The following is a 55,670-nucleotide window of genomic DNA, read 5'->3' on the forward strand; positions in this document are numbered from 1 at the left end:
GGGCCGCGCGGGAGCTTCAGCGGATGCTGCTGGCTGGGCGGTGAGAGCTCGGGGGGTGCGTGTCGTGTTGCGGGTGCGGGTGTGTGGGGGCTGGTCGCGCAGTTCCCCGCGCCCCTTAAGGGGCGCGCATCCGAGCCCCGTCAGGGGCGCGGGGAACTGCGCGCGCAACCAACGAAGACCCGCACCCGGCAGCTCAGCGGCACCCCCCGAGCTCCGATCCGCACCCGCTCCCCCGGCGGTCAGCCCACCGCGTCCGCCAGCGCCAGTTCATGCAACCGGTCCGGCGGACCGGGACGCGCGTAGTACCAGCCCTGAGCCGTGTCGCAGCCCAGTTGCCGGAGCTGGTCCGCCTGGTGGCCCGTCTCGACGCCCTCGACCGTCACCGCGAGGTCCAGGCTGTGGGCGAGCGAGACGATGCCCTCGACGATCTTCAGGTCGACGGGATCGGCCGGGAAGTGCTGCATGCCCTGGGTGAAGGAGCGGTCGAGCTTCAGCACGCTCACCGGCAGCCTGCGCAGATTGGCGAGGTTGGAGTAACCCGTGCCGAAGTCGTCGAGCGCGATGTCGACGCCCATCTCCGCGAGCCTGCGCAACGGCTTGAGCAGGTCGTCGTCGGCTCCTATCAACGCGGACTCGGTGACCTCCAGGCAGAGCGCGCCCGGCGCGAGGCCCTCGCGCTCCAGGATGTCGACCGTGTCGGAGACAAGACCCGGATGGGTGAGCTGCATGGGCGAGAGATTGACGTTGACCCGTAGCGGCGCGGTGTCCGCCCCGTCCCGCGTACGCGCCTCCCAGAGGCGGGCCTGCCGTACGGACTCCTCCAAAACCCAGCGGCCAAGGGGCACGATCAGGCCGGTGTGCTCGGCGAGCGGGATGAACCGGTCGGGGCCGATGATCCCGTGCTGCGGGTGCAGCCACCGCACCAGCGCCTCGGCGCCGCGCACACTGCCGTCGCCCAGGTGCACCAGCGGCTGGTACTCGATGAAGAACTCGCCGCGCTCCAGGGCGGCGGGCAGCGCGGTGGTCAGGCCGTGCCGGGTGATGGCGCGGGCGTCGGCCTCCGGGTCGGCGATCTCGTAGCGGTTGCCGCCCGCGGACTTCGCGCGGTACATCGTGATGTCGGCGCTGCGCAGCACCTCCGCCGCGCCACGCTCCCCCGCCGGGCCCTCCACGATGCCGATGCTGCCGCGCACGGTCAGCTCGCGGCCGTCGACACGGATCGGGGCGGCCAGGGCGTTCATGATGCGCCCGGCGAGCTCGTCGACCTCGGTCTCGGTGTCGGGGCCCGTGGTGAGCGCCACGAACTCGTCGCCGCCGAGCCGGGCGACCATCTCGCCGGGCGCGGTCGCGCAGGACTGGAGCCGGTCGGCGACCTCGACGAGCAGCCGGTCGCCCGCCGCGTGCCCGAGGCTGTCGTTGACGGTCTTGAAGCCGTCCAGGTCGAGATAGCAGAGCCCGAACCGGGCGTTCCCGCCCGCCGCGAGGGCCTTCTCCAGGCGCTCGAAGAACAGGGTGCGGTTGGGCAGCCCGGTGAGCGCGTCGTGAGTGGCCTCGTAGCGCAGGCGGAGGTTGAGCAGCCGCCGCTCGGTGGTGTCCTCCATCAAGGCCAGCTGGTACTGCGGCAGTCCGTCCGCGTCCCGCAGCAGTGAGACGGTCAGGTTCGTCCACAGGACGGTGCCGTCGGGGCGGTAGAAGGCCTTCTCCACGCGGTAGTGCTCGCGCTCGCCGCGCACCAGCTCCTCGTACAGCTTCCATACGTGGGGTGAGTCGTCGGGGTGCGTCCACTCCACCGCGTTGCGTCCGCGCAGGTTGCTCTCCAGGCCGCCGAACATGCGGACCAGCGCATCGTTGACCTCCAGGATCGTGCCGTCCAGGCCCGCGATGCCGATGCCGATCGCCGCCCCGTGGAAGACGGCCCTGAAGCGTGCCTCGCTCGCGTGCAGGGCTTCGGCGACGGCGCTGCGGGCGCTCAGCGCGGCGCGGGAGATCGCCTCCTGCTCGGCGAGGGTGCGCTCGCGCAGCGCCTGCGCGAAGCCGGCCGCGACCGCGTGCTGGATCCGCGAGCTGCGGGCCCGCAGCTCCTCCTGGGGCCCGTCGCCGCCGCAGTACAGGACCAGGTAGGCATCGACGCAGTCGAGGGTGCGGCTCAGCGCCTCGGGGTCGGTGCAGTGCGTGTCGATGAGGGCGGCGCCGACCGCGTGGCCCTGCGCCGCGTCGAAGAACCGCTCCTGGAGCGCGTCGCGCAACCGCCGGGCGAGCGGCACCAGTTGCTCCTCGAACTCGGGACGGGTCAGCGAGGTCGCCGTCACCGGGAAGATGGCGCGGCTCCAGATGGTGGCGAACCTGCGGAGTCTTCCCTCCGGCCCGTCCGGCTCGGCGCTCAACGCTTCTGCCCCACACCCGCGAACCCCGAGAAGGAGTACGGGTCCTCCTCGTCGGGCGCCGTGTCGGGCCGCCAGTGCGGCATCGGCACCAGGCCGGGTTCCACCATGTCGTATCCCTCGAAGAACCGCGCGATCTCGTCGCGCGTGCGCATGATCAGTGGATTGCGGATGTCCTTGTATACACCGACCGTGCCGTCGGCCTGCTCGGGGGGAACCGGAATCCCTTCGTACGAGGCATGGGTGACGACGATCAGGCTGCCGGGCGCGAGGGCGTCCCGCAGTTCGGCGACCGCCGCGTAGGGATCGCACGCGTCCTCGACGAAGTGCAGGACGGCCACGAGGAGCAGGGCCACCGGGCGCTCCAGGTCGAGGAGCGCGTCGACCTGCGAACTGCCGAGTATGTCCTGGGGTTTACGGAGATCCGCGGCGACGGCCGCGGCCCGTTCGTCGCCGTCGAGGACCGCCTCGCTGTGCGCGACGGCGACCGGGTCGTGGTCGACGTACACGACGCGCGCCTCGCCGCTGGCCTGCTGCGCCACTTCGTGGACGTTGCCGAAGGTGGGGATGCCGGAACCGATGTCGAGGAACTGGGTGACGCCCTGGTCGACGGCGTACCGCACCGCTCGCCGCATGAAGGCACGGTTGGCCTGCATGATCTTCGGCAGGCCCGGCATGAACTCCATGGCTCTGCGGCCGGCCTCCCGGTCCACCTCGAAGTTGTGCGAACCGCCCAGGTAATAGTCGTAGATGCGGGACACGCTGGGCATCGAGATGTCGATGCCGAGCGGGGCCCAGGCGGGACGCTCCATCAGGACTCCAAGGCATAGGGGGTGACGCGGGCGATCCGAATGTTCGAGGGTGAGGCTACTGATCGTCCGCCAAGGGAGCGAGTCGAACCGGAAATTGGCCGTCCGTTCTCGGTCACTGCCTGCGGCAAGTGCCGTACGCCACACAGAAGGCCGGTCCGTTCCCCTTCCCTTTTGTGACGGGAGGGGGGAACGGACCGGCCGGCCGTGCCCGTGGGGGGTTCGTGGGGGTTACCAGAGGGTTACCGGGGGGCGCCCACCGTCTTGCCGTCGGGGCTCACGGCATACCAAGTGCCGCCCACGCCCTGGCCGTTGGTGTCGCCGGGCTTTTTGTCCCCGGTGAAGGTGTACAGCGGCCAGCAGTCGATCGTCTGCTGCTTTCCGCCGTCCGGGCGGTCGTAGGTCATGTAGCCCTTCTTGGTGATGCCCTTGGTGTCGGCCTTGTCGACAGGGGCGACGGCGGGCCACTTATCGGCGCAGGCGCCCACGCAGTTGGACTTGATGGGCCAGGCGGTGTCCTTGGTGAAGCGGTAGACGGTCATGCCGTTCTTGTCGACGACGATCTCGCCGAGCTTCGGGTCCTTGCGGGTGGACAGGCCCGCGGGGTCGGCGGGGGTGGCCTCGGCCGGGGCGGTCCGGGTGGGGTCGGTCTCGGTGGGGGCGGTTCCGGCCGCCGCGGGGGCGGCCTTCTTGCCGTCGGGGGCCGCGGCGTACCAGGCGCCGCCGACGCCCTGACCCTTGGCGTCGCCGGGTTTGGTGTCCTTCGCGTACCGGTACATCGGCCAGCCGTCGATCGTGAGCTGCTTGGTGCCGCCGACGCCGGTGACCTCGCCGAGCAGGGACCCGTCGACGCCCGGCGCGGCCTTCGCCCCGTCGGCGGGCGCGGCGGGCCAGAGCTTCAGACAGGCGGCGTCGCAGTTGGACTTGGGCGGCTGGGCGGTGTCCTTGTCGAAGCGGTAGAGCGTGAAGCCCGCGCTGTCGGTGACGACCTTCCCGAGCTTCTTGCTGTCCCACACGGCGAGTTGCCCGGCCGGTTTCGCCTTGGCGCCCGCGCCCTCGTCCGCGGCGCCGGAGTCGGCTCCGTATCCGTCGCCCGCGCCGTAGCCGTCGGCCTTGGCGGGTGCTTCGTTGCCCACGTTCTGGCCGTTCGGAGACTGGTCGCCCTTTTCCTGGCCACACGCCGTCGTCAGCGCCAGCAGGGCTGCGGCCGTCGCTACGAGCGAGGCGCTCCGCCTGGCCCGAGGGGCTCGCCCACTTGGATGCCGCATCTGTAACTCCCGCTGTTCGCTTGGGTGTTGTGGCGCCTTTTTGCGTCACACATGGCCCTAGGTACGGGCGGGGACGGCCGTCGCGTTCAACGGGTCCGCGAAATTCTTCGCGCGCGTCGGAGGTACGCGCCCGGCAGTACGCGTCGGAGGTACGGGACGGGCGGCGGGCGGGCGGGGCGTCAATCCGAGGCGGCGACGCCTCCTCCCTTCGGGGTATTCGGCCGCCGTCCGGCATGTATGGGGTGGACGCCGCCCATGATCTCCGTCGTGCATGGAACTTCGCGGGTCCTGTCGTCCGTCGTCTCACGCGTACTGACGCTCCTGGCACTGGGGTTGCTGCTCGGCGCCTCCGCCACCACCGGTGCGGCCGTGGCCGGCGACTGCGCGTACGCGTCGATCGGCAAGGGCGGTTCTTCCTCGGGCGGCGGCACGGTGGCCGTGTCCGGTGACGGCGCCGACTGCTGGGCGGGGCCCACGCACCGCCCGAAACCGCCACCGCCTCCGCCGCCTCCCCCACCGCCCCCACCGCCGCCACCTCCTCCCCCGCCTCCACCGCCGCCTCCCCCGCCGCCTGAGCCACCGCCGGCTCCGAAGCCACCGCCGCCCGCGGCGAGGCCGGCGCCCGAGCCGGTGCCATCCCTCACCCCGCCTCCGCCTCCACCGCCCGCACCCGATCCGAAGCCGACGGCCAAGCCGAAGCCTCCTCCCGCCCGCCCCAGCACGTCCAAACCACCGCCGCCCGTGACCTATCCGGCGTACCACTCCCCGACCCGCAAGCAGCCGCGTCGCAGCGGCCCGTCCCTCGTCTCGCTCACCCTGCTCATCACCGCGCCCGCGGTGCTCGCCGTCGCCGCGCTGCGCCCGCGCTGACCCGCCGGAGGTTTCCATGTCGGAATGGCTTGTTCTCACCCTCGCGATGGTGGCCGCTTGCGGTGTCGTACTCCTCGTGACCCTGCTGCGGCACCGCAGGACCGGCGCCGACTACGACGCGTCGGAGACACCGGACGTCATCGAGTACATGACCATGATGATCGGCGTCGTCTACGCCATTGTCCTCGGTCTGGCCATCGCGGGCGTCTGGGAGGCGCGCGGCGCCGCCCAGGAACACGTCCGTGTCGAGGCCCAGGCCCTGCACGAGATCTCGGAGCGCGCCCGGGTCTATCCGGAGGACGTCCGGGAACGTATTCGCGCCGATGTCCACACATATGTCAGCCATGTCGTCACCAAGGAGTGGGACACCATGGCGGCCAAGGGCGAACTCACCGACCGCGGCGCGGATCTGCTGGCCCGCGTCCGCCACGACGTGACCGACTACGAACCGAAGTCGGACTTCGAGGCGCAGGCGTACCAGCCACTGGTGGACGAGGTGGCGGCCGCGGACGACGCGCGCAGCTCACGGGGGGACAGCGCGGGGGCGACCATGCCGGGTGTGGTGTGGTTCGGCCTGATCATCGGGGGTCTCGTCACGATCGGCATGATCTTCGCGCTCCAGATCCGCCGCACACCACGCGAGCTGCTCCTCGCCGGCCTCTTCTCCGCCCTGTTCGCCTTCCTGCTCTTCCTGATCTGGGACTTCGACGCCCCGTACAGCCGGGGAGTCTCGGCGACGGCGGAACCGTTCAGGGCGCTCTTCCCCCACCTCGGCGGCTGACGCCGCTCCTCATGGCGGGCCCGCTTCCGTGCGCCGCGGAGGCTGAGGTGGACGGGGGTGTCGCCCGGGCGGGCGGTGTCCCGGGTGCTCACCGAGACCCACACTCATGAACGCATCCCCTCCCTGCCCCGGCCCTCGATGGCCGTGAACCGTGCTGCGCCGGGCGTCGGTCCGGCGCATTCTGGTGCCATGGCCTGGCAGACACCGATCGTCGTCCATCCGCCCGCCGCCGACGGCGGGCGGCGGGTCACCGTGCGCGGACAGGACGTGGGCGTCGCGCGCAGCGACCGTGACCTGGAGGAGTTCCTGCGGCGCGCGGGGCTCGGCGAGGCCGACATCGCGCTCGACGACCCTTGCCTCGTCGAGTGGCGCGGCGGGCCCCACCAGTGGCTCTGACCAGGACCCGTCGGCTCCCCGTAGAGGCGCATCCCTTCCCATACCGTCCGGCCCTCTCCTATGCGCCGCGCCGGGCCGTTCCCCCGCCCGGCGTACCGGATTGCCCCGTTCGCACCACACCGTTCGCGGCCGTGCGGGGGCATACCTAGCGTTTCCGGCATCGAGGTGCATTCCAGGCGTCAGCGGAAGAAGGTCCGCGGCTGCTCCTCGGGGACCCGGAGGATCCACCCATGCACGCGATACGCGTCGCTTCGGCCGCTCTGCTCACCGCCACCGTCCTGACCCTCACCATCCCGCCCGCGTCGGCGGCCGTCACGGGTGACGAGAACAACAACAACATCACCTCGTTCGGCTTCCGCGTGACCCCCTCGACCATCGCGGCGGGCGGACAGGTCACCCTCAGCGTCGACGGCTGCGAGGGCGACACCAAGGTCACCTCCGGGATCTTCGACGACGCCCACATCCCCAAGGGGCAGACCACCACCACGGCCCAGGTGTTTAGGGACGCCAAGCCAGGGGCGATGTACGAGGTGACGTTCGACTGCAAGGGTGAGATCGGCAAGACGGACCTCACCATCGCCACCGGCCGCCCCGACAACAACGGCCACCGGGACCCCACCCACAACAAGGGGGTCAAGGCCGGTATCGGCGGCAGCCTCGGCGGGCTCGACCTGCACGAGATCGCCCTCGGCAGCGCGCTGATCCTCGGCGCCGTCGGCGCCGCGTACTACAAGTCCCGCCGCCGCACGGGTGAGAACAACTCCTGACCCGCGCCGCACCGGCGAGGGCCACCCCTGGCCCGCTTCGCCGCCGACACCGCTTCGCCCCTGGGACGTCTCCAAACCCCGGGGGCGAAGCGGTGTCTCGTGCGGTGCGGCGGCGTCACGTGCGGTGGGGGCGCGGGCGCGAGGGGCGCGGACCGACCGCGGCGCGGAAGGGGGGCGCGCCGGGTCGCCCGTCGGCTCAGGTCCGGTTCTCGGACCGGCGGCGCATCCAGAACACCCCGCCGCCGACGACGGCCGCGGTCACCAGCGCGCCGCCGATCGCGATGTCGGTGCCGCTCGCCCCCGACTGCGAGCTGCCACCGAAGCCACCGCGCACACCGCCGTGGATGACGGTGAACGCGGCCGGGCGCATGAGCGTCTTGCCGCCGCAGTGGGCCGTGATGTCGTACGCGCCCGGGGTGACGTGCTTGTGGATGACGGCGGTGGCGCTCGACGTGGTGCCGCCGTGGATGGCGTGCAGGTGCGCGTCCGAGAAGGCGGGCGAGGTGACCTTGCCGCCGTGCTGGCAGGACGAGCCGTCGACCGTGACCGTCAGGTGCCCGCCCCTCGGGATCACGCTCGGCATGGCCACGATGTTGGTCGGGTCGGCCCACGCGGACGCGGCCGGGGCGGCGAGCCCGACGACCGCGCCCGCCGCGGCGGCGACCGCGAGGGCGCGAGTGGTACGCATACGAGAAGTACGCATGGCAATCCTCCGCGAAAGGCGCCCCGGGGGTACCGTCCCCGGTCGATCGGTGAGAGCGCCTCCCAGACAGACCCTCAGATGCGGCACGCGGCCCCGCATTTCGGGGATCGGCCGTCCTGGTGAGACGACACGCCGGGACGCGCGCGCACCAGTGGACATCACCGCAGGTCACGGACCGTCAGAAATTTCCTGCCGGTGGCCGCCCCGGATGGCGCACTCGCCGGGGGCCGCCACCCGTTCGCTCCCGCCCTTTCGCACCCCGCGCGCCCCGCGTTTAGCGTTCTCGTACGCGCTACGGACGCGGCGCGCCCGCCGCGTTGAGAGGGGATAGAGAATGCCTTCGTCCCATCCGGCCGACGAGTTCCGATTCCAGGATGCCCAGGAGGACGAAAAGCAGAAGAAGCGCGCCCCCTGGGGTGTGATGGCGCTTGTCCTGCTGACCGGCCTCGCGCTGATCCGCAACGGCGCGGGAGAATTCGACGTGGGGCCGCCGCAGCCCGCTTCCGCCGCGGCGGCGGACCGTACGCCCGAGGTGGACGCCGACGCCCCGGCGCCGCTGATCTTCTCGCCCGCCGAGCGCATCCGCATCAAGGGCATCCAGGTGGACGCCCCGGTCATCCCGGTGGGCCTGGACCCGGAGGGCTGGGTGGACGCGCCGCCGCCCGAGGACCCGAACCTCGCGGGCTGGTTCACGGGGGCCGTCTCGCCGGGCGAGAAGGGCACGGCGGTGGTCGTCGGCCATGTGGACAATCAGCAGGGCCCCGCCGTCTTCTACGGCCTGGGTTCCCTGGAGAAGGGAAACCACGTCGAGGTCAGGCGCAAGGACAAGAAGACCGCGATTTTCGAGATCTACGGCATCGAGGTGTTCGAGAAGGACAACTTCCCGGGAAAGCGGGTCTACGGAAACAGCGGAACTCCCGAATTGCGGGTCATCACCTGCGGCGGGGGTTTCTCCGAGCAGTCCGGATACGACGGGAACGTCGTCGCCTTCGCCCGCCTGACCGCGGTGCGCTGACAGCCTGCCGGGCTGCGCGCCGTCACGCGGACCGGGCGGGCGAACGGCACGCCGTTCCAGGTCCTGTCATGTCATGTCATGTAGCGGTTCGGCACCGTGAGGCGGTAGCCCGACGCCAGCAGGTCGGGGAGGTAGGTGCGCAGGGCCTCGACGCTGCCGGAACGGTCGCCGCCCGCGTCGTGCGAGAGGACGACGACGCCCGGCCCCGCGCCCGCGCGGACACGGCGCACGATGGCCCTCGCGCCCGGCTCGGTCCAGTCGAGGGTGTCGACGGTCCAGGCGAGTGGTTCCATGCCGTACTCGGCGCCCAGTTGGAAGGCGTTGCGGTCCCACGCACCGTAAGGGGCCCGGAACCACGCGGGGGGTTCGCCGGTCACGTGCTCGATGACGTCGCAGGTGCTCTCGATCTGGCGGCGCGTCGCCGCCCGGCCGAGCCTGGGCAGCAGCGGGTGGCTCCAGGTGTGGTTGCCGACGAGGTGCCCGTCGTCGGCCATCTCGCGCAGCAGGTCCGGATTGTCGGCGGCCATCTCCCCGCACACGAAGAACATGGCGCGCACGTCGTACTCGCGCAAGATCCGCAGGATGGCCGGGGTGTAGCGGGGGTCGGGGCCGTCGTCGAAGGTCAGCACCATCGAGCGGTCGTGCCGGTCCAGGCGCAGGATCGGGGCCTTGCGGACGCGCGGCACAGCGCGCGCGGCGCGGGGCGGCCCGTGGCCGGCCATGGGCTGGAGGCGGTACGCGGAGGGCTTGAGGGCGCGGGCGGCCGGTGGGCCCGCGGCGGCGGCGCCGCTCGGCGCGGTGGGCCCCGGGGCGGCCGAGGGGTCCGTGCCCGCGCAGCCGGCGGTGGCGGCGATGCCGAGTGCCGCGGCGGCGCGGAGCACCGTCCGGCGCCCCGGTGTCAGCTGATCGTCTTTCATGACTAATCCGTCGCACGGCCGAAGGCCCGTACGGGACAACAACACCGGGGCGGCCCCCGAAAGCACCCGATCAGACGCGGCGGCACCCGATCAGACGCGGCGGACCAGGGGGAAGGGCAGGGTCTCCCGGATGGTCAGGCCGGTGAGGAACATGACGAGCCGGTCCACGCCGATGCCGAGTCCGCCGGTGGGCGGCATCGCGTACTCCAGCGCGTCGAGGAAGTCCTCGTCGAGCTCCATGGCTTCGGGGTCTCCCCCGGCGGCGCGGAGCGACTGCGCGGTGAGGCGGCGGCGCTGTTCCACGGGGTCGGTCAACTCGGAGTAGGCGGTGCCGAGTTCGGTGCCGAAGGCGACGAGATCCCAGCGTTCGGCGAGGCGCGGGTCGCTCCGGTGCTGCCGGGTGAGCGGGGAGACGTCGGTCGGGAAGTCCTTGTAGAAGGTGGGCAGCTGTGTCCTCTCCTCGACGAGGCGCTCGTACATCTCCAGGACGACGTCGCCGCGGCCGTGGTCGGCCTTGTACGGGACGGCGGCCCGGTCGCAGTGCCGGTGCAGCTCCGGCAGCGGGGTGTCCGCGTCGATCTCGTCGCCGAGCGCCTCGGAGAGCGCGCCGTACACGGTCCTGACCGGCCAGGGCCCGGAGATGTCGTGTTCGGTGCCGTCCTTGTACGCTACCGGGCTGCCGAAGGCGGCGGTGGCCGCGCCCTGGATGAGTTCGCGGGTGAGGTCGAGCATCACGTCGTAGTCGGCGAAGGCCTGGTAGGCCTCCAGCATCGTGAATTCGGGGTTGTGCTTGTAGGAGACGCCTTCGTTGCGGAAGGTGCGGCCCATCTCGAAGACCTTCTCCATACCGCCGACGCAGAGCCGTTTGAGGTACAGCTCCGGGGCGATGCGCAGGTGGAGGTCGAGGTCGTAGGCGTTGATGTGGGTGGTGAAGGGGCGGGCGTTGGCGCCGCCGTGGATCTGCTGGAGCATCGGTGTCTCGACCTCCAGGTAGCCGCGGTCCAGGAGCCCCTGGCGCAGGGCCTGTACGGCGGTGGAGCGGGCCCGGACCACGTCGCGGGCGGCGGGGCTCGCGACCAGGTCGAGGTAGCGGCGGCGGACCTTGGCCTCGGGGTCGGTCAGGCCGCGCCGCTTGTCGGGCAGGGGGCGCAGGCACTTGCCGGCGAGCCGCCAGTCGGTGACGAAGACGGTGAGCTCGCCCTTGTCGCTGACGCCGACCGTGCCCGTGGCCGTGATGTGGTCCCCGATGTCGGCGTCGGCGGTGAAGCGGCCGAGCACATCCGCGCCCGACACGTCCCGGGTGAGGGCGAGCTGCCGGTCGCCCGACCAGTCGCGCAGCACGACGAAGACGATCCCGCCGAAGTCGCGTACGAGCATGACGCGGCCCGCGACCGTGACCTGACGGCCGATCAGGTCGCGGGTGATGGATACCAGTTCGTGGGTGCGGGGCGGTAGGCCCACCGGGTAGGGGTCCGTGCCCTCGGCCCGCAGCCGGTCGAGTGTGCGGTGCCGGACGCGGATCTGTTCCGGCGGCTTCGAGGCCGGGCCGGCCCCGGTGGCGCCGCCCCGCCCCGCGAGACCGAGGGCGGCGATGGAGGGCAGGCCTTCGGTGGTCGCGGGCCGGGCGACGCCACGCGGTGTCCCGTGCCCCTTGCCCCACAGCTTGCGCAGCGACGGCACGGAGACGAAGCCCTCGGCGATGCCGGAGGCCAGGCTGATGCGGGCGAGGGCGCCACTGTCGCCGTAGCAGATGAAGCGCGGGTACCACTCGGGGTGGTATTTGGCGTTGGAGCGGTAGAGCGCTTCGAGCTGCCACCACTTGGAGAGGAAGAGCAGCAGCCTGCGCCAGAGCCGCAGGACGGGCCCCGCACCGATCCGGGCACCCTCCTCGAAGACGGAGCGGAACACGGCGAAGTTGAGGGAGATACGGCGTACGCCGAACTTGGGTGCCGCCGCGCACAGTTCGGCGACCATGAACTCCATGACGCCGTTCGGCGCGGCGCGGTCGCGGCGCATCAGGTCCAGGGAGATGCCGTCCTTGCCCCAGGGGACGAGGGAGAGCAGGGCGAGGAGCCTGCCGTCGGCGTCGAGGGCTTCGACGAGGAGGCAGTCGCCGTCCTCGGGGTCGCCGAGGCGGTCGAGCGCCATGGAGAAACCGCGCTCGGTCTCGGTGTCCCGCCAGGCGTCGGCCCTGTCGATGATCTCCTCCATCTCCTCGTCGGTGAGGGTGGAGTGGCGGCGGATCCGGGCGGTGGCACCGCCGCGGCGCACGCGGTTCACGGCCTGCCGGGTCACGCGCATGTCCCGGCCGTGCAGGTCGAAGTCCGCGACGTGCAGGATCGCCTCGTCGCCCAGTTGTAGCGCGCCGAGCCCGCTCCGGGCGTACGCGGTGGCGCCGTCCTCGGAGGCACCCATCACGGCGGGCGCCCAGGCGTACCGCCGGGCGACGTCCAGCCAGGCGCCGATGGCGTGCGGCCAGGCCTCGCGGTCGCCGACCGGGTCGCCGCTGGCCAGGCAGACGCCCGCCTCGACGCGGTAGGTGACGGCGGCTTTGCCGCTGGGCGAGAAGACGACGGCCTTGTCGCGCCGGGTGGCGAAGTAGCCGAGCGAGTCCTGATCGCCGTACGCCCCGAGGAGTGCGCGGATGCGGGGCTCCTCGTCGCCGTGCAGGGCCGCTTCCATGCGCTGGGAGCGGAAGAGCGTGGCGGCGGCGCTCAGCAGGGCGAGCGCGCCGAACAGGCCGAGCCAGAAGAACAGCGGGCGCGGCGGTGCGCCCTGGAAGTACTCGTGGCCGTGGATGAGGCCGCCGAGGACGCGGTTCGCCGCCCACAGCAGGCGCTCGTGGCGGGGCAGTGTGCCGGGGAAGAGGGCGACGAGGCCCCAGCCGGCCAGGACGGCGGCGCCGAGGCCCGCGACCAGCACGGCGACGGCCCGCCGGACGGCGCCGCGGCGCGAGTCCGCGGAGAACTCGCCGCGGGCCAGGAGCAGCAGGACGAAGGCGGCGCCGCAGACGACGAACGACGGCAGGGACTCGGCCCAGAAGCCGAGCGCCGCGCCGAGCACATCGAAGGCGAGCAGCAGCCCCAGATAGATGACGACGAGCCACCACGCGACCTTCTTGCGGGCGCCGGTGGCGGCGGCGAGGAGGAAGAGGAAGACGGCGTACGCGAGGTTCGCGCTGACCGGGACCGTGACGAGGTCCAGGGCCCGGACGACGGGCATGAGCAGCCGGCGCAGCGGGGGGACGACCGCGAGGACCGCGCAGAACACGCCGAGGACGCCGAAGAAGGCGGCGAAGCCTTCGGGTACGCGGCCGAGGACGCCGTCCCAGCGTCGTGTCGGCCCTGCGGACCCCGCTGCCCCGGGGTTCTCCTCGCTGGCACTCATGGCACGACTCTAGGAAGACCAGTGGCGCGGCGCGCGGCGGGGAAGCGTGGCGCGTGCCGAGGAAGCGCGGCGCGCGGCAGGGAAGCGGGGGAAGCGCGGCACGCGGCGGAGAGGCTGAGGCGGCGCGGCACGGGCCGAGGCAGCGCGGCACGCGCGGAAGAAGCACCGCATGCAGCGGAAAAGCGCGGTACAGGGCACAGCAGCGCGGCACGCGGCGGAGAGGCGCGGCACGGGCCGAGGCAGCGCGGCACACAGCGGACAAACACGGCACACGCCGGGCGCGCGGTCACGCCGACAGATCGCGGGCGGTGGCGGAGGGGGCAGCGCTTCCTCGGCGCGTACCGCGCTGCTTCGGTGTGCGCCGCGCGCCACGCCTGCCCACAACCGGTCGGCGGGCCTCCGTTAGCCTCTCGACGTGAGCGAAGACCAGTCCCACCAGTTCGAACGCGGCACCGACGGGCCCAAGGTGATCGTCGTCGGCGTCGATGGCTCCGATTCATCGCTGCGGGCCGCGGCCTATGCCGGCGGCCTCGCGCGGCGCCAGCGGGCCCTGCTCGCCGTCGTCTACATCCAGCCGGTCCTCGCGGCGGGCGCCGCCCTCGGTGTGCCGGTGGCCGAGACGACGGACGAGATCGCCGAGGGGCTCATCGCGGAGATCAGGGCCGCGGCCGAGCGGGTGAAGGACATATTCGACGTCAGATGGGAGTTCCACACCTTCCACGGCGACCCCTACAGCGGTCTCGTCTCCGCCGCCGACGACCTGAAGGCCGACGCCGTGGTCGTCGGCGCCTCCGAGCAGGCGGGCCACCGCATCGTCGGGTCGGTCGCCGTCCGCCTCGTGAAGGCGGGTCGCTGGCCAGTCACGGTGGTGCCCTGACCGAGCCGTGACCGAGCCCGGACCGGCGGCCCCGGGCCGGGCGGCTCCTGTTCCGGGCGACGACCGTGCCGGGCGACGACCGTGCCGGGCAGCCCCCGTTCCGGCCGGCGCCCGGACGTCCTGAGCCGTCTCCCCCGGTGGTCGGACCGCCCCGGATGAACGCCTCAGGCGCAAGAGGTGTGGCGTCTTCCGTCGCGGCGCCCGCTGGGCCATCATGATCCGCCATCAGCCGATCGCCGTCCGCGAAGAGGTGGAGCTCATGGCGGGACTCCGTATGGGGCAGGGCGTGCTGCGCCGCAAGCCCATCGAGCACATCGAGGAGACGGAGGAGGGCGGGGGCCTCTCACGCACCCTCGGCCTCTGGCAGCTCACCGCCATCGGCGTCGGCGGCATCATCGGCGCCGGCATCTTCAGCCTCGCGGGAGCCGTGGCCAACGGCACGGCGGGGCCCGCCGTGCTGATCTCCTTCCTGATCGCGGGGGTCGCGAGCGCGGCCGCCGCGTTCTCGTACGCCGAGTTCGCCGGCATGATCCCGAAGGCCGGTTCCGCGTACACCTACGGCTATGTGGTGCTCGGCGAGCTGACCGGCTGGTTCATCGGCTGGGACCTGCTCCTGGAGTACACGGCGATCGTCGCGGTCGTCGCGATCGGCATCTCCGGCTACTTCGGCTTCCTCGTCGAGGAGATGGGCGCCGAGCTGCCCGCGTGGATGATGGGGGCGCCCGGCACCGGCAGCGGCCACAAGGTCGACCTCTTCGCCGCCGGGCTCTGCCTGCTCATCGCGTACCTGCTCACTCTCGGCATCAAGAACGCCGCGCGCTTCGAGATGGTCGTGGTCGTGCTGAAGGTGCTCGTGGTGCTGCTGGTGATCGCGGTCGGCTTCTTCCACCTCGACACCGGCAACTACAACCCCTTCTTCCCCTACGGGGTCGGCGGCGCGTTCACCGGGGCCGCGACGGTGTTCTTCGCCGTCTTCGGGTACGACGCCATGAGCACGGCCGCGGAGGAGTCCAAGGACGCGCAGCGGCACATGCCCAAGGCGATCCTGTACTCCCTCGCCATCTCGATGGTGCTGTACGTGCTCGCCTGCCTGGTCCTGACCGGGATGCAGAGCTACACGGAGGTCGACCCGGAGAGCGGGTTCTCCACGGCCTTCAAGTCGGTGGGGCTCGGCGGGCTCGCGGACATCATCGCGGTCGGTGCGATCATCGGCATCCTCACGGTGATGTTCACGTTCATGCTCGGCTGCACGCGCGTGTGGTTCTCGATGAGCCGGGACGGCCTCCTGCCCAAGTGGTTCGCGAAGACGCACGAGACGCGGCACGTGCCGACCCGTGTGACGTGGATCGTCGGCATCGCGTCGGCCGCCATCGCCGGTTTCCTGCCGATCGGCGAGGCGGCCGAACTCACCAACATCGGCATCCTGCTGGCGTTCGTCGTGGTGTGCGTCGCGGTGATCGTGCTGCGCTACAAGCGCCCCGACCTGCCGCGCACCTTCCGCACCCCGGGTATGCCGTTCGTGCCCGCGCTCGGCGTCGTCTTCTCCCTCTGGCTGATCACGTTCCTCCAGTGGCAGACCTGGGCGCGGTTCGCCGTGTGGTTCGGCCTCGGACTCGTCGTGTACTTCGGCTACTCCTACCGCAAGTCGGAGCTGGCCGAGGCGGAGCGGGACACCGGCGAGTAGCCCTCGCGGTCACTCGCCCATCGCCAGGCCGTCCTTGCCCGCTCCCCTGCTCAGCACCACGCGGCGGATCCGGTCGCGTACGTCGCGGACGTCCGCCCCGCGGTCGAGCGCGGCGTTGAGGTCGACGACGCGGCCCGCGGCCGTGTCGAACCACATCGGGAGGAACTCGGCCTTGCGCACCTTCCACCGCCCACCCGGCTCGGTCGGCCGCGCGAAGGTGAAGCGGCCGATGGAGTTCTGGTTGCCGCGCGGGTCATGGGCGCCCTCGTGGTTGATCATGCTGCCGGCGATCTGGTCGCCCATGCCGTAGATGATCCAGGTGCCGTTCACCTTCTCGTACGCCTGGGGGACGTGGGCGTGGGTGCCGATGATCAGGTCGATGTCCGGGCGGCCGCCCGTGCGGGACTTCGTGAGCTGCTTGCCGAGGCGCAGCTGTTTCCCGTCGGGGGCGGTCTGCCACTCCGTGCCCCAGTGCAGGCTGACGACGACCACGTCCGCGCCCGCCTTGCGCGCCACCCGGGCATCCGCGACGATCTTGCCGCGGTCGATCAGGTCGACCGACCAGGGCTTGCCCTTCGGCATCGGGTAGCCGTTGGTGCCGTACGTGTACGCCAGCTGCGCGACCTTGGCGCCGCCGGCCCGCAGCCACGCCGGTTTCTTGTCCTCGGCGGCGGAGCGGGCCGTTCCGGCGTGCTTGACGCCCGCCTTGTCGAGCGCGTCCAGGGTGCGGCGCACGCCTGCCGCGCCGTCGTCCAGGGAGTGGTTGGAGGCGGTGGAGCACGAGTCGTACCCGGTGGCCTTGAGGCCGCGGGCGATCTGCGGCGGGGACTTGAAGCTGGGGTAGCCGCTGTAGTCGCCCTGCGCGCCGTACACCGTCTCCATGTGGCAGATCGCCAGGTCGGCCCGGGAGACGACCCGCTGGGCGCCCTTGAGCATCGGTTCGAAGTCGTAGCCATCGCCCTGCGCGTCGGCGGCGGCCTGGCGGATGACCGAGGAGTGCGGGAGGACGTCCCCGGAGGCGACGAGGGTGAAGCCGCGCCGCTCGGCCGCGCCGCCGCTCGCCGGGGAGTGGGCCGGGCCGGGGTCGGAGGCGGCGGTGCGGTGCGCCGTGCCCCGGGGGATGGCGGGCTCGGCGGTCCGGGGGTCCGGCCCCGCCGCGCAGGACGAGACGCCCGCGATGAGGAAGGCCGCCGCCGCGCCCGTCACCGCGGTGGTCACCGGTCGCCGTCGCGGTCGCCGTGGCCGTCGTCGTGCGGCCCGGACTGCTGGTCCCGGCCGGGGCCGTGGGGTGGGCCGTGGGGTGTCTGTGACCCCTGTGAGCTGTGCGTTCCGTACGTGGTGCGTCATCGATGAGGCTCCGCGAAAGGGTTGATGTCTGTTTATATGAATAAATGTGCGGAGCTACCGGTGAATCATGCAGCAATGCCGCCGCAGTCCCCGAAAGGGAGTCAAACCCTTAGGCCCTGTGACGCGAACAACACGGGGCTGCTCACCTGCGAGGAAACCGTCGACCGGGTCAAGGGTCGGCAAAACGCCTTGCTCGGCACCCCCGTTGAGTAATCGGCTGTCCTCATCCGTGTTCCGGAGTTGGGGGGCCAGAGGCCGGTGACGCGCACGGACCGGAGGAAGGCGGAGCGGGATGCTGCACGAGAGCAGAGGCAACACGGAAGGCCCCCGGGGCGGCGAACTGGCCGTGCCCATGGCGTGGTTGTACGCCGAGTACATCGCCGACGAGCTGTTGCGCACGGGCGATCTGATGCCGCCCACGTCGTTCGAGTACCGCGCGGGGCGTGACGCGCTCGCGCTGACGATCTTCCTGTCGGACAGCCGGGGCGAGCTCTCCGGCATCCGGGTGATCACCCAGCTGGAGACCTGGCTCTCCCTGACGGAGTACGACCAGGCGTGGCAGGAATGGGTGCGTGAGCGGATGGAACTGCTCCTGGAGGAGGCCGCGGGGCAGGCCGGGCCGGACCTGGAGCTCGCCGAGCTGGCCTGGCGGTGGCTGGAGGAGACCGAACTGCTCGCACCGGACCTGGACGCGGTGCCGGGCGGCGGAGCTCTGCCGGGCGGCGAGGAGGACGGGCCGAAGGTGTGGACGCCCGCCTGGCGGCTCGGGCTGCCCCTAGGGCACCTCGCGATCCACCTGTTCTGACGCCGCGGGCCGATTGACGCGGGTGAGTGACGTGGCCGAGTGGCGCGGCTGAGTGATTCGGTGGCCCCTTGCGTACCGGAGGGCAATCAGCACCACTCACCGTGAGGAACGCCATGAGGTCCCTGGAGCGGCACCGTGACGCCGGTGCCTACGCGCTCGGCGTGCTCGACGAGGCGGACACGTTCCGGTTCGAGGAGCACCTCGCGGGGTGCCCCGCGTGCGTTCTCGCGCTCGACGAACTGGAGCCGCCTGCACGGCAGTTGGCAGCCTATGGCCGGGCGACGCACGCCGCCGCCGTGGCGCCGTGCGCGGCCCCCGGCGCGGAGCTCGTGGAACGGGCCCTGAGCGAGGTCGGCCGGGTGCGCTCGGCCCGGCGCGGGGTGCGGTGGTGCGCGCTCGCCCTCGCCGCCGTCCTCGTCCTCGGCGCGCCCGCCGTGGCGCTGATGACGGCCGCCGGTGGCGGGCGTGGCCCGGAGCGGATCAGCGCGCGGGACGACCGCAGCGGGGTCCGCGGCACGCTGACGGCCCGTGAGCGCGCTTGGGGAACGGAGCTCGTGCTCGCGGTCCGGGACCCGGCACCGGGGGCGGAGGTGTGCGAGTTGGTCGCCGTCGGCGAGGACGGTGCGGAGCACACGGTCACCACCTGGCGCACCCGCGCGGCGCGGACCGTGGAGATCCCGGCCGCCGCGGCGCTGCGGCAGGGGCAGACGGACCGGTACGAAGTACGGACGGCAGGCGGGGAACGATTGCTGACGCTACGACCATAGGGATGCGTACGGTCATACAGGGCCGCTCACTTCAGCAACCGCGACAACCTCCGGTCCGCCAGCGGTTTCCCGCCCGTCTGGCACGTGGGGCAGTACTGGAGGGAGGAGTCGGCGAAGGACACCTCCCTGATCGTGTCGCCGCACACGGGACACGGCTCGCCGGTGCGGCCGTGCACGCGCAGCCCGCTCTTCTTCTCGGCCTTGAGACGGCCCGCCGCCACCCCGTGCGAGCGCTCCACCGCCTCGGTCAGCGTGGTCCGCAGTGCCTGGTGCAGCCCGCGTACCTCCTGTTCGGTAAGACTTGACGTCAGCTTGAACGGGGACATGCGGGCCGCGTGCAGGATCTCGTCGCTGTACGCGTTGCCGATGCCGGCGATCAGGCTCTGGTCGCGCAACGCGCCCTTGATCTGACGTCGTTCACCCGTCAGGAGCCGCGCCAAGCGCTCCTCGTCGAAGTCCGGGGCGAGCGGATCGGGCCCGAGGCGGGCGATGCCCGGGATCTCGTGCGGCGCCTCGGCCACGTACACCGCGAGGCGCTTTTGCGTGCCGGCCTCCGTGAGGTCGAAGCCCTCCCCCGTGTCCAGGGCGACGCGCAGGGCGAGCGGGCCCTTGCCGGGGCGCGGGGTGCCGTCGGGGAGCCGGTCCTTCCACTGGAGCCAGCCGGCGCGGGCGAGGTGCGTGACGAGGTGCAGCCCGCCGGCGTCGATGTCCAGGAACTTGCCGTGCCGTGCCACGGACGTGACCGCGCGGCCTTCGAGGGCGGTGAGCGCAGGGTCGTACGTCTTGAGGACGCTGATCGCGACGGGCAGTACGCGGACGATCTCGCGGCCGATCAGCCGACCCGTCAGAAAGTCCTTCAGGGCCTCGACTTCGGGCAGTTCCGGCATGGCTCTCCCTCACACCCGCTCTTCCTCACACCCGGTCGCTCCTCGCGGGGACGATGAACTCGCACCACACGCACTTGCCGCCGCCGCGCGCGTCCACTCCCCACACGTCCGCGAGCAGGTCCACCAGGAGCAGGCCGCGGCCGGACACCCCTTCCTCGCCCGCCTCGCGGCGGCGCGGCAGGGCGCTGGAGGAGTCCTCCACGTCGACGCGCAGCCGCCGGTCGGCGCCGGTCAGGACGCGCAGGGTGACTACCGCGGCTCCGTCGGTGTGCATCAGCGCGTTGGTGATCAGCTCGTCGGCGACCAGTTCGATCTCGTCGGTCCGCTCGCCCGCGCCCCAGGCCCGCACCGCGGCCCTGATCATGTGCCGGGCCTCGGCGAGCGCCTCCGGGTCGCTCGGCGCCACGTGCTGCTGGAGGCGGCCGCCCGAGCGGGGCGCGTCGCGCATGCGGCGGCGCAGCAGGAGCAGTGCGGCGTCGTCGTCCCCGCCCCGGCCGTCGACGATGCCGCAGAGCCGGTCGGCGAGTTGGGACAGGTCGCGGGGGCCGTCCGCGGCGAGTTCGGCGAGGGCCTGCATGCCGTCGTCGAGATCGGCCCCCGGCACTTCCACGAGGCCGTCGGTGCAGAGCAACAGGGTCTGCCCGGGGTCGAGTTCGAGGGTGGTGACGGGGTAGTCGAGCCGCCCGAACTCGGCGGACAGGCCGAGCGGCAGGCCGCCGTCGACGGGCACCCTGCGGCAGGAGCCGTCGGCGAGCTGGAGGAGCGGGTCGATGTGCCCGGCCCGTACGAACTGCACCACGCCGGTCGTCAGGTCGGCCTCCGCGTACAGGCAGGTCGCGAAGCGGTCGGTGTCGAGTTCGTGCAGGAAGCCGGAGGCGCGGGCCATGACGGTGGCGGGCATGTGCCCTTCGGCGGCGTAGGCGCGCAGCACGATGCGGAGCTGGCCCATGACGGCCGCCGCGTGGGTGTCGTGGCCCTGGACGTCGCCGATGACGGCCCCGACCCGGCTGCCGGGCAGCGGGATCACGTCGTACCAGTCGCCGCCGATGTCCCGGCCGAGCGCCGCCGAGCGGTACCGCACGGCGATCTCCGCGCCCGGCACCCCGGGGATGGTGCGCGGCAGCATCGCCTGCTGGAGGCCTTGGGCGAGGTCCTTCTCCTGTTCGTAGAACATGGCGCGCTGGAGGCTCTGCGCGATGCTGCTGCCGAGCGCGAGCAGGACGTTGCGCTCCTCCACGGTGAAGCCGCTCTTGTGCTGGTAGAGCAGGCCGAGGGCGCCGATGGGCCGGGCCTGCGCGATCAGGGGCAGGTAGGCGGCCGAGGTGATGCCGAGACCGGCGATGTGCGGCCACAGCAACGGGTAGGACCGCGCGAAGTCCTCGGCGCTCTCGATGTAGCGCGGCGCGAGGGTGCGCACGACCTCGCTCATCGGATACGGCTCGTCGATGCGGGTCACCCGTGTGCCCGGCACGAAGCTGCCCGCGGGGCCCTCGGCGACCAACCGGATCCGCCCGGCCTCGACCAGGCCCATGACGAGGTTCGACGCCCCGAGGTGGGCGAGGCCGTGGGTGTCCTTCAGTACGTCGATGACGTCGCCCACCGTGCGGGCGTGGGCCAGCGCCGCCGTGGTGCCCTGGACGATGCTGGTGGTGCGCCGCCGCTCTGCGTCCTCGTTGACGGGTTCCCGCGCCGCGGGCGGGGTGTCGCCGAGCTCGCGGGTGGCGTCCCTGACGATGCCCACGATGCGGCCGGGGCGGCCGGTGGCGTCGCGCAGGATGCACCCGTGGGTGTGGGTCCAGCGCATCGCCCCGCCGCGGCAGCGCACCCGGAAGTAGGCGCCGTAGGTCTGGCTGCCGTCCTTCAGGGCGTGCGCGACGATCTGGTCCAGGCGGTGCGCCTCCACGGGCGGGACGCGGGCGGCGAGGGTCTCGGGGCGGCCGTCGTATTCGTCGGGGCGTACGTCGAAGACCTCGTGGGCGGTGGCGTCCATGCACATGAGGCCCGTGTCGAGGTCCCAGTCGAAGCAGCCCATGCGCAGCGCGGCGCCGTACAGCTCCATGAAGCAGCCGAGCGGCTCCGCGGCCGGCTGTGCACAGCGGCAGTGCCCCGTCGGGTGGTGCCAACCGGTACCCGCGTCCATGGGGCCACGCTAGGCGGAGCCCCGGGTGCGCGCACGTGGGGGAAGCGGCGCGCGGGGCTCCGGGCGGGTACGGCCGGGCGGCCGGGGACTGCGCTCGGCCGGCCCAGGGACGCTGATCGTGTGGCTCGCGTCCGCGCCCGGTCAGCTGTCGAAGGTGCCCGGGTCGCTGTCGGAGAGGGGGTTCTCGGACAGCTCGGGGTCGTCCGGCACGAGGCCTCCGGTGTCGGGCTCCTGCTCCGAGGGCCCGTCGGGCGGGGTCGGCGGCGACGGAGGCGACGGGCAGCCGGGCGGGAGCGCCGAGGGGGCTTCCTGCGGGGTGTCCGAGGGCCCGGGCGGGCTCGGGCAGTCGGTCGGGGCCGTGTCCGGGTCGCCGGGGACGACGTCCTCGTCCGGCCGGTCCTCATCGGGGTCCTGGCTGCGGTCGCGGTCCTGGCCGGGTTCCGTGGGCTCGGACGGCTCGTCCGAGGGCGTCTCGCCGGAGTCGGTGGGCGTGGGGGTCCGGGGCGGCTTCGGGGTCGGGGTGGGCGGCACCGGCGGCTTGGTCACGCGGTCCCGGTCCCCGTGCTCGTCGCCGGTCTTCCGTTCGATCCAGGTGTTGTCGACGATGTTCACGATGACGATGTTGATGACGGGCCGCGGCGCCGGCGTCACCACGATCACGCGCGTCGGCTCGTAACCGCTCCAGGGGCGGCCGTTGTGGCGGGGCGTGCCCTTGAGGGCGACGGGCGGCTTCAGCGGGTTCCCGCACGCGCAGCGGACCCGCGGCAGTCCCCGCGCGTCGACCAGGACGGCTGTGCCCGCCTGGAGGACGGACTGGTAGCCCGTCGCGGAGCCACCGCGGAAGCCGTGGTTGGTCACGCGCGTGTCGGCCCGCAGGACGACGGGGGTCAGGCCCCGCAGGAAGTCCGGGATCGCCGCTTGTTCGATGCCGGAGACCCGCGCGAAGGCCCGGGCCCTGGCCCGGTCGGCGGTGAGGAGACGCACCTGCCGGTCGACGTCGCAGCTGCCGACGGCGCGTGTGCCGCCGTACAGGCCCGGCGTGCCGCCCGGGACGGAGCGGGTGCCCTGCGGGGTGGCGGAACCGGTGGGCGGGGGTTGCGGCGAACGGGTGACGGGCGGCGGGCTCGCGGCGGTCCTCGCGGTGGAGTCGGTGAACGGGTCGGGGCCCTGCGCGGCGACGGGCTGCATGAACAGTTCCCGCCCGCTGTCCGCGGCGTCTTTGCCGCCGTCGCCGGAGCAGCCCGCCGCCGCGAGGGCCGCGGATATCGCGAAGGTCGTCGCGTAGGTCCTGGTCGATGCGCGCACGGGCACTCCCGCCATGGGTCATTGAGGTTGCCGGTTCCTTCGCCCCGCTTCTTCCTGCTTCGCCGGGTGAGGGCTTCCGTCATTGTCTGCGGGGGCGTGCGGCGCCTCGCAAGCCGAGAAGATCACCCGGCGGCACAATGGGGGCGTGGAATGGTTCACCGCGGACGCGTACGGCACGAGCCGGCTGGTCTTCCAGCGGGGCCTGGCCGCGCTCTATCTCGTGGCCTTTCTGGGCGCCGCCCTCCAGTTCCGTGCGCTCATCGGCGAGCGCGGGATGCTGCCCGTGCCGAGGTACGTGGAGCGGGTGCCGTTCCGGCGGGCGCCGAGCCTCTTCCAGCTCCACTACTCGGACCGGTTCTTCGCGTGCTGCGCGTGGACGGGCTGCGCGGTCGCGGTGGCGCTGCTCGCGGGCGCCGACGGCCTGCTCCCGCTGTGGGGCGCGATGCTGCTGTGGCTGCTCCCTTGGGCGCTCTATCTCTCCATCGTCAACGTCGGGCAGACCTGGTACGGCTTCGGCTGGGAGTCCCTGCTCCTGGAAGTGGGCTTCCTCGCGGTCTTCCTCGGCAACGACGACGTCGCGCCGCCGATCCTCGTGCTCTTCCTGCTCCGCTGGGTGCTCTTCCGCGTGGAGTTCGGCGCCGGGCTGATCAAGATGCGCGGCGACGCGTGCTGGCGCGAGCTCACCTGCCTGTACTTCCACCACGAGACGCAGCCGATGCCGGGCCCGCTGAGCTGGTTCTTCCACCATCTGCCGAAGCCCCTGCACCGGGTGGAGGTCGCGGCCAACCACGTCACGCAACTCTTCGTGCCGTTCCTGCTGTTCGCCCCGCAGCCGGTGGCGACGGGCGCGGCCTGCCTGATGATCGTGACCCAGCTGTGGCTGGTCCTGTCCGGCAACTTCGCCTGGCTGAACTGGATCACCATCGTGCTCGCGGTGTCCGCCGTGGACTTCTCCCCCTGGCACACTCCGACGCGGTACGCACCGGCCCCGCTCTGGTACGAGGTGCTGGTCATCGCCGTCACCTCGGGCCTCCTGGCGCTCAGCTACCGCCCCGTGCGGAACCTGTTGTCCCGGCGGCAGGTGATGAACTGCTCCTTCGACCCGCTGCACCTCGTCAACGCGTACGGCGCGTTCGGCAGCGTCAGCCGGGTCCGCCAGGAGATCGTCATCGAGGGTACGGCGGATCCGCGGCCGCGCGAGGACTCCGAGTGGCTCGCCTACGAGTTCAAGGGCAAGCCCGGCGATGTGCGGCGCTGGCCGCGCCAGTTCGCGCCCTATCACCTGCGGCTGGACTGGCTGATGTGGTTCGCCGCGCTCTCCCCCGCGTACGCGCGCACGTGGTTCGGTCCGCTGGTGGAGCGCCTCCTGGACGAGGACCGCGACACGCTGCGGCTGCTGCGCCACTCGCCGTTCCCGCCCGGTTCCCCGCCGACGCACATCCGCGCCCGGCTGTACCGCTACCGCTACACCACCTGGCGCGAGCTGCGCGAGACGGGCGCCTGCTGGGAGCGTACGTACGTCCGCGATTTCCTGGCACCGACGAAGCTCGCCCCGCCCGCTCGGAGGCCGTAGACGCGGCGCGCCGTCCCGCCGAAGACTTCGCCGCGCTCATGCGCGGAGAGGCCCCACGTCAACAGCCACGTCCAGGACGGTGTGCCACTGGGCGTCGTCGTTGTCCTCGACGGTCCCCCGGGCGCCGATGCCCGCGTTGTCGACGAGCACGTCGAGGCCTCCGAGGTCGGCGGCGGCCGAGGCGACCGCCTCCCGTACCGAGGCGTCGTCGCGGACGTCGGCGGCGTACGCGCGCAGCGGTTTCTCCACGCCGCCGGGATCGAGGTCGAGGACGGCGACCTCGGCGCCGCGTGCGGCGAGCAGGTCGGCTGTGGCGCGGCCGATCCCGGACGCGCCGCCGGTGACCAGCGCCTTGAGCCCCTCGAAGTCGGTCATGCGGGCTGCTCCCTCGTCCTGGCCGGGCGGGCGGGATCGGCGGCCCCACGGCGAGACGTGCACACGCCCGGCGCCGCAAAGCCTTACACCTTGGCAGACTTCCCGGACGCACATATCTTACAGCGCGTAAGAGTTAACCGGGCGCGAAGTGACAGGAGCACGATGACCACGGCGAACACCGGCGGCAGCAGCGGCAGCGGCAGTGACGACAGTTCCGCCTCCGCCAAGCCCCCCTTCGGCGACGACCCCAAGAAGTTCATCGCCGACTTCATCACGTCGTTCCACGAGGCGCTCCTGCGCGACGACGCGGCAGAGGACCCGGAGCGCGTCTTCGACCGTTTCCACACGCCGGACATCGTGCAGACCGCCGACGGGCACCGCATGGACCGGGCCAAGCTCATCGCGCACACCCGCCCCGTGCGCAAGACACGGCCCGGCAACCGGGTGGAGGTGCACGAGGCGCAGGCCGACGGCGACCGTCTCGCCGCCAGGTACACGTTGCACGTCGAGACCCGCAAGAAGTCGCTCGCCATCGAGGTGTACTTCTTCGGCCGGTTCGCCGCCGACGGCCGCATGCGCCGGTCGCACATGCTCACCCGCACGCTGGAGGAGGCCGCATGACCGAGCGCGTGTACGCCGTGACCGGCATGGCCTGCGGTCACTGCGCGCGGTTCGTCAGCGATGAGCTGAGGCTGGTCGCCGGCGTCACCTCCGTGGCGGTCGACGTCGACCGCGGCACGGTCGCGGTGACCAGCGAAGGCGCCCTCGACCTCGCGGACGTACGGGCCGCGGTCGAGGAGGCGGGCTACGAACTGGCGGCGGACCAGCCGTAGCCCACACACACGCCGGACGGTCGGGCTCAGCCCCTCGTCAACCGCAGCGTCACCAGTTCGAACGGCCGCAGCGTCACCGCGATCGCACCGCCCGTCCGCTCCGGGGCGGACGCGTCGGCCAGCGGCCGCTCCAGGAGGTCGGTCACCGTGACCGAGCCGACCTCGAAGCCCGCGGTCAGCGTGGCCCGCGCCCGGCCGCCGTACGCCTCGTGGAAGCGGACGACCACGTCCCCGCTGCCGTCGTCGGCGAGCTTGACGGCCGTGACGACGACCGCGTCGTTGTCGACGGTCACCAGCGGGGCCACCTCCGCGCCGCCGCGCACCCGCCGCTCGGGCAGGTTGACGCGGTAGCCCTCGCGCACCGCGTCGCCGATCGCCGCGCCCGGCACCAGCGCGTGCCGGAAGCGGTGCACGCCCTGGTCCGTCTCGGGGTCGGGGAAGCGCGGGGCGCGCAGCAGCGAGACACGTACGGTCGTGGTCGTGCCCGCGTCCTCGGCGCGGACCGCGCGGGTCACGTCATGGCCGTACGTCGAGTCGTTGACCAGCGCGACGCCCCAGCCCGGCTCCTCCATGTGCACGAAACGGTGGTTGCACGCCTCGAACTTGGCGGCCTCCCAGCTCGTGTTGGTGTGCGTGGGCCGGTAGAAGTGGCCGAACTGCGTCTCCGACGCGTACCGCTCCGCGTGGATGTCCAGCGGGAAGGCCAGTTTGAGGAACTTCTCCGTCTCGTGCCAGTCGACCTCGGTGTCGATGTCGAGCCGCCGGGCCCCGGGCGCCAGCGACAGGACCTGCGTCATGCGCGAGTCACCGAAGGTACGCACGATTTTGACCGAGGCTCCCTCCCCCGCCACGACCTCATCGGCCTTTGTGAGGTCCGTGACGGTGTTGCGGTAGAACTCGTCCACGTCCCAGGCGTCCCACATGTTCGGGAAGTCGGCGTGGATCTGCGGCAGGTTCGCCGCCGTGCCCGGCGCGACCGTCTCGCGGTCGGCCGTGATGTCGTACGCCGACACGACCAGGCCCTGTGCGTCGATCTCGACCCGCAGCAGGCCGTTGTCGAGGACGAAGCCGCCATCGGCGCGTGTGGCGATCGCGGACCGCCCGTCGAGCACCGCGGGCCGCGCGCCGCCCGCGGGCACGCCGTCACACGTGTGCGGCGTGGAGTTGAAGACCAGTTCGCCACCGCCCTCCCCGGCGAGGGCGCGCTGCGCCGCGTCGATGATGCCGTTCAGCTCCGCGGCGAGCGCCGCGTACGTCGCGCGGGCCTCGCGGTGCACCCAGGCGATGGACGAACCGGGCAGGATGTCGTGGAACTGGTGGAGCAGCACCGTCTTCCAGATGCGGTCCAACTCCTCGTAGGGGTACGCAAATTCAGCGCACCGGACGGCCGCCGTCGCGGCCCACAGCTCCGCCTCCCGCAACAGGTGCTCGCTGCGGCGGTTGCCCTGCTTGGTGCCCGCCTGACTGGTGAGGGTCGCGCGGTGCAGCTCCAGGTAGAGCTCGCCGACCCAGACAGGGGCGTTCGGGTACTCCGCCTCCGCCTTCTCGAAGAACTGCTCCGGCGTCTCCCACTGGACGGTCGCCGAACCTTCGAGGTCACGCAGGCGGGCGGCCTTCGCGATCATCTCGCGCGTGGTGCCGCCGCCTCCGTCGCCCCAGCCGGTGGGCGCCAGCGAGTGCCGGGCGACGCCCTTGTCCTTGAAGTTCTTCGCCGCGTGGGCGATCTCGCTGCCCTTCATCGAGCAGTTGTAGGTGTCGACGGGCGGGAAGTGCGTGAAGATCCGCGTGCCGTCGATGCCCTCCCAGTTGAAGGTGTGGTGCGGGAAGCGGTTGGTCTGCGACCACGAGATCTTCTGCGTGAGCAGCCGCTTGGAGCCGGCCGCCTTGATGATCTGCGGCAGTCCGGCGGCGAAGCCGAAGGTGTCGGGCAGCCACGCCTCGTCGTTCTCGACACCGAACTCGTCGAGGAAGAACCGCTTGCCGTGCACGAACTGACGGGCCATCGCCTCCGAGCCCGGCATGTTCGTGTCCGACTCCACCCACATGCCGCCCGCGGGCACGAACCGCCCGTCGGCGACCGCCTTCTTGACCTTGGCCCACACCTCGGGCCGGTGCTCCTTGATCCAGGCCCACTGCTGCGCCTGGGACATGGCGAAGACGAAGTCCGGCTCGTCCTCGATGAGCGCCGTCATGTTCGACGTCGTACGCGCCACCTTGCGCACCGTCTCGCGCAGCGGCCACAGCCAGGCGGAATCGATGTGGGCGTGGCCGACGGCGCTGATGCGGTGCGCGGAGGGCTCGGCGGGCGTCGACAGGACCCCTTCGAGCAGGGCCCGGGCCGCGGCGGCCGAACCGTTCACGTCCTGGAGGTCGACGGCGTCAAGGGCGCGGCCGACGGCGCGCACGATGTCGTAGCGCCGCCCGGAGTCCTCAGGCAGCTCCCGCATCAGTTCGTCGAGGACTTCGAGGTCGATGACGAGCTGCCACACCGTCTCGTCGAAGACGGCGAGGTCCATGCGCTCCAGCTTGTACTGGGGTTCGCTGCCCGCGGTCTCCTTGTCGCCCAACTGGGTGGGCAGGAAGGGATGGTAGTCGAGGATCACCGGGTTGGACGCCGCCTCGATGTGCAGGCGCACCTCTTCGCCGCCCTCGGCGGGCGCGGCGATCCGCACCCACTGGTTGCGGGGGTTCAGGCCCTTCAACGGGGTGCCGTCGGGGCGGTGGACGAGGCCCTCGCACTGGAAGCCCGGCATGTTCTCGTCGAAGCCGAGGTCGAGGATCGCCTCGACGGTCCGGCCCGCCCATTCCTTCGGCACCGTCCCGGTCACCCGGAACCAGCTGGTTCCCCACGGCGCGCCCCACCGCTCGCCGACGGCGGTCGGCGACGGCTCGGCGGCGAGCCCTTCGGCCACCGGCACGGGCTCGCCCGGCGCGTTCCACACCGCGACATCGAGCGGCACGGAGGCCGGATACACGGCGGGTCTGATGCGCTCGTCCAGAACGCGCTTGAGGCGGGCTTCGACCAGGGTGCGGTCGTCATGCATGAGAATCTCCCGGGGGTGGAAAAATGTGAGCCCGTCCGGCGATGGAGGACGAGCGCGCAGCGCGATCTGCGGAAGTCCTACCGGCCTAGTGGACCTCCTCCGGCGTCACCACTTCCGTGATGCCCCGCGCGGCGAGATGCTCCGCGTCGGCGCTCCGGCTCGCGAGGACGGCCGCCGGCCGGACACCGTCCTGCGTGAGGCGGGCGAACGCTTCGAAGACGGCGCCCCCGGGCGCGCACTCCGCGCGCCGCTCCATGGCGTCGTCCACGACCACCGCGGTGGTCCGGGGCACCGGCGCGTACGTACGGCCGCGCCACTCCTTGGCGGTACGGGCGACGGCCGCACCCGCGGGCTTGACCTGCCCATCGTTGGTCAACAGACCGAGGCTGTACTCCAGTTCGGGGAAATCCGCGAGGTCGCGCGAGACGTCGTGAGAGCACCACCACGTCACGCCCCAGACGTCCTGGCAGTCGAGCGCGGCCTCGATCGTCTCCTGCGTGAACGCGGCCGCGTGCTCGGCGGGGATCAGCGGTGCGGGCGCGCCGACCTCCTGGAGCCAGACGGGCCGGCGCGGGTCGAGCGCCCAGGCCTTGGAGAGCTCGATAAGGTACGCGGCGTGGGTGCGGGTGGCGGTGCCGGTGCGTCCGTGGCGCTGGGCGGTGCCGTTGAAGACCCAGGAGTGCACGGCGGTCACGGCGCCGAGCCGGGCGGCCTGCCCGGGGGTGAAGGGCTGGTCGGGCTGGTACCAGGCGGCGTCGTACTCGGCGTGCAGGTGGAGCTTGCCGGGGCACCCTCCTCGCAGGCCGCCAGTACCGTGCGCAGCCAGGTCTCGGCCTGCTCCTCGGTGACGCGGTCGGGGTCGGGGTGCGGCCCGGCGGAGAACTGGTTGATCTCGTTGCCGATGGTCATGCCGATGAAGTTGGGCCGGTCGGCGAGCGCGGCGGCGAGCGTCCGCAGGTAGGCGCTCTGCCCGGCGACGACGTCCGGGTCGGTGAAGAGGTTCCGCCGGTGCCAGGTCTGCGTCCAGGCGGGCAGGAAGTCGAAGCTGGACAGGTGGCCCTGGAGCCCGTCGACGTTGACGTCGAGGCCGCGCTCGGCGGCGGCGTCGGCGAGCTGGACGAGCTGCTCGACGGCGCGCGGACGGATGAAGGAGCGGTTGGGCTGGAAGTACGGCCAGATGGGGAAGACCCGGATGTGGTCGAGGCCGAGTGCGGCGAGCGCGTCGAGGTCGGTGCGCACGGCGTCGAGGTCGAAGTCGAGCCAGTGGTGGAACCACCCTTGGGCGGGCGTGTAGTTGGCGCCGAAGCGGGGCGCGCCCGAAGGCGGTGCGGGGGGCGATGCGAGAGGCAATGCGGGTCCTGGTTCCTCGTGGGTTCGGGGGGTGCCGTTCAGCCCTTCACCGCGCCTTCGCCGACGCCGCGGAAGAAGTACCGCTGGAGGCAGGCGAAGAGGACGATCAGCGGGAGCACGGCGATGACCGTGCCCGCGGCGACGAGGCGTTCGTCGTTGGCGAAGGTGCCGTGCAGGTAGTTCAGGCCGATGGTGAGGGTGAAGCGCTCGGGGTCGCTGAGCACGATCAGCGGCCACAGGAAGTCGTCCCAGGCGCCCATGAAGGCGAAGATCGCGACGACGGCGAGGGTGCCCTTGACGGCGGGCAGCGCGATCCGGACGAAGCGCTGCCAGACGTTCGCGCCGTCCACGAACGCGGCTTCCTCGATCTCGTAGGGCACGTTCAGGAAGGCGTTGCGCATCAGCAGGACGTTGAGCGCGGAGACACAGCCGGGCAGCAGCACACCGATGAGGGTGTTGTTCAGGCCCAGTTCCCGCATCGTCGTGAACTGGGCGATGATGATGCCCTCGACGGGCACCAGCATGGCCAGGATGAAGACGAGGGTGGCCGCCTTGCGGCCGCGGTAGCGCAGGCGCGCCAGGGCGTAGCCGGCGAGGGCGGCGCCCACGCAGTTGGTGACGACGTTGGCGGCGGCCACCTTCAGGGAGTTGAGGGCGTAGTCCCAGACGGGGATGGTGTCGGCGACCCGCTCGTAGTTGTGGAAGGTCGGGTCGGAGGGCAGGAACTTCGGCGGGGAGCTGAAGATGTCCTCGTGCGGCCCTTTCAGGGACGTGGACAGCTGCCAGAGGAACGGGCCGATCATCAACGCCAGTACGGCGAGCAGGAGTCCGTAGCGCAGGACGATCTCCCACACCGGCATCCGGCGGCCGTTCTCGTCGGTGATCCGTGGCCGACGGCGCTCACGCACGGTGCTCTTCGCGGTGCTCACGCGTCCTCCTTCCGGTCCGCCCGCAGCACGAGCAGCATGAGTGCGACGGTGACGGCGAAGACGACGACGGAGATGGCCGAGGCGTAGCCGACGCGTCCGGTCAGGCCGGTGCCCGTGCGCTGCACCAGCATCACCAGCGTGGTGTCCTCGCCCGCGGGCCCGCCGGTGGGCCCCGCCATCAGGTAGACCTCGGAGAACACCTTGAAGGCGGCGACCGAGGAGAGCGCGCCGACGAGCACCATGGTGGAGCGCACGGCGGGCACGGTGACGCTGAAGAAGCGGCGCACCGCTCCGGCGCCGTCGACCGCCGCGGCCTCGTGGAGCTCGCGCGGCACGTTGGCGAGGGCCGCGAGGTAGATGATCATGTAGTAGCCGAGGCCCTTCCAGACCGTGACGGCCATGGCGCTGAACAGCAGCAGCCACTGGTCGCTGAGGAAGCCGACCTTGCCGACACCGACCGCCTCCAACACCGCGTTGACCAGGCCGCGTTCGTCCAGCATCCACACCCAGATCAGGCCGACCACGACGATGGAGGCGACCACCGGGGTGTAGAAGGCGGACCGGAAGAAGGTGATGCCGGGGATGTGCTTCTGGACGAGCATCGCGAGGAGCAGCGGCAGCAGGACGAGCGCGGGGACGACCACGAGGACGTACAGCGTGCTGTTGCGCAGGCCGATCCAGAACATGTCGTCGTGCAGCAACTCCCGGAAGTTGGCGAGCCCCACGTACTCGCCGGGGATCAACGTCCTTTTGTCGGTGAAGGAGTTGTCGAGTGTGCTGACGAACGGATAGAGGATGAAGACGGCGACGACCGCGAGCCCCGGGGCGGCGAACAGCCAAGGACTGGCGGGCAGTTGACGCCTGATTTTGGCGGATCTCCGGGCGGCGGACCGGCCGTCGCCCGGAGAGGCGGCGGCGCGGCCCGCGCCCGGGGTGCTGGTGGCGGTACTGGTCTTCATGGCTGGCGTTCCCTGGTCATGGCTTCACGGCTCGGCACGGCACGGCGCGGCATGGTAGCGACGCGGCTCGGCACAGAACGGCGCTCAGCTCTGCTTCAGCAGCCGGTCGCAGCCCTTGACAGCGTTGTCAAGGGCTTCCTCGGGGCTCTCCTTGCCTTGCAGCGCCTTGGCGACGGAGTTGCGCAGCTCGACCTTCATCTGCTCGCTGAACAGCACGGGCGTGTAATTCACGGCGGTCTTGATGGACTTGGCGGCGGCGACGCGGACCCGGGTCTCCTCCTTGCCGTCCTGCTCGGTGAAGTACGGGTCGTCGAGGGAGCCCTGGGTGCTCGGGAAGATCGCGACCTGCTTGGCGAACTCCATCTGGTGCTTGGCGTCGGTGACGAAGTGCGCGAAGGCGACGGCGGCCGGCGTCTGCTTGGTGCGGGCGTTCACCATCACGCCCATCACGTACATGTTGTCCTTGCCGGTGTTGCTGATCTGCGGGGTGATGCCGATGTTCTTGTAGAGCTTCGGCGCGTCCTTCTTGAACTTCTCCAGGTCCAGCGCGCTGCCGGGGTTCATGGCGACGGCCTCGGTGAGGAATTTCTTGCCGGTGGACTCCGGCGTCGCGGTCAGGGCCTGCCCGTCCAGCGCCTTGGCGTCGTACAACTTCTTGTACTTGGTGAGGAGTTCGACGCCCTTGGCGTCGTTGAAGGTGAAGCCGGTGCCTTCCTTGTTCATCAGCGGCACGCCGTAGCGCCCGAAGTCCTCGATGGTGGGGACGTTGGCGAGTGTGGCGATCCTTCCGTCGCTCTTCTCGGCCAGCTGCAGCGCGTGGTCGAAGAGCTGGTCGTACGTCTTCGGGGGCTTGTTCTCGTCGAGGCCCGCGTCCTTGAAGAGGCGCTTGTTGTAGAAGAGGGGCCCGGTGTTCAGGTACCAGGGGAAGGCGTACGTCCCTTCCGTGCCCGGTATCCGGTGGCTCTTCCAGGCCCCGGGGAGGTACTCCTTCTCGTACTTGCCCGCGGCCTTGTCGAGGTCGAGCGCGAGGCCGGCCTTGGCGAGCGGGGCGACCAGGTCGGGCGAGACGTTCACGACGTCGGGCAGTGTGCCCGCGGCGGCATCGGCGCTGATCTTGTCGGCGTAGCCCTCGCCGGGCTGGTCGACCCACTTGACGTCGGTGCCGGGGTACTTGTCCTCGAACTCCGCGACGAGACCTTCGAAGTAGGGCTTGAAGTTCGCCTTCAGATTCCAGGTCTGGAAGGTGATCTTGCCTTCGATCTTGCCCGAAGCGTCCGTGGAACCGCCGCCGTCACCTCCGTCGCCACAGGCGCTCAGCGGCAGCAGGACAGCGAGGACGGCGCCCGCGGCGACCGCTCTGCGGGGAATACGGGAGATACGCACGGTGAAACGGCTCCTTTGCTCGGCCCAGCGTGAGACGGCGGTGACTGCGGCCGTCCGAGCCGGGCAATCCACGCCGAGGCCGACCCTGCATCCAACTGTGGCGGAAAGTCAATGGATTCGGGGAATCAAGAGCGAAGATCGCTCGCTCCGCCCACCAACACGCAGGTCAGGAGGGTGTGTTACGACTCTTGCGGCCGATGACTAATGCGCTTTAGAGTCAACGCGCTCAAGCGCTTTAGTGTGCGGCGCAAGGAAAGGGGCTACGGGTGCAAGGCAAGCGGTCACCGGCACGCCGGCCGACCATGAAGGACATCGCGCGCCGCGCCGGGGTCTCCGAGAGCGCCGTCTCCTTCGCGCTCAACGACCGGCCCGGCGTCTCCGCGATCACCCGCGACCGGGTGCGCAGGGTCGCGGAGCAGCTCGGCTGGCGGCCCAGCACGGCGGCGCGCGCCCTGTCGGGCGAGGGCTCGGCCACGGTCGGCCTGGTCGTGGCGCGGCCCGCGGCGACGCTGGGCGTCGACTCGTTCTTCCTCCAGCTCATCTCCGGCGTCCAGGAGGTGCTGGCCGAGCGCCACTTGGGGCTGCTCTTCCAGGTGGTGGAGGACGTGGCCGCCGAGTGCGCGGTCTACCGCCGCTGGTGGGCCGAGCACCGGGTGGACGGCGTACTGGTGGTCGACCCGCGCACGGACGATCCCCGGCCCGCGCTCCTGGACGAGCTGGGGCTGCCCGCCGTGGTGACGGGCGGCGTACCCGATCCGCAGGCGGGTCCGCCGGGTCTGTCCACAGTGTGGGCGGACGACGCGGGGGCGATGGCGTCGGTCGTCGGCCATCTGCACGCCCTCGGCCACCGCCGCATCGTGCACATCGCGGGCATGGAAGGGCTCGCGCACACCGAGCGCCGCATGCGCACCCTGCGCGCCGAGGCGGCGAGCCGTGGCCTGTCCGGGGTGCGTTCGGTGACGACCGACTACTCCGACGCGGAGGGCGCCGCCGCGACCCGCCGCGTGCTGGAGTCGGCCGAACCGCCGACGGCCCTGGTGTACGACAACGACGTGATGGCCGTGGCCGGGGTCGCCGCCGCGTCCTCCCTCGGCTTCGTCGTTCCGGACGATGTATCGGTCGTGGCCTGGGAGGACTCGGCGCTGTGCCGCATGGTGCACCCGTGGCTGACGGCCTTGTCGCGGGACACGGTGGCGTTCGGCCGCACGGCTGCCCGCGAGCTGCTCGCCCTCCTCGACGACGGGCCCGCGGCGACGGTCCAGGTGCCGCTGCCGCGGCTCATCGAGCGGGAGAGCACGGGGCCGGTACCGGACGTGTGAACGCGGCCCGGCGCTGGCATCCTGGAGTGCCCCTCGGCCGGGGCGCGTCATGCGCCCGGGCGCACCGGGCTCGCCGTCGGACCTGCGGGCGAGGAAGGTGAACGGGGGGGTACAGGCATGCCTCGCGCACGTCGGCGGAAGGACACGACGCATGGCGGACCATTTGCCCACCGTCGGTGTCGAGGAGGAGTACTTCCTCGTCGACGCCTCGCAGCGCACGGTGGTCGCGGCGGCACCCCGGGTCCTGGCGCGCGCCAAGCCGGTGCTCGCGGACCTGGTGACGGGTGAGGCGTCCCAGTATCAGGTGGAGGGCAAGACGCCGCCCTGCGGGACCCTGGGCGCGCTCCGGCACGCACTGCGGCGGGTGCGCTCCGCCGTCGTCGCGGCCGCGGCGGAGGAGGGCCTGCGTCCCCTCGCCTCCGGGACACCGCTCCTGGGCATGCGGACGCCGATGCCGCTCAACGGCGACCCGCACTACCTTCCCCAGTTCGAGATGTTCAGGTCCCTGTACGACACCTTCGTCTTCTGCGGGCTCCACGTACACGTCCAGGTCCCGGACCGGGAACATGCCGTCCTGGTCAGCAACCATCTGCGGCCGTGGCTGCCCGTCCTGGTGGCGCTGGCGGCGAACTCCCCCTTCTGGGAGGAACGGGACAGCGGTTACTGCAGTTGGCGGACCATGGGAGCCACGCGGTGGCCCGTGGCCGGTCCGCCGCCGTACTTCTCGTCGGCCGCGCACTACGACGCGCTGGCGGCCTCCCTCCAGGAGACCGGTGCGACCCGGGGCGAACGCTCGCTGTACTGGGACGTGCGTCCGTGCGCACACCTGCCCACGGTGGAGATCAGGGCGATGGACGTCCCCACGAGCATCGAGGAAGCGGCGGTCTTCGCCGTCCTCGTGCGGGCGCTGGTCGCCCGGGCGTTGGAACGAGTGCGCCGCGGCGACCCCGGGCCCGCCATGGACGACGCGCTGCTGCGCGCGGCGTACTGGCGGTGCGCCCGCGACGGTCTGACCGGCCACAGCCTCGATCCGCGGACCCACCGGCTGGTGCCGACCACCCTCCAGGTCCGCCGCCTTCTGGCGCACGCCCGGCCGGCTCTGGCCGAGCACCGTGAACTCCCGCGGGTCACGGCGGTCCTGCGGCATCTCGTCACGCACGGCGGCGGCGCCGAACGTCAGCGCTTCGTCCACGCCCGCGCGGGCAGCCTGCTCGACGTCGTCGACGACCTGGCCGCCCGCACGGCCGCGAGCCGGACCCCGGGCCCCGCGCGGAGGCCACGGCTGCCCGGCACCGAACAGACCGCGGCTACCTGACACCCCCGGGCGGGCCGGGCGGCCACGGCAGTGCGGCCAGAATCGGCAGGAGCGTCTCCTCCTCGTGGTCGAGATGGCGGGTCAACTCAGCGGACATGCGCGTCAGTTCCGCACGGAATCGCTCCGGGTCCGCGCTCCCGGCGTCCGCGTCCGAGAGGTGCGCGGCAAGTTCGTTCTGGATGCGGGCGATCGACCGGTGTTCCTCCGCGAGCCGGTCGAAGGTCTCGCGCAGCTCGGGGTGGTAATCGGCCATCGTCGGGAAGAGGTGGGCGTCCTCGCTGGTGTGGTGGAACGTCAGGGCGTCACAGAACGCCAGGCAGTGCTGGCGTATCTGTAGTCCCAGCCCCGGCTTCGGGGGTGCTCCCGGCCCCTGGTGCGCGGCGAGCGCGATGAAGTAGGCGTCGGTCTCGTCGCGTACGTGCTTGAGCTGGCCGCGCAGCCAGAGGTGGACCTGGAGCATCTTCTCCGCGAAGTTCCCGACGTCTTCGGCGATGGCGGCCTCGTGCGCGGGCCGCTCCAGGACGACGACGGGCAGGATCCGGCTGGTCCGCGCCTGATAGTCGCCGTATCCGGGTTCGGCCGCCGTGATCCGCGTGAAGAGCCGCTCACGCCGCTCCCCCTCCGCGGGGACGGCGATCGCCTGGAACTCCTCGGTGCCGAGCTCCACGCCGACCGTGGGGTGGGCGAGGACGTTGTGGTACCAGTCGGGGTGGCGCGGCCCGCCGAGGTCCGACCCGACGAGCAGGAGCAGGCCCCCCTCGCGGACGAAGCCGAGCGGGGTGGTGTGTTCCTTGCCGGACTTCGCTCCGGTGGTCGTGAGCAGGAGGAGGTCACCGCCCTCGAAGGGGCCGCCGACCTTGCCGCCGTTGGCGCGGAACTCCTCGATGACGGATTGGTTGAAGGATGTGGGCATGACGGTGTCAGGTCTCCGTACAGGGTGCTCGATACCGCGTCGTGCGCGGTGAAAGGTGCGGGAGAGCCACGCGCGAGAGGCGTGACCGGGGCGCGCAGAGGCGCGCGGTCAGGCAGAAGCCTGGGAGTGTGAACCGGGTGAACTCACGACGTGTCCATCGGCGACGTCCTTGAGTGAAGGTGCTCGCCCGATCGCCGACCTGCCCACTGCTCTTTGGTCGGCGCCACGCGGCACGAGCACCATTACAGTCACCCGCTCCCCCGTCTGTCAACGCGGCCCGCTGCCTCACACCTGTGAGCGATGGAGATCCGAGCGGTAGAGACCGAACTCGGCCATCCGCACGGTGCGCCGCGACCGTGTCACCCGCAACCGCCACCGCCGCGCGGTCACCGGGGCCGCCAGGAGCAGCACACGGCTCGCGCCGACGGTGTCGACCTCGGTCACGGTCCGCCAGCCGCCCCTGGTGCGGGCCTCGATGACCGCGTGCTCCAGCTGCCGGCCGTGCCGGATGTCCTCGGCCAGGCGGATCCGGTCGGCCTCGCGGGCCCGGCCGAGGTCGACGGTGGCGGTGCCCTCCTCGCGGTCGCGGCGGACGCGGGCACCGCGCGTGAGGTCCCGCGGCAGTTCGCGCCGGATCCGCTCGCGGAACTCGCGCAGCCGGGTCACGTCCGCTTCGGGCAGCCACCGCGCTTGTCGGGCGGGATGTTGAGGAGCAGGACGGAGTTGCGCCCGATGGACCGGAACCAGATGTCCGTCAACTGCTCGACACTCTTGGGCTGTTGTTCGCCTCGCGGCTGCCCTGGTCGGGCGCGTCGTACGTCAGGGCGTAGTCGACGCTGCCGTTGCCGAAGTCCTTGACGTTCGGTACCGAATCGGCCGGTACAACGCAGGCCCGGGTTCATGATCACGAACCGATATACTTGCATGCGCACAATGGCAGCGCATGCAACCGTCTACGTATGCAACAGTCGACGTACGCCGCACCCCTTCCGGGCCGTGGCCGCCGACGCCCGATCCGTCCACCCCCGAAAGGCCGCGACCTCCATGACGTACACGACCGTTCACGTCCCGATCTCCGGTGGCGACAGCGCAGTCGACTGCCTGGTCACCGGCTCGGGTCCGGCCCTGGTGCTGGTGCACGGCACCGGCGCCACCCCCGAGGGCAACTGGGGCCCGGTCATCGACGCCCTCAAGGACCGCTACACCCTCGTCGCCCCCACCCTGTCCGGTTCGGGCTCCACCACCGACGCCGGCGGCTCCTTGACGGTCGACGACCTGGTCGCCCAGGTCTTGGGGGCCGTGGACGCGGCGGGGCTCGACACCTTCCACCTGGCGGGGCACTCCCTGGGGGCCACGGTCGCGGCCGCGACCGCCGGGGCCCGTCCCGAGCGGATACGTTCCCTCTTCCTGCACGCGGGCTGGGCGGTGACCGACCCGTGGCAGGAGTTCCAGTTCGACCTGTGGCAGCGGCTGCTGCGCGTCGACAAGGACCTGTTCTCACGGGCGCTCCAGGTCACGGCGTTCGGCGCCAAGACGCTGGCCGGGCGCCGGATCGAGGACTTCGAGGAGAACGTGGCCGCGTGCAACGCGCTGTTCGACGCGGACGGCATGGCCCGGCAGTCCGAGCTGAACCTCCGGGTGGACATCACCGAGGAACTGGGCAGGATCACCGCCCCCACCCTGGTCGTGTCGGGCACCCAGGACCTGATCGTCCCGCCGCACCACCAAAGGGAGTTGGGGGCCGCCATCGCCGGCGCCCGGTTCCTGGAGCTGGACTGCGGCCACGCGCTGCCCTTCGAGCAGCCCGAGCTGTTCGCCCGTACCGTCACGGAGTTCGTGGAGGGGCAGCAGACAGCCACTTCATGACCTGGGGGTGGCCGCCCGGGACCCGGGGCCTGCCCAGCGGATCGTGCCGGACAGGCCCCGGGGCCGGGAGGGCTCAGCAGCGGACCGCTATGTCGATCACCTCGCGGTCCAGGTGATCCGATCCGCCGGTGTCGAGGCGCCAGGCGTCGCCCCGGTCGAGAGCGATGCGGTTGCGGCGCCGCACGACCGGGTCCTGGAGCAACGCGGCTGCCAGGCCGGGGTCGTTGTCGTACATCCGGTCCAACAGCTCGGGTCGTACGGAGCGCACGTTCACCCGCTCCAGGACCGCGAGCTTGGCCGTGGCCCCGCAAGCGGTACAGAGCACGAGGAGCCAGGCGTCGATCAGCTTGTGGTTGGCGTTGACACGGAACTTGCCGTCCGCCCGGAAGCGTTCCGAGGCGCAGGTGTCGCAACGGCGGAGGACGAGAGGCAGGCAGGTGGGCATGACCACCCAGTTTTTCAGCGCACAGAAGTGCACCGGTTTCAGTGAGAAGTCCGCAGCGAAAAGGAGCGCGGCGCGCATGCGCGACGCGCGACGATTCAGCGCTCGGGAGGTCTCACAGGGTGTACAACGGCACATCCTTGGTCAGGCGACTCGGTCCGGCAGCACGGTAGTGGCGTCCAGCGGCACCGATCCACTGATGTTCGAACCTGCGGACGGCTCGCCCGGATACGGGCTGATCATGGTGTCGAAGTAGCCGTCAGGGGCTTCTTCGAGGAAGTCCAGCAGATGGTCCAGGAAGTGGCGCAGCGGCGGTGTGGCGTTGTGCCGGTCCAGGTCCTCCTGGGAGCGCCAGACCTCGTACAGGAAGAGCCGGCCGTCGTCCTGCGCGTGCAGGTGGTACTCCAGGTTGCCCTCTTCCCGCCGGGTCGGCTCCACGAGGGAGGTGAGGAACTGCCGGACCTCGTCGGCCCGTTCGGGCCGGGGGCGCAGGAAACCGTAGAGGGAGATGGGTGCTTGTGTCGTCGTCATGAGGACGACGCTACGATCTCACATCCATGTGAGGTTCAAGTGCATGACGCGTGAGGTGTGCCACATGAAGATCGGCGAACTGGCCCGTGCGACAGGCGTGAGCGTGCGCCTGCTGCGCTACTACGAGGAACAGGGCCTGCTCGTCCCGTCCCGGACGGACGGCGGTCACCGGCACTACGCCGAGGGCGCGTTGACGACCGTCACGCGGATCCGGACACTACTGGCCGCGGGGCTCCCCACCCGGATCATCCGCGACCTCATGCCGTGCTTCCTCGGCGAGGGACCGGAGCTCGACACCTGCGTCCTGGAACACCTCCAGACGCACCTGTCCGAACTGGACACGCGCATCGCCGACCTGCAACAGGCGCGCACGTCGCTCCGCGGCCTCCTCGACACTTCGTCACGCGCCGCCCGCGCCGCCCGCGCCGAGGTGTCGCCCCGGTGAATTGCCCGGTCCCACAGGGGTACTTACGTGAGACGGCGACGGGGAGCGGACGGCCGTGGAGGGGACGGTCGTCCGCGCCGCAGCGGACACACCTGTGCCCCCGCCACAGGGCGGGGGCACGGGGCGAAGCGGACGACCGGCGGCGCCTGTCAGTCGATGCCCGGGAGGATGTGCGGCTCGGCGAGGTCGTCCTCGTAACCCGCCAGCCGGATGGGGGCCGCCTTGGCCCACGCCTCCAGGTTGCGGAGCTTGGGGGGCCTGCCGGCCCGCTCGCCGCCGCGTTCCGCCGGTCGCTTCTCGTGCTTCGTCAGTTCTGGTGTCACCGCGCACTCCTTTGGTGTCGCGTAACGGAAGGACAAGGGCAATTCGGTCGCGGTGGCGCCGGTATATGGCGGGACCGCAGCCGTGATTGCCGGCTTGTCCCCGGGGCGGCCGAGAGACGTTCGTGGATCTCTCGTGGCCACCCGCTCACCCCAGATTAACCAAATGAGCGCGCCCGCGCTCGATGGAATATCAAAACCGGGTAAATTCCGGACGACGGTGCCGGAGCGGACGCGGGCGTTCCGCGGGCCGAGCACGAGCACCGAGCACCGAGCACCGAGCACCGAGCACCGAGGCGTACTACCACTTGCCGGGCGCGTAGTCCTTCATGAAGACGCCGAACAGATCCTCGCCGGCCTGGCCGCGCACGATCGGGTCGTAGACGCGCGCCGCGCCGTCGACGAGGTCCAGAGGGGCGTGGAAGCCCTCCTCGGCCAGGCGCATCTTGTCGGGGTGCGGGCGCTCGTCGGTGATCCAGCCCGTGTCGACCGCGGTCATCAGGATGCGGTCCTTCTCGAACATCTCCTGCGCGCTGGTGCGCGTCAGCATGTTCAGGGCGGCCTTGGCCATGTTGGTGTGCGGGTGGCCCGCGCCCTTGTAGCCGCGGCCGAAGACGCCCTCCATGGCGGAGACGTTCACGACGTACGCGCGGCCGTCCTCGTGCGCCGCGGCGGCGGCGGCCATCGCGGAACGCAGGTGGCTGATGAGGATGAACGGCGCCGTCGAGTTGCACAGCTGGACTTCGAGCAGCTCGATCGGCCCGACCTCCTCGACGGTCTGGATCCAGCTGTTGGTGTCGTGCAGGTCGGGCACCAGGCCGCCCGCGTCGATCGCCGTACCTGCGGCGATGCGTTCCAGGGACGCCGAGCCCGTGACCAGCGCGAGGCCGGTGACGTCGTCGGCGGTCAGCGCGCCGCCCCCGGCGACCGGCAGCGCGGCCACGGCGCCGGAACCGAAGGTGCCGATCACCTCGGAGGCGGGCAGCTCACCGGCGGGCAGCGGGGCGGACTCGGCGGCGACCAGCTCGCTGTAGGCCTGCGGGGAACGGCGTACGGTCTGCGCGGCGTTGTTGATCAGTACGTCGAGGGGGCCCTCGGCGGCGACCGACTCGGCGAGGGCGACGACCTGGGCCGGGTCGCGCAGGTCGATGCCGACGATCTTCAGCCGGTGGATCCACTCGTCGCTGTCGGGCATGGCCTTGAAGCGACGGATCGCGTCGCTCGGGAAACGCGTGGTGATGGTGGTGTGCGCGCCGTCCCGCAGCAGCCGCAACGCGATGTACATGCCGATCTTGGCGCGGCCGCCGGTGAGCAGGGCGCGCTTGCCGGTCAGGTCGGTACGGGCGTCGCGGCGCGCGCGGTTCTCGGCGGCGCAGGCCTGGCAGAGCTGGTGGTAGAACGCGTCGACCTCGACGTACCGCGTCTTGCAGGTGTAGCAGGAGCGCGGGCGCTGGAGTATCCCCGCGATCTCTCCCTGCACCGAGGAGGAGGGCAGCACGCCCGCCGTCTCGTCGTCGATGCGGTCGGCGGAGCCGGTGGCGGTGGCCTCGGTGACCGCGCGGTCGTGGGCGGTCTTGGCGGCGCGGCGCTCCTGGCGGCGGCGCTGCTTGACCGTGCGGTAGATCCCGGCCGTCGCGCGGCGCACCGCGATCGCGTCGGGGTGGTCCACGTCCAGCTTGTCCAGCTCGTCGAGCACGCTGAGGCAGACGGCGAGGCGGTCCGGGTCGATGCCGGGGCCGTACGCGACGGTCCCCTCGTGGCTTTCGTCTGTCACCGTCATCGCCGCTGTCCTCGTGTCATTCGTGCCGCGGTCCGTCCGGTCGTCCGCGGAAGCTCTCAAAAGCGGAACTTTACGTAGCTCCAGGCCCCGCCACCAAACCCGTGCCCTCGCGCACACCGTCCTGTGTCCCGGCACACATCGCCACGAGGGTCTCGGTCTCGTCCCGCGCGCGCCACGCGAGGGCCCGCCTCCGCGTGAGAGACGGGCCCTGTGTGACGTGTGTGGCCCGGAAGCGAGCGACTCGGCCGGAAGCAGGCAGCTCCCCCGGAGTCGGAGCCGGGCGGCTCAGCGCGTGTCCGTCTCGCCGCCCGTGACGGCGATGACCTCGCCCACCGTGAAGCTGGAGTCGGCGTCGGAGGCCAGATAGACGTACGCGGGTGCGAGTTCCTCGGGCTGGGCCGGCCGCCCCAGCGGGGTCTCGCTGCCGACCTGGGACAGGCCGTCCCTCGGCATGTGCGGGTCGGCGGTGTTGAGGACCGTCCACACCGGGCCGGGCGCGACGACGTTCGCGCGAACGCCCTGCTTGGCCAGGTGCGGCGCGATCGACTTGGTGAACGTGATCAGCGCCGCCTTGGAAGCCGCGTAGTCGATCATGGTGGTGCTGCCCTTGAGGGCTTCCTCCGTGGCCGTGGCGATGATCGCGTCGCCGCCCTTGAGATGCGGCAGACAGGCCATGACCAGGTGGAAGTAGGCGTAGACGTTCGTCTTGAACGTCCGGTCCCAGTCCTCGGCCGTCAGCTGGTCGAGCTCCAGCTTGCTGTTCAGATAGGCGGCATTGTTCACCAGGATGTTCAGCTTGCCGAACTCGGCCACCGTGCGGGCCACGACGTCGCGGCAGAACTCGGCGTCGCGTACGTCGCCGGGCAGCAGGAGGCAGGCGCGGCCCGCGTTCTCGACGGCCTTGCGGGTCTCCTCCGCGTCCCGCTGCTCCTCGGGCAGGTGCACGATGGCGACGTCGGCGCCTTCGCGCGCGTAGAGCACGGCGACGGCCCTGCCGATGCCGGAGTCGCCGCCGGTGATCAGCGCGACCTTGTCGAGCAGCTTGCCCGCGGCCTTGTACTTCGCCGCCTCGTAGCGGGGCCGGGGCGTCATCTGGGCCTCGATGCCGGGCGGGTCGTGCTTCTCGCCGGGGAACGGAGGCGTCGGCTCTGACGTCACCTGCGGAGTGTCGTTCGGTTCGCCGGCGCGGGTGTCGTGCTGGCCCTGTGCCATGGGAAGGCCTCCTGCGGAAGTCGGGCATGGACGGCCGACCGCGTCGCGCACGACCGTCCAAGATCGTGACGCCCCGTCGGGTTCCCGCCGCCCCCGAGGACAAACAGGAGAAAACGCCACCGGACCGTGCGGGCGCAGTCATCGCCCGCTCACTCGACCCGCTGCCCCTTGCCCAGCGCGATCACCCCGCCCTTCGAGACCGTGTACAGCTCCTCGTCCCGTTCGGGGTTGACCCCGATGGTCGCGCCGGGCGGGACGTCGACGTTCTTGTCGAGGACGGCGCCGCGCACCACCGCGCCCCGCCCCACCCGTACGTTGTCGTGCAGCACCGCGCCCTGGACGACCGCCCCCTCCTCGATGGTCACGCCGGGCGAGAGGACGGAGCGGGTGACCTGGCCGCGGATGACGCAGCCGGGGCTCACGATCGACTCGCCCGCGATGCCGCCCGCGCAGAACTTGGCGGGCGGCAGTCCGCCGGAGTGCGTGTAGATCGGCCAGCGCCGGTTGTCCAGGTTGAAGACCGGGTGGTCGGAGATCAGGTCCATGTGGGCCTCGTAGTACGAGTCCAGGGTGCCGACGTCACGCCAGTAGCCGTGGTCGCGCGGGGTCTCGCCGGGCACGTGGTTGCCGTCGAAGTCGTACACCTGGGCCAGGCCGCGCTCGGTGAGCATGGGCAGGATCGAACCGCCCATGTCGTGCGCCGACTCGGCGTTCTCGGCGTCCTGCTGGAGGGTGTCGACGAGGGTCTTGGTGGTGAAGAGGTAGTTGCCCATCGAGGCGAAGACCTGGTTCGGGGCGTCCGGCAGGCCGGGCGGATCGGCGGGTTTCTCCAGGAAGCTCTCGACGCGCGTCCCGTCGCGCGCGGGCGTGATGACGCCGAACGACGACGCGTCGGCGCGCGGCACCCTGATCCCGGCGACGGTCACCGCGGCGCCGTTGTCGATGTGCTGCTGGAGCATCTGCCGCGGGTCCATGCGGTAGACGTGGTCGGCGCCGAACACCGCGATGTAGTCGGGCTGTTCGTCGTGGACGAGGTTGAGCGACTGGAGGATCGCGTCGGCGCTGCCCGAGTACCAGCGCGGGCCGAGGCGCTGCTGCGCGGGCACGGGTGTGACGTAGTTGCCGAGCAGGCTCGACATCCGCCAGGTCGTCGTCACATGCCGGTCCAGGGAGTGCGACTTGTACTGCGTCAGGACGCAGATGCGCAGGATGTCGCCGTTGACGAGGTTGGAGAGGACGAAGTCCACGAGGCGGTACGTCCCGCCGAACGTGACCGCAGGCTTGGCCCGGTCGGCGGTGAGCGGCATCATCCGCTTCCCCTCCCCGCCGGCGAGCACGATTCCGAGCACCGAAGGTCCACCGCGCATCCCAGCCTCCTACCTGTCGGCCATGCCATCCGGCTGTCTGTCGGCGTGCAGGATCTCCTCGTACACCTGGACCGTGTGCCGGGCGACCGCGTCCCAGCCGAACTCGTCGACGGTGCGCCGCCGTCCGGCCGCGCCCAGCGCCGCGGCCCGCCCGGGGTCGGTGGCCAGTTCGTTCATGACCAACCCGAGGTCACGCTCGAAGGCTTCGGGGTCCTTCGGCTCGTACGGGACGAGCAGTCCCGTCACGCCGTCCTGTACGACCTCCGGGATTCCGCCGACGCGCGAGGCGACGACCGCCGTGCCGCAGGCCATCGCCTCCAGGTTGACGATGCCCAGCGGCTCGTACACCGAAGGGCAGACGAACACGGCGGCGTGCGTGAGGAGTTGCACGATCTCGGGGCGCGGCAGCATCTCGGGTATCCACTGGACGCCCGCGCGGCCGCGGCTCAGCTCCTCGAAGAGCACGCGGAACTCGGCGTCGATCCGCGGGGTGTCGGGGGCTCCGGCGCACAGGACCAGCTGGACGCCAGGATCCAACCGCCGTGCCGCGCGCAGGAGATGGGGGACACCCTTCTGCCGGGTGATGCGCCCGACGAACAGGACGTAGGGGCGTCCGGGGTCGATGCCGAGGCGCTCCAGGACGTCCGTGGCGGGGTCGGGGTGGTACAGGCCGGTGTCGATGCCGTTGTGCACGACGTGGACCTTCGCCGGGTCGACGGCCGGATAGCAGGCGAGGATGTCCTCGCGCATCGCGCCGGACACCGCGATCAGCGCGTCGGCCGACTCGGCGGCCGTGCGCTCGGCCCAGCCCGACAGCGCGTAGCCGCCGCCCAGTTGCTCGGCCTTCCAGGGGCGCAGGGGTTCCAGGGAGTGCGCGGTCATCACGTGCGGGATGCCGTGCAGGAGCTTGCCGAGGTGGCCCGCGAGGTTCGCGTACCAGGTGTGGGAGTGGACGAGTTCGCGCCCGGTGAGCGCGGCGGCCATCACCAGGTCCACGGAGAAGGTGCGCAGCGCGTCGTTGGCGCCGTCGAGCGCGGGCCAGGGCCGGTGGCGCACCAGGCCGTCGGACGCGCCGTCGCCCCAGCAGTGCACGTCGAGGTCGACGAGAGGGCGTAACTCCCTTGCGAGGAACTCGACATGGACGCCCGCCCCGCCGTACACATCGGGCGGGTACTCCCGGGTGAGCAGTCCCACTCGCACGTAGAACCCTCCGTCGTCCGCCTGATGCCGGCCGCGCCCCCTCATGGTCACCCAGACGCGGCCCCGGGGGAAGAGCGCCGCGGCGGCCGTTCGAAGCAGCAGTCACCGCACACGCCGCCGCCGGGGCACCGGTAGTAGAGGCAGCAGCTGCGGCGCCGGAAGGCGGTGCCGTCGAGGGTTCCGCTGCCGCGCAGGTCAGGATGGTCGAAGAGCGCCGAGGCCAGGCCGAGCGCCCGCTCCCCCACGTCCTCGCGGCCCTGCCGCACCGCCCAGCCGTGCAGTTCCCGCGCGGCTCCCGCGAGCGCGGAGCCCGCGTTGCCCCACAGCAGCCCGGCCGAGATCCGGTACCGGGACCGCAACGCGTCGGCGAGCGGGGCGAGATGGCCGTGCTGCACGACCTCCCGTACGGTCCCGGCGTCGGCGGGCAGGGTGCGGGTGCCGCCGAGCCACAGGTCGTCGGGCGAGGTGCCGTCGGCGTCCCAGCACAGCAAGGCGGGGTCCAGGTCGGGCACCGCGCCGTACAGCGCCGCGGAGCCGAGCGCGACGGACCAGAGGCGGGCGGCGAGCCCCAACTGCGCCACGGACACCGCGATCCGCTCCTCGGGGGCGCCGAGCCGCCGCGCCACCTTCCCGACGCGGAAGGCCAGCGGGTCGGTGCCGGTCGGCGTGTCGTACACCTGTCCGAGGGGGACGGCGCCGCCGGGCGCGGGGGCCGGGCGCAGGGCGAAGAAACCGCCGACGCTCCGGAGTTCTGCCAGGTCGATGGGGGTGGTCACGAGAGCAGTACAGCAAGCCTCGCGCCGTCCGCGCCGCGCGGGGTCGCCCTCTCCGCACTTCCGGTCTCCTCCTCTGCCCGTAGGGGGCGCACGCCTTGGGGAGGACACGGGCGGGGCCGTACTCCATCGGCAGTAGGACCGATTGCCTGCTCAGGTACGACGACGCGGAGCGATCCACGCGGCATCGTTGTACCCATGGAAGCCGACCGTTCGCCTCGCCGGGACCACCGGACGCACCGCACGCCGAGGAGCACCCCATGAGTGCCCTCGCGCTGTCCGTGCTGCTCTCGCTCGTCTCCGCCGTGGCGTACGCCGGCGGGGCGATCCTTCAAGAGCGCGTGGCGGCGACCACGCCGGAGCAGCGGTACGCACCGCTGCGCCGCGGTGCCTGGTGGGCCGCGATCGCCCTGAACGGCCTGGGCGCGATCCTGCACGTCGTGGCGCTCGCCTACGGCCCGCTCAGCCTGGTCCAGCCGCTGGGCGCGCTGACCATCGTCTTCGCCCTGCCGATGGCCGCGATGTTCGTGCGCCGCCGGGCAGGGGCCACCGCCTGGCGCGGCGCGATCATGGCGACGGTGGGGCTCGCCGGGCTCCTCTCGCTCACGTCGGCGTCCGGCGCGCAGTCCCTGGACGGCGCCGAGCGCGTCGTACTGGCCCTGGCCACGGGCGGCGGCGTCCTCGCCCTGACGGTGGCGGCGCACGCGGTGCACCGGCACCCCGTGGTGCGCAGCGTGCTGCTCGCCTGCGCGGCCGGTGCCGCCTTCGGGATCGCCTCGGTCTTCACCAAGACGGTGGCGGTGGACTGGGAGGCGGGCACGACGCTCGTCCGGCAGCTGCCGAGCCTCGGCGTCATCGCCGTGCTGGCGGCGGCCGGGGTGCTGATCTCGCAGGCCTCGTACCGGGGCGCGGGCCTCGCGACGCCGCTCGCGACGGTGACGGTCTTGAACCCGGTGGTCGCGGCGGCGGTCGGCCTGACCCTCTTCGGAGAAACCTTCCGCTACGGCATCACGGGCACCGTGCTGGCGCTCGGCTGTGGTGTTGTCGCCACGGGGGGTCTGATCCTGCTGACCACGGAGCGGATCGCCCGGGAGACGCCGACGGCTTCTGAGGGCGGCGGGCGGCTGCCGTCGACACCGGCATCGGGGTCGAAGGTGCCGTCGGTCTTGGAGGTGGCGCCCGGGTCGAAGGTGCCGTGGGTCTCGGAGGTGGCGCCCGGGTCGAAGGTGCCGTCGGTCTCGGAGGTGGCGCCCGGGTCGAAGGTGCCGTCGGTCTTGGAGGTGGCGCCCGGGTCGAAGGTGCCGTCGGTCTTGGAGGTGGCGCCCGGGTCGAAGGTGCCGTCGGCAGGGTTGGCGTCACCGGTGCCTGCACCAGCGGCCCCGGTCGAGCCGCGGTTCAGGCCCGAGGTGCTTCCCGCCGTGCCGTCCCAGTTCATTCCGGCGCCGGGACACCGCCTCGCGTCCCACCGGCGCCCGCGGCGCAGGGAACGCGTCGGGTCCTGAGCGGCTTCCCCGCGGCCGGACGCCGAGCGCCGGACCCCGACCGCCGGACGCCGACCGCCTCAGATGCGTACGCCTCGGGCCCGCAGGTAGGCGAGCGGATCGATGTCGGCACCGAAGCCGGGCCCCGTGCGCACCTCGAAGTGCAGATGCGGGCCCGTGCTGTTGCCGGTGGACCCCGACCGTCCGATGCGCTGGCCCGCGCCGACCTTCTGCCCGGCCTTCACCGAGAGGGCCGACAGATGTCCGTACTGGCTGTACTTGCCGTCGGTGTGCCGTATGACGACCTGGTAGCCGTAGCTGCCGCCCCATCCCGCGGACACGACCTGCCCGGCGGTGACGGCCTTCACGGACGTACCGGTGGGCACGGCGAAGTCGACGCCGGTGTGATAGCCCTTCGACCAGGAGCCGCCCGCCGCGCGGTAGGGCGTGCTGGGGGACGCGGCGACCGGGGCGGAGGCGGCGGACGAGGTGGTGGGCCTGGCCTGTTCGGTGGGCGAAGAGGAGGCTTCGGAGGGGCGCGGCTTCTCCCGCGTCCTCGCGGCGGCCTTCTTCTCGGCAGCTTTCCGCTCGGCAGCTTTCCGCTCGGCGGCTTTCCGCTCGGCGGCCTTCTTCTCTGCGGCCTTCTGTCGCGCTCGGTCCTCGGCGCGGTCCCCGGCGCGCTCCTTCGCGCGCTCCTTGGCCCGGTTCTCGGCCCTGTCCTCGACGCGCCGATCGGCCTTGTCCGTGCCGTCGGGGACGCGCCGGCCCTGACCGTGCAAGGAGAGCCGCTGCCCCGGCGTGATCAGGTCGGGGTCGGCGCCGACGACCCGCCGGTTGGCTTCGTACAACCGCTGCCAACCGCCTCGGACCCGGCGCTCGTCGGCGATCCCGGAGAGCGTGTCGCCACGCACCACGGTGTACATCTCGGCGGTGCCCGCGGTGGACTGCGGGGTCACCTCCGGCTTGACGTCCTTCACGTCGCGCTTGGGCGTCGTCGGCTTGCTCGGGGCGCGGGCCGGGGCGATGTCGGGAGAGCCGCCACCCTTGGTGAGGCCCGCCTTCCCGGAGCACACCGGCCAGGCACCGGGCCCCTGCGCGTCGAGGACCTTCTCGGCCACGGCGATCTGCTGGTCCTTGGTCGCGCGGTCGGCACGCGACGCGTAGGCCGTACCGCCGTACGCCTCCCAGGTGGACTGCTTGAACTGGAGGCCGCCGAAGTAGCCGTTGCCGGTGTTGATGCTCCAGTTGTTGCCGGACTCGCAGGCCGCCACCTTGTTCCAGGTGCCGACGTCGGCGGCACCGGCGTCGCCCGCCATGGTCAGCGGGAGCGCCATACCCGCGCCGCCCGCGGTCACCGTGAGCGACGCGCGGTTGATGCGGTTCGGCTGATACCTGCGGTGCCGACCCCGTACGGCCATGGCGAGCCCCCTCGGACACACGTCATCACGGATTGCACACATAGGACACACGACAAGCCCGCAAGCTAGCCGGTCGAACCAATCCCTGACAAGGGCCGCTCCAGGAGGGGACGTTGACGCATTCACCCCTTCAAGTACGCGCCCAGCCACCGTAGTTGGACTCCTTGCTGGTAGGGCCCGCCTCCCTCGTGATCGTTGAAGGAGTACACCTCCATCGCACGCTCGCTGCCCGCATACGCGTTGAAGGCGGCGAACACGGTCGAGGGCGGGCACGTCTGGTCCTCCAGAGCGACGGAGAAGAGGCCGGGCGCCCGCCCGCGACCGGCGAAGTGCACGCAGTCGAAATAGGAAAGCGTCTGAAACACACGCTCCTGGCCACCCCGCCGGGCCTTCAAATACAGCCCGATCTCGTTGTACGGCAGCCGGTCGGTGAGGGCCGTGGCGCGCGGGAAGTCGCACAGGAACGGCAGGTCGGGTGCGATGGCGGCCAGGTCAGGCACGAGACCGCCGACGGCGAGGGCGAGGCCGCCGCCCTGGCTGACACCGAGCGCGGCGACCCGCGAGGGGTTGACGAGAGGGTGGGCGCGGACGGCCTCCACGGCGCGGACCGCGTCGACGTACAGCCGGCGGTAGTAGTACTCGTGGGGGTCCTCGATGCCGCGCGTCATGTATCCGGGGTACGCGGGCCCGCTGCCCACGGGGTCCGGGGTGTCGCCCTGAGCCCATCCTCCGCTGCCCTGCCCGCGGGTGTCCATGACGAAGTGCGCGTACCCGGCGGTGGCCCACAGCAGATGCATGTGCGGCAGGCCGCGGCCGCCGCCGTACCCGATGTACTCGACGACGGCGGGCAGCGGTCCCTTCGCGCCGGCGGGCAGAACCAGCCAGCCCTTCACGGGGTGCCCGCCGAACCCGGCGTACGTGACGTCGAAGACCCGCACGCCCTCCAACGGCAGCTCCACCGCCTCGAACCGCGCGTCCAGGTCGTGCTGCCGGGCTTCCAGCAGCGTCTTCTCCCAGAAGGTGTCGAAGTCCTCGGGCTCGGGCAACTCGGGGCGGTAGCGGCGCAGTTCGTCGAGGCGCAGGTCGAACTGAGGCACGGGCGGCTCCTCCTCGGCACGCGGCGCGGGAGCCTCACGCTATGCCAGTCGGGCCGAGCCGGGCAGTGCCGGCGGCGTGCCGCGGGGGCGGGACTCGCCGGTCCCGCCCCTGTGGGCGTGCGCCTACGTCAGGTGTGGGCGTGCGCGTACGTCAGCGCAGCGGCCCCGGCTGAGGTTCCGGTGGCACCGGGTCGGGTCCCGGCGGGGTGGGGATCGGGGACGGCGAGGGCTCCGGTGCGGGCCGGGGCTCCGGCCGGGGCACGGGGTCCGGCTCCGGGAAGGGCCTGTCCGGCCCCGGAGCCGGCGGCCCCGGCGGTACGGGATCAGGGAACGGATGGGTCATTGCGCTCCTCCAGCCAGTGGTACGTCGGCTTCTCCCCCGCCTACCCGACACCCCCGGCCCCAAGCCTGACACCATTCCCCGCCGGTCGCCCGGCCGACGGGTCAGGCGTGCGAGGGCTCCGGGGGGCCGGTGGGGCCGGTGGGGCCTTGCCGAGAGCATCGACGGTGCGGCACCGTCACCGGACCACACCGCCCAGCTCCGCCACCGACGCCGCCTCACCACCTCCGTCCGCAACGACGGCCGCAGCCGCCGCGAGCCCCACCCGGGGGCTCGCGAACACCGGCACCGAACCGGCGGGGACGAGCTCCGACGCCGCCGCCATGGAGGCCTGCGCCAGCACGACCGCGTCGGCGTCCCGCACACCGGAGATCGCCTCCGCCACGGCCTCCGCGTATCCCTGCGCATCCCCGGCCCGGAACCGCGCCCACGCCCCGTCGACCACGACGGCCCGCACCACGACCTCGCGCCCGGCCGCGCGCGCCTCCTCCTCGACCAGCGCCACGGTCGGCTCCAGAGTCGACTCGACGGTGGCCAGGACGACGACACGCGACCCGGCGGAGACCGCCGCGGCCGCCATGGGCCTGTCGACCCGCAGGACGGGAACGCCCACCTGCGCGCCGAGTGCCTCGGCGACCGCCCCGATGCTGGAGCAGGTGCACAGAACGGCCTCCGCGCCCTCGCCCAGGGCCCTCACCAGGGCGTCGCGCACCGCGGGAGCGACTGCCTCCGGCCCCTCCCGCCCGGCCCGCTCCAACAGGGATTCCGCGACGTGGTGCCGCAGCGCGAGCCCCGGGTGGTGGGCGTCCCGCAGGCCGTCGAAGACCGGCACATGCGCGGACGACGTATGCAGCAGCCCCAGCGTCACCACGCCGACGGGTCCGTGCGGACCTTGTCCAGCGCGGCCCGCATCAACGCGCCGGAGGCCGCGGGGGCCTGCTCAGGGTGACGCTCGGCCCACTTCACGACGTACGAGCACAGCGGCGCGACCGAGGCACCCTCCCGTCCGGCGATGGCGTACAGCTCCGCGGTGAGCTTCCCCGCGACGCCCTGGCCCTCGCGGGCGGACGCCACTTCCGTGTGCACGGGCACGAGCGCGGTCTCCGCCGCACCGCCGGGCACTTCGTCGGACTCGGTGCCGGGCACGTCCAGCGTGAAGTACGCGATGTGCCCGACGACCTCACCCCCGTCGACCGCTTCGAGCACTCCTCGGGCCCGATCGTCACGGATCTCCACGCTCATCGACTCTCCTCGCGGTAGACGCCGGCCGGGAACGCGGGGCGGGAACGGCGCGGGGCGCGAGCCCGCTCAGACGCTCAGCGGACTCCGCGACGTCTGCGGGTCCCCCGGCACGGCCTCGGCGGGATCATCCCCGAGGGCCACCATCCGATTGGCCTCGTCGACGTGCACGACCCGCGGCCGCAGCGCCCGCGCCTCGGCGTCCTCGACCTGGGCATAGCTGATAATGATCACTTTATCGCCGGGGTGGACCAAGTGCGCGGCCGCACCGTTGATCCCGATGACACCGCTCCCCCGCCGCCCCTCGATGGTGTACGTCTCCAGGCGGGCGCCATTGGTGACGTCCACGATGTGAACGAGCTCACCGGGCAGCAGATCGGCGGCATCGAGCAGGTCCGCGTCGATGGTGACGGATCCCACGTAGTGCAGGTCGGCCTGGGTCACCGTGGCGCGATGAATCTTGGACTTGAACATGGTGCGCAGCATTGAGGCACTCCTGGACTTAAGGCTCCCTGCCTGCGATTTTGCAGGTCAAGGGCGGTTTGCCTACCGTACAACGAGTCGTATGCCCGGGCAGCATTCCCGAGGTTTGACCCGGCGGGCCTGCCCGATGAGTACATGCGGGAGCCCTCGCCGTCATTGAATCCGTGGCCGATGCCCCGGACGGGTGCCCGGTCGAGAGAGGGCCGCGGCGTTCAAGGCATCGATCCGGGTGACCGTCGGGGGCGCCCGGGCCGAAGGTCGCCCTGTCGGTCACAGCACCTGCTGTGTGGTGCGGTGGGCCAGACGGGGAGGCCGGAGCGGGGCAGCGGCGGTGTGACGTGTCAGAGGCTCGGGTCGTGGTGGGTCGGGTGGCCGTCGAGGACGGTGAGGAGGACGGGGAGGTCGGCCAGGTCGGTGGCGGGGGTGGTGAGCGGGTTCTCGGCGAGGACGGTCAGGTCGGCGCGTTGGCCGACGGCGAGGCGGCCGGCCTGGCCTTCTTCGCCCGCTGCGTGGGCGGGGTTGACGGTCATGGCCTGGAGGGGGAACACCGGGCCCGCCTTCCACCGCGCCGGTGACCGGCCGGGCGACGCCGTCGCCGAGTGGAACACACGCCTGACCCAGCTCACCGGCGCGGCCCGCGCCGTGGTCGCCCAGCGCTACCACCGCCCGCCTGCCCGGACCTTGGCGACCGGCATGTCCAACGGCGGCTACCTGGTGCGCTGGCAGTTGGAGAACCATCCCGAGCTGTACGACGGCGGGGTGGACTGGGAGGGCACCTTGTGGCACGCGGACGGGCCGAACCCGCTCGCGTTCCTGCCGCCCGCGCTGCGCCACTACCCCGCGTACGAGGCAGGCGGACCCGGCGTCGAACGGGCGCGCAGGGCGATGCACGCCGCCGGGTATCTGGCCGGGTCGGAGTTCCTGTGGTCGTACCACCACAAGGTGTACTGGGATCTCACCCAGCGCATCCACCGCGAGGAGCTGGACCCCGGCGTCGACGGACCGAGGGAAGCCGGCACTCCGTACTGCGCCCCGGGAAGCACGGCCTGCGACGCGGATTACGACTACGCCTCACGGCCCCCCGAAGTCCGCCGGGCCGTGGAGCGGATCGCCCTGACCGGCCGCATCGGCAAACCCCTGATCACTGTCCACGGCACGCTGGACGTACTGCTGCCCATCGGCCAGGACTCCGACGTGTACGCCCGGATGGTGCACCGGGCGGGCCGCGGCGCGCTGCACCGCTACTACCGCGTCGAGGACGGCACCCACACCGACTCCCTGGTGGACACCTTCCCCGACCGGCTGCGGCCGCTCGTCCCCTGCCACCGCTCGGCGTTCATCGCCCTGGAGGGGTGGCTGGCCCGCTCCCACGTGCCGCCGGCCAGTCGCCCCGTGCCGCGTCCGCCCACCGCCGACGCGGCCACGCTCCTGACGACCTGTCCGCTCGGGCGCTTCGGGTGCTTCGGACGCTTCGGACGCTTCAGGCGCTTCAGGCGCTTCAGGCGCTTCGGGGGCTTCGGACGCTTCAGGCGCTTCGGGCGCTGACGCGCCACGGCCCGCCGGGCGTGGGCGACTCCGCCACCCGCGAGCGGGTCATTGTGGTGGTCGTCCCCATAGGAGAGTCGGCGCGGTGTCCCTACTGTTTCCGGCCATGACCAGCGAATTCACCTCCCCGCACACGCCGAGGCCGGCCGCCTCGCCCCGCTCGGCCGCGCACGGCGTGGACCTGGCGGGCCGCGCCGCACTGGTGACCGGCGGCGGCAGCGGCATCGGCCTCGCGTGCGCCGCCGCCCTCGCGGCGGCCGGCGCCGAGGTCCACGTGGTCGACCTGGACGCCGAGAAGGCCGTGGCGGTCGCCGAAGCCATCGGCGGGAAGGCACATGTCGCCGACCTGGCCGACCCCGCCGTGATCGACACCCTGCCCGAGGACGTCGACATCCTCGTCAACAACGCCGGACTCCAGCACGTCGCCCCGCTCCCCGAGTTCCCGCCGGAGCGCTTCGCCCTCATGCAGCAGGTGATGGTCACCGCCCCGTTCCTGCTGATCCGCCGCGCGCTGCCGCACATGTACGCCGGCGGCTGGGGCCGGGTGGTCAACATCTCCAGCGTCCACGGACTGCGGGCCAGCGCGTACAAATCCGCGTATGTCACGGCCAAGCACGCCCTGGAGGGCCTGAGCAAGGTCACGGCCGTCGAGGGCGCCCCGCACGGCGTGACCAGCAACTGCGTGAGCCCCGGCTACGTCCGCACCCCTCTGGTCGAGAGCCAGATCCACGATCAGGCCGCGGTCCACGGCATCAGCGCCGGCGACGTCCTCTCCGACGTCCTGCTCTCCCGCGCCCCGGTCAAGCGGCTCCTGGAAGCCGAGGAGGTCGCCGCCGCCGCCCTGTGGCTGTGCGGTCCGCACACCAGCTACATCACCGGCACCTCCCTGCCTCTGGACGGCGGCTGGGGGGCGAACTGAGCCCCCGCCGTTCGCTCCCTTTCCGCCGTTCCCTTCCGCCCCCCGTCCCTCCCCGTACACGAAACTGGTGACACATGTCCGACGCACCGGCCACCGCTCCCGGCCGCTCCACC

49 protein-coding genes and 4 pseudogenes (2 of these 53 only partly in view) are annotated in these 55,670 nt (G+C 71.8%); 21 read left to right on the forward strand and 32 right to left on the reverse strand.

What is annotated here, in order from left to right; translation table 11 throughout:
- Positions 1 to 44: the end of a LysR family transcriptional regulator gene (locus ACOBQB_RS02645; protein WP_423588442.1), read on the forward strand. The gene continues 838 nt to the left of window position 1, outside the view; only the last 44 of its 882 coding nucleotides appear in the window; its start codon lies beyond the left edge, outside the window; it ends in the stop codon at positions 42 to 44.
- A gap of 195 nt (positions 45 to 239) precedes the next feature.
- Here ACOBQB_RS02645 and ACOBQB_RS02650 read toward each other — a convergent pair whose 3' ends face one another.
- From ACOBQB_RS02650 to ACOBQB_RS02660, 3 genes are all read right to left on the reverse strand, one after another.
- Positions 240 to 2,384: a putative bifunctional diguanylate cyclase/phosphodiesterase gene (locus ACOBQB_RS02650; protein ID WP_423588443.1), complete on the reverse strand. Its 2,145-nt coding sequence runs from the start codon at positions 2,382 to 2,384 to the stop codon at positions 240 to 242.
- Entirely contained in the window at positions 2,381 to 3,193 is an 813-nt protein-coding gene (locus tag ACOBQB_RS02655) for an SAM-dependent methyltransferase (RefSeq protein WP_423588445.1), read from the reverse strand. Before ACOBQB_RS02655 ends, ACOBQB_RS02650 begins: the two co-directional genes overlap by 4 nt.
- Positions 3,194 to 3,432: 239 nt before the next feature.
- Positions 3,433 to 4,458 (reverse strand): SCO0930 family lipoprotein, encoded by a 1,026-nt coding sequence (locus tag ACOBQB_RS02660; RefSeq protein WP_423588447.1) that lies wholly within the window; start codon positions 4,456 to 4,458, stop codon positions 3,433 to 3,435.
- 741 nt (positions 4,459 to 5,199) lie between these two features.
- Here ACOBQB_RS02660 and ACOBQB_RS02665 point away from each other — a divergent pair.
- The 4 genes from ACOBQB_RS02665 to ACOBQB_RS02680 all read left to right on the forward strand — a co-directional run bounded on the left by ACOBQB_RS02665 (position 5,200) and on the right by ACOBQB_RS02680 (position 7,272).
- Positions 5,200 to 5,328 (forward strand): hypothetical protein, encoded by a 129-nt coding sequence (locus ACOBQB_RS02665; protein WP_423588449.1) that lies wholly within the window; start codon positions 5,200 to 5,202, stop codon positions 5,326 to 5,328.
- 16 nt (positions 5,329 to 5,344) lie between these two features.
- Positions 5,345 to 6,109 (forward strand): hypothetical protein, encoded by a 765-nt coding sequence (locus ACOBQB_RS02670; RefSeq protein WP_423588450.1) that lies wholly within the window; start codon positions 5,345 to 5,347, stop codon positions 6,107 to 6,109.
- A gap of 189 nt (positions 6,110 to 6,298) precedes the next feature.
- Positions 6,299 to 6,505, forward strand: coding sequence for a hypothetical protein (locus tag ACOBQB_RS02675; RefSeq protein WP_423588452.1), 207 nt, complete (start codon positions 6,299 to 6,301; stop codon positions 6,503 to 6,505).
- 230 nt (positions 6,506 to 6,735) lie between these two features.
- Positions 6,736 to 7,272, forward strand: a complete 537-nt coding sequence (locus tag ACOBQB_RS02680) for a hypothetical protein (RefSeq protein WP_423588453.1) — start codon at positions 6,736 to 6,738, stop codon at positions 7,270 to 7,272.
- Positions 7,273 to 7,468: 196 nt separating this feature from the next.
- Here ACOBQB_RS02680 and ACOBQB_RS02685 read toward each other — a convergent pair whose 3' ends face one another.
- Positions 7,469 to 7,960, reverse strand: a complete 492-nt coding sequence (locus ACOBQB_RS02685) for a hypothetical protein (RefSeq protein WP_423588454.1) — start codon at positions 7,958 to 7,960, stop codon at positions 7,469 to 7,471.
- 349 nt (positions 7,961 to 8,309) lie between these two features.
- Between ACOBQB_RS02685 and ACOBQB_RS02690 the strand changes: the two genes are divergently transcribed.
- Complete coding sequence (locus ACOBQB_RS02690; protein WP_423588455.1) at positions 8,310 to 8,990, forward strand: class F sortase; 681 nt, start codon at positions 8,310 to 8,312, stop codon at positions 8,988 to 8,990.
- Positions 8,991 to 9,061: 71 nt separating this feature from the next.
- Here the strand turns inward: ACOBQB_RS02690 and ACOBQB_RS02695 are convergent, their stop codons facing one another.
- Both ACOBQB_RS02695 and lysX read right to left on the reverse strand, forming a co-directional pair.
- On the reverse strand, positions 9,062 to 9,907 hold the full coding sequence (locus ACOBQB_RS02695; protein ID WP_423588457.1) for a polysaccharide deacetylase family protein: 846 nt from the start codon (positions 9,905 to 9,907) through the stop codon (positions 9,062 to 9,064).
- Positions 9,908 to 9,997: 90 nt separating this feature from the next.
- Positions 9,998 to 13,294 carry a bifunctional lysylphosphatidylglycerol synthetase/lysine--tRNA ligase LysX gene (gene lysX / locus ACOBQB_RS02700; RefSeq protein WP_423588458.1) on the reverse strand — a complete coding sequence of 1,099 codons (3,297 nt, stop codon included), beginning with the start codon at positions 13,292 to 13,294 and terminating at the stop codon, positions 9,998 to 10,000.
- Between the two features lie 415 nt (positions 13,295 to 13,709).
- Here lysX and ACOBQB_RS02705 point away from each other — a divergent pair, with 415 nt between their 5' ends.
- Complete coding sequence (locus tag ACOBQB_RS02705) at positions 13,710 to 14,171, forward strand: universal stress protein (protein WP_423588460.1); 462 nt, start codon at positions 13,710 to 13,712, stop codon at positions 14,169 to 14,171.
- Between the two features lie 259 nt (positions 14,172 to 14,430).
- On the forward strand, positions 14,431 to 15,855 hold the full coding sequence (locus ACOBQB_RS02710) for an amino acid permease (protein WP_423590351.1): 1,425 nt from the start codon (positions 14,431 to 14,433) through the stop codon (positions 15,853 to 15,855).
- A gap of 9 nt (positions 15,856 to 15,864) precedes the next feature.
- Here the strand turns inward: ACOBQB_RS02710 and ACOBQB_RS02715 are convergent, their stop codons facing one another.
- The gene (locus ACOBQB_RS02715; RefSeq protein ID WP_423588461.1) at positions 15,865 to 17,073 is read right to left on the reverse strand and encodes a CapA family protein; all 1,209 of its coding nucleotides are present in this window, start codon (positions 17,071 to 17,073) and stop codon (positions 15,865 to 15,867) included.
- A gap of 421 nt (positions 17,074 to 17,494) precedes the next feature.
- Between ACOBQB_RS02715 and ACOBQB_RS02720 the strand changes: the two genes are divergently transcribed.
- Entirely contained in the window at positions 17,495 to 18,007 is a 513-nt protein-coding gene (locus ACOBQB_RS02720) for a hypothetical protein (RefSeq protein ID WP_423588463.1), read from the forward strand.
- A 113-nt stretch (positions 18,008 to 18,120) separates the two neighbouring features.
- Positions 18,121 to 18,774 carry a zf-HC2 domain-containing protein gene (locus tag ACOBQB_RS02725; protein WP_423588465.1) on the forward strand — a complete coding sequence of 218 codons (654 nt, stop codon included), beginning with the start codon at positions 18,121 to 18,123 and terminating at the stop codon, positions 18,772 to 18,774.
- Positions 18,775 to 18,800: 26 nt separating this feature from the next.
- Here the strand turns inward: ACOBQB_RS02725 and ACOBQB_RS02730 are convergent, their stop codons facing one another.
- The 3 genes from ACOBQB_RS02730 to ACOBQB_RS02740 form a co-directional block, all read right to left on the reverse strand.
- Positions 18,801 to 19,661 (reverse strand): Fpg/Nei family DNA glycosylase, encoded by an 861-nt coding sequence (locus ACOBQB_RS02730; RefSeq protein WP_423588466.1) that lies wholly within the window; start codon positions 19,659 to 19,661, stop codon positions 18,801 to 18,803.
- 25 nt (positions 19,662 to 19,686) lie between these two features.
- Positions 19,687 to 21,801, reverse strand: coding sequence for a SpoIIE family protein phosphatase (locus ACOBQB_RS02735; RefSeq protein WP_423588468.1), 2,115 nt, complete (start codon positions 21,799 to 21,801; stop codon positions 19,687 to 19,689).
- Positions 21,802 to 21,942: 141 nt separating this feature from the next.
- Entirely contained in the window at positions 21,943 to 23,106 is a 1,164-nt protein-coding gene (locus tag ACOBQB_RS02740; protein ID WP_423588470.1) for a DUF6777 domain-containing protein, read from the reverse strand.
- Positions 23,107 to 23,251: 145 nt separating this feature from the next.
- Here ACOBQB_RS02740 and ACOBQB_RS02745 point away from each other — a divergent pair, with 145 nt between their 5' ends.
- Entirely contained in the window at positions 23,252 to 24,679 is a 1,428-nt protein-coding gene (locus tag ACOBQB_RS02745; protein ID WP_423588471.1) for a lipase maturation factor family protein, read from the forward strand.
- A 42-nt stretch (positions 24,680 to 24,721) separates the two neighbouring features.
- Here ACOBQB_RS02745 and ACOBQB_RS02750 read toward each other — a convergent pair.
- A pseudogene (locus tag ACOBQB_RS02750) lies at positions 24,722 to 25,054 on the reverse strand (SDR family NAD(P)-dependent oxidoreductase); the annotation flags it as partial.
- 162 nt (positions 25,055 to 25,216) lie between these two features.
- Between ACOBQB_RS02750 and ACOBQB_RS02755 the strand changes: the two are divergent.
- Complete coding sequence (locus ACOBQB_RS02755) at positions 25,217 to 25,675, forward strand: nuclear transport factor 2 family protein (protein WP_423588473.1); 459 nt, start codon at positions 25,217 to 25,219, stop codon at positions 25,673 to 25,675.
- Entirely contained in the window at positions 25,672 to 25,887 is a 216-nt protein-coding gene (locus ACOBQB_RS02760) for a heavy-metal-associated domain-containing protein (RefSeq protein ID WP_423588475.1), read from the forward strand. Before ACOBQB_RS02755 ends, ACOBQB_RS02760 begins: the two co-directional genes overlap by 4 nt.
- A gap of 26 nt (positions 25,888 to 25,913) precedes the next feature.
- On the opposite strand, the gene ACOBQB_RS02765 is transcribed toward ACOBQB_RS02760, so the two are convergent.
- The 5 genes and pseudogenes from ACOBQB_RS02765 to ACOBQB_RS02785 form a co-directional block, all read right to left on the reverse strand.
- Positions 25,914 to 28,931, reverse strand: coding sequence for a glycoside hydrolase family 38 C-terminal domain-containing protein (locus tag ACOBQB_RS02765; protein WP_423588477.1), 3,018 nt, complete (start codon positions 28,929 to 28,931; stop codon positions 25,914 to 25,916).
- An 85-nt stretch (positions 28,932 to 29,016) separates the two neighbouring features.
- A pseudogene (locus tag ACOBQB_RS02770) lies at positions 29,017 to 30,281 on the reverse strand (glycoside hydrolase 5 family protein).
- A 38-nt stretch (positions 30,282 to 30,319) separates the two neighbouring features.
- Positions 30,320 to 31,210, reverse strand: a complete 891-nt coding sequence (locus ACOBQB_RS02775) for a carbohydrate ABC transporter permease (protein ID WP_423588478.1) — start codon at positions 31,208 to 31,210, stop codon at positions 30,320 to 30,322.
- Positions 31,207 to 32,169 carry a carbohydrate ABC transporter permease gene (locus ACOBQB_RS02780; RefSeq protein WP_423588479.1) on the reverse strand — a complete coding sequence of 321 codons (963 nt, stop codon included), beginning with the start codon at positions 32,167 to 32,169 and terminating at the stop codon, positions 31,207 to 31,209. Before ACOBQB_RS02780 ends, ACOBQB_RS02775 begins: the two co-directional genes overlap by 4 nt.
- Before the next feature lie 84 nt (positions 32,170 to 32,253).
- Entirely contained in the window at positions 32,254 to 33,552 is a 1,299-nt protein-coding gene (locus ACOBQB_RS02785) for an extracellular solute-binding protein (protein ID WP_423588480.1), read from the reverse strand.
- 302 nt (positions 33,553 to 33,854) lie between these two features.
- Here ACOBQB_RS02785 and ACOBQB_RS02790 point away from each other — a divergent pair, with 302 nt between their 5' ends.
- Both ACOBQB_RS02790 and ACOBQB_RS02795 read left to right on the forward strand, forming a co-directional pair.
- Complete coding sequence (locus ACOBQB_RS02790; protein WP_423588482.1) at positions 33,855 to 34,871, forward strand: LacI family DNA-binding transcriptional regulator; 1,017 nt, start codon at positions 33,855 to 33,857, stop codon at positions 34,869 to 34,871.
- A 151-nt stretch (positions 34,872 to 35,022) separates the two neighbouring features.
- Positions 35,023 to 36,186 carry a carboxylate-amine ligase gene (locus tag ACOBQB_RS02795; protein WP_423588484.1) on the forward strand — a complete coding sequence of 388 codons (1,164 nt, stop codon included), beginning with the start codon at positions 35,023 to 35,025 and terminating at the stop codon, positions 36,184 to 36,186.
- On the opposite strand, the gene ACOBQB_RS02800 is transcribed toward ACOBQB_RS02795, so the two are convergent.
- Together ACOBQB_RS02800 and ACOBQB_RS02805 are read right to left on the reverse strand one after the other, a co-directional pair.
- Positions 36,179 to 37,099, reverse strand: coding sequence for a nitroreductase/quinone reductase family protein (locus ACOBQB_RS02800; RefSeq protein WP_423588486.1), 921 nt, complete (start codon positions 37,097 to 37,099; stop codon positions 36,179 to 36,181). The genes ACOBQB_RS02795 and ACOBQB_RS02800 overlap by 8 nt on opposite strands.
- Positions 37,100 to 37,384: 285 nt before the next feature.
- Complete coding sequence (locus ACOBQB_RS02805; RefSeq protein WP_423588488.1) at positions 37,385 to 37,765, reverse strand: hypothetical protein; 381 nt, start codon at positions 37,763 to 37,765, stop codon at positions 37,385 to 37,387.
- 267 nt (positions 37,766 to 38,032) lie between these two features.
- Here ACOBQB_RS02805 and ACOBQB_RS02810 point away from each other — a divergent pair, with 267 nt between their 5' ends.
- Entirely contained in the window at positions 38,033 to 38,965 is a 933-nt protein-coding gene (locus tag ACOBQB_RS02810) for an alpha/beta fold hydrolase (protein WP_423588490.1), read from the forward strand.
- A 79-nt stretch (positions 38,966 to 39,044) separates the two neighbouring features.
- On the opposite strand, the pseudogene ACOBQB_RS02815 reads toward ACOBQB_RS02810, so the two are convergent.
- Positions 39,045 to 39,410 (reverse strand): annotated as a pseudogene (locus ACOBQB_RS02815) (DUF1062 domain-containing protein); the annotation flags it as partial.
- Positions 39,411 to 39,551: 141 nt separating this feature from the next.
- The gene (locus ACOBQB_RS02820) at positions 39,552 to 39,938 is read right to left on the reverse strand and encodes a putative quinol monooxygenase (RefSeq protein WP_423588492.1); all 387 of its coding nucleotides are present in this window, start codon (positions 39,936 to 39,938) and stop codon (positions 39,552 to 39,554) included.
- Between the two features lie 43 nt (positions 39,939 to 39,981).
- Here ACOBQB_RS02820 and ACOBQB_RS02825 point away from each other — a divergent pair, with 43 nt between their 5' ends.
- Positions 39,982 to 40,383, forward strand: a complete 402-nt coding sequence (locus ACOBQB_RS02825) for a MerR family transcriptional regulator (RefSeq protein WP_423588494.1) — start codon at positions 39,982 to 39,984, stop codon at positions 40,381 to 40,383.
- 149 nt (positions 40,384 to 40,532) lie between these two features.
- Here the strand turns inward: ACOBQB_RS02825 and ACOBQB_RS02830 are convergent, their stop codons facing one another.
- From ACOBQB_RS02830 to ACOBQB_RS02855, 6 genes are all read right to left on the reverse strand, one after another.
- Positions 40,533 to 40,706 carry a hypothetical protein gene (locus tag ACOBQB_RS02830; protein WP_167515794.1) on the reverse strand — a complete coding sequence of 58 codons (174 nt, stop codon included), beginning with the start codon at positions 40,704 to 40,706 and terminating at the stop codon, positions 40,533 to 40,535.
- Positions 40,707 to 41,004: 298 nt separating this feature from the next.
- The gene (locus tag ACOBQB_RS02835) at positions 41,005 to 42,483 is read right to left on the reverse strand and encodes an SDR family NAD(P)-dependent oxidoreductase (RefSeq protein WP_423588496.1); all 1,479 of its coding nucleotides are present in this window, start codon (positions 42,481 to 42,483) and stop codon (positions 41,005 to 41,007) included.
- 285 nt (positions 42,484 to 42,768) lie between these two features.
- The gene (locus tag ACOBQB_RS02840; protein ID WP_423588498.1) at positions 42,769 to 43,695 is read right to left on the reverse strand and encodes an SDR family oxidoreductase; all 927 of its coding nucleotides are present in this window, start codon (positions 43,693 to 43,695) and stop codon (positions 42,769 to 42,771) included.
- A gap of 149 nt (positions 43,696 to 43,844) precedes the next feature.
- Positions 43,845 to 45,062 (reverse strand): glucose-1-phosphate adenylyltransferase, encoded by a 1,218-nt coding sequence (gene glgC / locus ACOBQB_RS02845; protein ID WP_423588500.1) that lies wholly within the window; start codon positions 45,060 to 45,062, stop codon positions 43,845 to 43,847.
- A gap of 9 nt (positions 45,063 to 45,071) precedes the next feature.
- Positions 45,072 to 46,262, reverse strand: a complete 1,191-nt coding sequence (gene glgA, locus ACOBQB_RS02850; RefSeq protein WP_423588501.1) for a glycogen synthase — start codon at positions 46,260 to 46,262, stop codon at positions 45,072 to 45,074.
- Between the two features lie 47 nt (positions 46,263 to 46,309).
- A complete protein-coding gene (locus tag ACOBQB_RS02855) occupies positions 46,310 to 47,038 on the reverse strand; it encodes a (2Fe-2S)-binding protein (protein ID WP_423588503.1) in 729 nt (242 codons plus the stop codon).
- Between the two features lie 257 nt (positions 47,039 to 47,295).
- Between ACOBQB_RS02855 and ACOBQB_RS02860 the strand changes: the two genes are divergently transcribed.
- Entirely contained in the window at positions 47,296 to 48,537 is a 1,242-nt protein-coding gene (locus ACOBQB_RS02860) for a DMT family transporter (RefSeq protein WP_423588504.1), read from the forward strand.
- 59 nt (positions 48,538 to 48,596) lie between these two features.
- On the opposite strand, the gene ACOBQB_RS02865 is transcribed toward ACOBQB_RS02860, so the two are convergent.
- From ACOBQB_RS02865 to ACOBQB_RS02890, 6 genes are all read right to left on the reverse strand, one after another.
- Positions 48,597 to 49,934: a transglycosylase family protein gene (locus ACOBQB_RS02865; RefSeq protein WP_423588505.1), complete on the reverse strand. Its 1,338-nt coding sequence runs from the start codon at positions 49,932 to 49,934 to the stop codon at positions 48,597 to 48,599.
- A 122-nt stretch (positions 49,935 to 50,056) separates the two neighbouring features.
- Positions 50,057 to 51,031: an acetylxylan esterase gene (locus ACOBQB_RS02870; protein ID WP_423588507.1), complete on the reverse strand. Its 975-nt coding sequence runs from the start codon at positions 51,029 to 51,031 to the stop codon at positions 50,057 to 50,059.
- A gap of 518 nt (positions 51,032 to 51,549) precedes the next feature.
- Positions 51,550 to 52,242 (reverse strand): aspartate/glutamate racemase family protein, encoded by a 693-nt coding sequence (locus tag ACOBQB_RS02875; protein WP_423588508.1) that lies wholly within the window; start codon positions 52,240 to 52,242, stop codon positions 51,550 to 51,552.
- Positions 52,236 to 52,613 (reverse strand): GNAT family N-acetyltransferase, encoded by a 378-nt coding sequence (locus tag ACOBQB_RS02880; RefSeq protein WP_423588510.1) that lies wholly within the window; start codon positions 52,611 to 52,613, stop codon positions 52,236 to 52,238. Before ACOBQB_RS02880 ends, ACOBQB_RS02875 begins: the two co-directional genes overlap by 7 nt.
- A 66-nt stretch (positions 52,614 to 52,679) precedes the next feature.
- Positions 52,680 to 53,096 (reverse strand): aspartate 1-decarboxylase, encoded by a 417-nt coding sequence (panD, locus tag ACOBQB_RS02885; RefSeq protein WP_423588511.1) that lies wholly within the window; start codon positions 53,094 to 53,096, stop codon positions 52,680 to 52,682.
- A 338-nt stretch (positions 53,097 to 53,434) separates the two neighbouring features.
- Positions 53,435 to 53,623, reverse strand: coding sequence for an amidohydrolase family protein (locus tag ACOBQB_RS02890; protein WP_423588512.1), 189 nt, complete (start codon positions 53,621 to 53,623; stop codon positions 53,435 to 53,437).
- Between the two features lie 7 nt (positions 53,624 to 53,630).
- On the opposite strand from ACOBQB_RS02890, the pseudogene ACOBQB_RS02895 reads away from it, so the two are divergent.
- From ACOBQB_RS02895 to ACOBQB_RS02905, 3 genes and pseudogenes are all read left to right on the forward strand, one after another.
- Positions 53,631 to 54,539: pseudogene (locus ACOBQB_RS02895) on the forward strand (3-hydroxybutyrate oligomer hydrolase family protein); the annotation flags it as partial.
- A gap of 205 nt (positions 54,540 to 54,744) precedes the next feature.
- Positions 54,745 to 55,557 (forward strand): 3-hydroxybutyrate dehydrogenase, encoded by an 813-nt coding sequence (locus ACOBQB_RS02900; RefSeq protein ID WP_423588514.1) that lies wholly within the window; start codon positions 54,745 to 54,747, stop codon positions 55,555 to 55,557.
- Positions 55,558 to 55,631: 74 nt separating this feature from the next.
- On the forward strand, positions 55,632 to 55,670 hold the 5' end (the start) of the coding sequence (locus tag ACOBQB_RS02905; RefSeq protein ID WP_423588515.1) for an MFS transporter. It continues 1,353 nt past the right edge of the window; 39 of the gene's 1,392 nt are visible here — the first part of the coding sequence; the start codon lies at positions 55,632 to 55,634; its stop codon lies beyond the right edge, outside the window.

This window comes from Streptomyces sp. G5(2025) (assembly GCF_049542075.1).
Taxonomy (GTDB): Bacteria; Actinomycetota; Actinomycetes; order Streptomycetales; family Streptomycetaceae; genus Streptomyces.

Excerpts from the sequence above, each read along its gene's own strand:
- ACOBQB_RS02655 (WP_423588445.1), bottom strand. The coding sequence starts at position 3,193 with ATGGAGCGTCCCGCCTGGGCCCCGCTCGGCATCGACATCTCGATGCCC.
- ACOBQB_RS02660 (WP_423588447.1), bottom strand. The coding sequence starts at position 4,458 with ATGCGGCATCCAAGTGGGCGAGCCCCTCGGGCCAGGCGGAGCGCCTCG.
- ACOBQB_RS02670 (WP_423588450.1), top strand. The coding sequence starts at position 5,345 with ATGTCGGAATGGCTTGTTCTCACCCTCGCGATGGTGGCCGCTTGCGGT.
- ACOBQB_RS02675 (WP_423588452.1), top strand. The coding sequence starts at position 6,299 with ATGGCCTGGCAGACACCGATCGTCGTCCATCCGCCCGCCGCCGACGGC.
- ACOBQB_RS02680 (WP_423588453.1), top strand. The coding sequence starts at position 6,736 with ATGCACGCGATACGCGTCGCTTCGGCCGCTCTGCTCACCGCCACCGTC.
- ACOBQB_RS02685 (WP_423588454.1), bottom strand. The coding sequence starts at position 7,960 with ATGCGTACCACTCGCGCCCTCGCGGTCGCCGCCGCGGCGGGCGCGGTC.
- ACOBQB_RS02690 (WP_423588455.1), top strand. The coding sequence starts at position 8,310 with ATGCCTTCGTCCCATCCGGCCGACGAGTTCCGATTCCAGGATGCCCAG.
- ACOBQB_RS02695 (WP_423588457.1), bottom strand. The coding sequence starts at position 9,907 with ATGAAAGACGATCAGCTGACACCGGGGCGCCGGACGGTGCTCCGCGCC.
- lysX (WP_423588458.1), bottom strand. The coding sequence starts at position 13,294 with ATGAGTGCCAGCGAGGAGAACCCCGGGGCAGCGGGGTCCGCAGGGCCG.
- ACOBQB_RS02710 (WP_423590351.1), top strand. The coding sequence starts at position 14,431 with ATGGCGGGACTCCGTATGGGGCAGGGCGTGCTGCGCCGCAAGCCCATC.
- ACOBQB_RS02720 (WP_423588463.1), top strand. The coding sequence starts at position 17,495 with ATGCTGCACGAGAGCAGAGGCAACACGGAAGGCCCCCGGGGCGGCGAA.
- ACOBQB_RS02725 (WP_423588465.1), top strand. The coding sequence starts at position 18,121 with ATGAGGTCCCTGGAGCGGCACCGTGACGCCGGTGCCTACGCGCTCGGC.
- ACOBQB_RS02730 (WP_423588466.1), bottom strand. The coding sequence starts at position 19,661 with ATGCCGGAACTGCCCGAAGTCGAGGCCCTGAAGGACTTTCTGACGGGT.
- ACOBQB_RS02735 (WP_423588468.1), bottom strand. The coding sequence starts at position 21,801 with ATGGACGCGGGTACCGGTTGGCACCACCCGACGGGGCACTGCCGCTGT.
- ACOBQB_RS02755 (WP_423588473.1), top strand. The coding sequence starts at position 25,217 with ATGACCACGGCGAACACCGGCGGCAGCAGCGGCAGCGGCAGTGACGAC.
- ACOBQB_RS02760 (WP_423588475.1), top strand. The coding sequence starts at position 25,672 with ATGACCGAGCGCGTGTACGCCGTGACCGGCATGGCCTGCGGTCACTGC.
- ACOBQB_RS02765 (WP_423588477.1), bottom strand. The coding sequence starts at position 28,931 with ATGCATGACGACCGCACCCTGGTCGAAGCCCGCCTCAAGCGCGTTCTG.
- ACOBQB_RS02780 (WP_423588479.1), bottom strand. The coding sequence starts at position 32,169 with ATGAAGACCAGTACCGCCACCAGCACCCCGGGCGCGGGCCGCGCCGCC.
- ACOBQB_RS02790 (WP_423588482.1), top strand. The coding sequence starts at position 33,855 with ATGAAGGACATCGCGCGCCGCGCCGGGGTCTCCGAGAGCGCCGTCTCC.
- ACOBQB_RS02795 (WP_423588484.1), top strand. The coding sequence starts at position 35,023 with ATGGCGGACCATTTGCCCACCGTCGGTGTCGAGGAGGAGTACTTCCTC.
- ACOBQB_RS02800 (WP_423588486.1), bottom strand. The coding sequence starts at position 37,099 with ATGCCCACATCCTTCAACCAATCCGTCATCGAGGAGTTCCGCGCCAAC.
- ACOBQB_RS02810 (WP_423588490.1), top strand. The coding sequence starts at position 38,033 with ATGGCAGCGCATGCAACCGTCTACGTATGCAACAGTCGACGTACGCCG.
- ACOBQB_RS02820 (WP_423588492.1), bottom strand. The coding sequence starts at position 39,938 with ATGACGACGACACAAGCACCCATCTCCCTCTACGGTTTCCTGCGCCCC.
- ACOBQB_RS02825 (WP_423588494.1), top strand. The coding sequence starts at position 39,982 with ATGACGCGTGAGGTGTGCCACATGAAGATCGGCGAACTGGCCCGTGCG.
- ACOBQB_RS02835 (WP_423588496.1), bottom strand. The coding sequence starts at position 42,483 with ATGACGGTGACAGACGAAAGCCACGAGGGGACCGTCGCGTACGGCCCC.
- ACOBQB_RS02840 (WP_423588498.1), bottom strand. The coding sequence starts at position 43,695 with ATGGCACAGGGCCAGCACGACACCCGCGCCGGCGAACCGAACGACACT.
- glgC (WP_423588500.1), bottom strand. The coding sequence starts at position 45,062 with ATGCGCGGTGGACCTTCGGTGCTCGGAATCGTGCTCGCCGGCGGGGAG.
- ACOBQB_RS02860 (WP_423588504.1), top strand. The coding sequence starts at position 47,296 with ATGAGTGCCCTCGCGCTGTCCGTGCTGCTCTCGCTCGTCTCCGCCGTG.
- ACOBQB_RS02865 (WP_423588505.1), bottom strand. The coding sequence starts at position 49,934 with ATGGCCGTACGGGGTCGGCACCGCAGGTATCAGCCGAACCGCATCAAC.
- ACOBQB_RS02880 (WP_423588510.1), bottom strand. The coding sequence starts at position 52,613 with ATGAGCGTGGAGATCCGTGACGATCGGGCCCGAGGAGTGCTCGAAGCG.
- panD (WP_423588511.1), bottom strand. The coding sequence starts at position 53,096 with ATGCTGCGCACCATGTTCAAGTCCAAGATTCATCGCGCCACGGTGACC.
- ACOBQB_RS02890 (WP_423588512.1), bottom strand. The coding sequence starts at position 53,623 with ATGACCGTCAACCCCGCCCACGCAGCGGGCGAAGAAGGCCAGGCCGGC.
- ACOBQB_RS02900 (WP_423588514.1), top strand. The coding sequence starts at position 54,745 with ATGACCAGCGAATTCACCTCCCCGCACACGCCGAGGCCGGCCGCCTCG.